Genomic DNA, 56,201 nt, shown 5'->3' with positions numbered 1-56,201 from the left:
TCGGCCCGTACCGGGTCGATCCACCGGTGGTGCTCGCGCCGATGGCCGGGATCACCAACGTCGCGTTCCGCCGGTTGTGCCGGGAGTACGGCGCTGGCCTGTTCGTCTGCGAGATGATCACCAGCCGCGCGCTGGTCGAACGGCACCCGAAGACGCTGGAGATGATCACCTTCGACCCGGACGAGCACCCGCGCTCGATGCAGCTCTACGGCGTCGACCCGGTGACGATGGGCCGGGCCGTGCGGATGATCGTCGACGAGAACCTCGCCGACCACGTCGACATGAACTTCGGCTGCCCGGTGCCCAAGGTGACCCGCAAGGGCGGCGGCTCCGCGCTGCCCTACAAGCGGCGCCTGTTCGGCGAGATCGTCCGCGCCGCAGTCCGGGCCGCCGAACCGGCGGGCATCCCGGTGACGGTGAAGTTCCGCATCGGCATCGACGACGACCACATCACCTACCTCGACGCGGGCCGCATCGCCGAGGACAACGGCGCCAAGGCGGTCGCGCTGCACGGCCGCACCGCGGCCCAGCGCTACTCGGGGACCGCCGACTGGTCGGCCATCGCCCGGCTGAAGGAACACGTTCGGACCATCCCGGTGCTCGGCAACGGCGACATCTTCAGCGCCGACGACGCGCTCCGGATGATGGCCGAAACCGGCTGCGACGGCGTCGTGGTCGGCCGCGGCTGCCTCGGCCGACCGTGGCTGTTCGGCGATCTGCAGGCGGCTTTCGCCGGTGCGCCGATCCCGCCCGGCCCGCCGCTGGGCGAGGTCTGCCGGGTCCTCAAGCGGCATGGCGAACTGCTCGCCGACCACATGGGCGAGCAGAAGGGCCTTCGCGACCTGCGCAAGCACATGGCGCAGTACCTGCGCGGCTTCCCGGTGGGATCCGAGTTGCGGCACCGGTTCGGCCTGGTGTCCAGTCTGGCCGAACTCGACGACCTGTTGGCCGAACTCGACCCGAACGTGCCATTCCCGGTGGATGCCGAGGGGCCGCGCGGACGTCAGGGCTCGGCGGGCAAGGTCGTGCTGCCGGAGGGCTGGCTGGATGATCCGGACGACGCCACCGTGCCCGCTGGCGCGGAGATCGAGCACAGCGGCGGCTGAGCGGTGCCATGCCACATTCCGTTGCACTGGGCGGTGATCGCCGATGGACGGCTGTCCTCATCGGTCTTTCGGCCGTGCTTTCCACGGCCGGATGCGCCGCGCCAGCAACAGAATCCGAACCGCTTCGACTGTCCAAGCAGTACTTCGCGGACAACAACGTCGCGGCAGCCCGCGGTCCGCAAGCCCAGCACGACTTCTTCCGCCGCACGCAACATCCCGATTTCGCGGACCAGACTTGCGATCTCGGCGACACCACGGTCGAACTCGACCCAGCGCTGTCGACCCTGCAACCGGATCCGGGGTTCGCCCCGGACGGCGTCCGACCGCGCGGCGAGATCTGGGTCGTCGGCGTCGAGGTGACCACCCGAACAGCGGGCAGCCGGACCGGCCATCAGATCGGCTCGCAGCACCTGGTGCTGCTCGACGATCGCATGTACGGATTCGCGCCTTGCCCGAGCGGTAATTGATTGCGTGATCAAGCGCTGGTAACGCGAACTGAGGGCGATAGCGATGGAGTTGCGATGCGGTGATGAGAAACACACACTGGTTTGCTCGTCCGTGCGGGTGGGTCCGATCCGTTTTGCTTCCGCATCCACCCCTCCGCCCGGTACACACTCTAGGCAGCTGAAGATTCGAGCGGCGCTCGTCAATTCAGACCAGGCCAGGGTCAGCCGGTTGAGCGAATTAGGGCGTCGGGCGAGTCAGACCAGCTCAAGCGATCCGTCCCACCCGACGACACCACGGACGGGAGGTGAGTGCGATGACCGGACTGCGTAACGGTTTCGCCGGGCCGGAGCCGCTGCGCGACGACGACGCGGCCACCGCGCGGCCTCCCGGCCAGCGCACCCGCCAGGACCTGGCCAACGGCACCGGGATGGCGGAGCTGCACGAGTCGATCGCCAGCCTGCTCGCGTCGCGTGGGCAGTGGCGGCAGGCGTACCACCACCTGCGCTCGGCGCTGGACCTGATGTCCACTGCGGACACGCCGCGCGTGCCGGAGCAGTTGCGGCACGAGGTCAACCGGTTGCGCCGGGAGCACGCCGAAGCACGCGAGCAGAGCCTGCGCGACAGCCTGACCGCCAGCTACAACCGCCGCTACCTGGACGAACGGCTGTCCGACCTGCTGACCGAACACGCTGGCACCGACGACGGCCTGGCGGTCGCACTGGTAGACCTGGACTGGTTCAAGCAGGTCAACGACACCTACGGGCACCTGCTCGGCGACCGGGTGCTGCAACGCGTCGTCGACCTGCTGCAGGAAGTGCTGCCGACGGGCGCCTTCTGCGCGCGCTACGGGGGCGAGGAGTTCGTCCTCGTGCTGCCCAGCATCGAGCCGAGCACGGCCGTGACGGTGTGCGAGACGGCTCGGTCGCGCGTGGAGCGGTTCCCGTGGCCGCAGATGGCGCCCGGGTTGCGGGTGACGATCAGCGTCGGGGTCGCGCACGAGCACAGCTTCGGCGACTCCGCACCGGCGTCGGCCGAACAGCAGTTGATCAGTGCCGACGCGCTGCTCTACGCGGCGAAGCAGGCCGGTCGCAACGCGGTCGCCTACCGGGCGGGCTCCGAGGTCCGATTGGCCGGAATCGCAGCCGGGCGGCGGGCGGCGGCAGCGCGCAGAGCCGCCGGTTACTGATCGCGATCAAGGAAGAGCACTGGGTGTATTTAAGTTTCGTTTATGCCGGTCAACCGGCTTAGCACAGTTGGTCGTATTGGACGAGACGACACGTGGGATCGTGCACTGATTGTGAAGAAATTGTCGCCCACTATCGTCAGTTCGGGCGATCAGCCGTACTATCTCGGAGGCGTCGCCCGATGCGCGTCGGGGGGTATCGAGCGCGTCGCCATTGTTCGTAGACCGTCGGCTTTCAGAGGTGGGAGGGAAAACGCGTGCCGCAGGACCCCCGGCATGGCGAATTCGGGCACCGCCGCTCCCGCCCGGACGAGAGTGCCGCCGACAACGGCACCGCCGGATCCACCGGCCGACGCCGCCGCGCGCTCAGCGAGGACGGCACCGGGGGCACGCGCGTCATCGACCTGCTCTCCAAGCACGGCAAAGCGCCTGGCAACGGTTCAAACCACCGGCGCGCCGCCGAACCGGAACCGCCAGAACCGCCGCAACCGCAGCCGTCCGCGCCGCCGCAGCCACCCCAGGCGTCGAAACCGCGCCGCGCCGCGCGGCCGCCGCAGGCCACCCCGCCTGGTCCGGCCGCCCGCCCCGAGCCTTCCGAGCCGCGCGCCGGTTGGACCGCGCCGGAGGGCGCACCGCGTCGCCCTCGCCCGGCTCCGCCGAACCGCCAGAACAACACCCCGCCGCCCGGCTGGACCCCGCCCGCAGCGGGCGCTCGCCCCCCGCAGACGCCGAACGGCGAACCGCGACCGGGACACCGCCGCGCCGCCGCGGACGGCCCCGCTCGCCCTGCCGCTGACGGTCCTGCGGGCCGCGCTCGGCCGCCCGCCGGAGGAACCGCGGCAGCGTTCGCCGGAGGCGCCGCCGCCCGCAACGGCGCCGCGATGGACCGGCCCACCCGCAACGGGACGCCGGTCGAACCGCCGACCCACAACGGGACGCCGTTGGAGCCGCCGATACGCAACGGCGCTCCGGTCGAGCCACCTCGCAACGGAGCGCCGGAGCCGCCCAGCCGCAACAGCGTTCCGATCGAGCGGCCGGTCGCCGAGCCGACCCGGATCACCCAGGCCCTGACCGGGGAAGCCGCTCCTGCCAAACCGCCGCGCCGCGCGCCACGCCCAGCACCGGGCCGTCCGGCACCGCCTGCGGTCGATGAGGACCTGGAAGCCACCACCCAGCACTCCGCCGTCCCAGCCGCTTCCCCGAAGGCCGAGAAGACCTCCCTGGTGGCGCGGCCGAAGCAGGCTGACAAGACCTCGGTCGTCGCGCGGCCGAAGCGCGACGACAAGACCAAGGTGGCCAAGCCGGTGGCGCCGCCGGTCGAGGCCGAGGAGACCGCCATCGTCGCGCCCTCGGACGTGGCCGACGAGGACGACCTCGACGAGGGCGCGACCCGCAAGGCCGACATCAAGGAGATCGACGCCACGCTGGCCCGGTTCTCCGCGGTGCACGACGAGATCGCCGCCGAAGAAGCCGCGCGCCGCAAGAAGTACTCCTGGCTGCTGGGCAAGCGCCGCGAGCCGGAGCTCGGCGCCGACATCCCGTTCGACTTCGTCGAGGGTCGCGACGGCCAGTCCCGGATGGAGTGGAAGAAGAAGCAGCGCAAGCGCCGCACGAACCTGATCGTGATGGCAGTGGCGATGGCCGCTTCGCTGTGCGTGTTCCTGACCCTCGGCATCGCCTGGGGCGCCACCACCATCTGGGGACCGCCGTCGATCGCGGCGCTGGACCCCAACTCGGCTTCCATCAAGGACGTCGCCAAGCAGACCGGCGACCAGAACTTCCTGCTGGTCGGCTCGGACACCCGCGCCGGGGCGACCGCGTCCGACGGGGTCGGCTCGGAGCAGGACGAGCCCGGTGCCCGCTCGGACACCACGATCATCGCGCACATCCCGGCCGACCGGAGCCGGGTGATCCTGGTTTCGTTCCCGCGCGACCTGCAGGTCGACATGCCCGCGTGCGAGCGCTGGGACTCGACCACCGGCAAGTACACCGGCGAGCAGGTCCCGGCGCGCCGGGACGTCCGGCTCAACGAGGCTTACTCGATCGGTGGCCCGCTGTGCACGACCAAGGTGATCCAGCAGGTCTCCGGGTTGCGGGTGGACAGCTTCCTGGGCATCGACTTCCAGGGCTTCAAGTCGATGGTGGACGCCGTGCAGGGCGTGGAGGTCTGCACCGAGAAGCCGATCATCGACACCACGCTGGGCACCGTGCTCCCCACTGCGGGCAAGCAGACGCTCAGCGGCGAGCAGGCGTTGAACTACGTGCGCGCCCGGCACGTCAAGGGCGACCCGACCTCGGACTACGGCCGGATGCAGCGTCAGCAGCTGTTCCTGTCCGCGCTGCTGCGCAAGACGATGTCCAGCCAGGTGCTGCTCGACCCTGGCAAGCTCAGCAACTTCGTCAAGGCCGTCAGCGCCAACACCTTCGGGGAGAACATCGGGGTCGACCGGCTGATGGACCTGGGCCAGCAGTTGCAGGGGCTGGACGCCAACCGCGTCACCTTCGTGACGGTGCCCACCACCGGCTACGCCAACGAGCAGGGCATGGAGGTGCTGCGGGAGACCGACACCAAGGCGTTGTTCCAGGCGATCATCGATGGTGCTCCGGTGACCGGCGACGCGAACGCCCCGCAGGCCGCGGAATCCAACGGGGTTCCCAGCGGCGGCGGTGCCAACGGCTTGCGGCAGCAGCCCCCGGCGCCGGACCCGAACCAGCCGAGCATTCCCGGCGGTCTGTCGACGGTGAACGCGGGAACCGACATCTGCGGCTGACCTCGGGTTTCCGCGGTAGCCCGAACGGGTTCATCATGGTGCGTTCACCGCTGGTTCACCACGGGTCATCTTGTCCGATTCCGGCTGGAAGTAGTCTGGGCACCATGCGTGAGGTCTACCAGGAACAGCTCGGCAAGCTCGCTGACGAACTCGCCTCGATGTCGACGATGGTCGGCAGCGCCATGGAACGCGCCACCAAAGCGCTCCTGGAGACCGACCTGACGCTCGCCGAACAGGTCATCGAGGAAGACGTCCAGGTCGACGAGGCGCGGGCCCGCGCCGAGGAGCACGCCTTCGGGCTGCTGGCGCTGCAGGCGCCGGTGGCCGGTGACCTGCGCACGGTGATCTCCACCATCCACGCCGCCGAGGACCTGGAGCGGATGGGCGATTTGGCGCTGCACGTGGCCAAGGCCGCGCGCCGCCGCCACCCGAACGCGGTGCTGCCGCCGGACGTGCAGCCGTACTTCGCCGAGATGGGCCGGGTCGCGGTCAAGCTGGCCGGGCGGGCCCACACCGTGATCCGCACGCAGGACGTGGAGGACGCGCGTGGGCTGGAGGAGGACGACGACGAGATGGACGACCTCCACCGGCACCTGTTCACCGTGATGATGAGCCCGGAGTGGTCGCACGGAGTTGCCGCCGCGGTGGACGTCACGCTGTTGGGTAGGTTCTACGAGCGGTTCGCGGACCACGCCGTTTCGGTGGCTCGCCAGGTGGTGTTCATCGTGACCGGAAAGATGCCGTCCAGCTGAGCTGTTTCCGCAGGTGGCAGTGGGTTCGATCAGAGAAGTATTAATACTCGGTCTCAGTACTCGCTGTTGTGATCAACGTATGCGATCCTCGTTCGGGTGAGAAGGTACCGAACCGCGTCCCTCGGGGTGTGCGGTGCGTAAGAGTCCTACCGTGCATCGCAGAAGACTGGGCAGCGAGTTGCGCCGACTGCGCGAGACCGCCGGGCGCACGCACCGCGAAGTCGCCGCCCACCTGGACTGCTCCCAGGGCAAGATCAGTCAGATCGAACTGGGCCGAGTGCCGGTCCGCACTTCCGACGTGCGGCTGATGGCCGAGTTCTACGGCGCTACCGACGACGAGCTCACGTCGCTGGTGGACCTCGCGCAGGACTCCAAGCAGCGCGGCTGGTGGCAGCAGTTCCCGAGCACCGCGCAGCGGCCCGGCCTGCAGACCTACCTCGGGCTGGAGACCTCGGCGAAAGCGGTGAGCTGCTACGGCGCGGACCCGCTCCCGGAGCTGCTGCAGACCGCCGAGTACAGCCAGGCGCTGCTGAACACCGACGCGCACATCCACGGCCCGGACGAGCTGACCGAGCGGCTGACCGTGATCGCAACCCGGCAGCAACGGCTGCTCGGTGAGCATCCGCTGGAGTTGTGGGCGGTGCTCGACGAGTCGGCGTTGCGCCGCGCCGTCGGCGGGCCCGGCGTGATGCGCCAGCAGCTGGAGCACTTGGTGCTGCTGGGTTATCGCCGCAACGTCACCATCCAGGTGCTGCCGTTCCAGGTCGGCGGGCATCCGCTGATGGGCGACCGGATCGCGGTGTTCTCGTTCCCGGACGACGCCGACCCCCAGGTCGTGCACCTCGGGGACTCGGCGAACTCCCGGTTCCTGGACAAGGCCGCCGACACCGCCGACTACCTAAAAGCCTTCGAGCAGGTCTGCGGGCTGGCGTTGAACCCCAAGGATTCCAGCGCTTTCATCTCGGCCATCGCCGACGAAATCCCGACGTGACAACGCCTTCCGGCGGCTGCGGTGCTAGGCGGCACCTGCCTCGGCGCGGAGGGTGTCCATCGTGGATCGGTCGGCGGGGAAGAAGGACTCGATGGCGAGTTCGGCGACCGTGACGTCCAGCGGAGTCCCGAAAACCGCTGTCATGCTGAAGAACGACAGCTCCCGGTCGCCGTGCCGAAAACGCAGTGGCACCACGACATCGCCCGCGCCGGGCAGTTCGACTTCGGGTTCTGGCTGGTCGCACGGGTAGTCGCGCAGTTCGGCGAGCAGGTCGACGAGCGCCGGGTCGGCGGTTGCGGCGGATTGGCGGCGCAGGCGGCCGAGGACGTGCGCGCGCCACTCACCGAGGTTGACGATGTTCGGCGCCATGCCTTCCGGGTGCAGGCTCAGCCGCAGCACGTTCACCGGCGGCGCGAGCAGTTCCGGGGTCGCTGCTTCGAGGAACAGCTGGATGCTCGCATTGGCCTCGACCAGCTGCCACGCCCGGTCGACGACCAGCGCCGGGTACGGCTCGTGCCCGGCCAGCACCTGCCGCAACGCCGCGCGCACCGCCGCCAGCTCCGGCGCTTCCAGGCCGCTCGCCGGGTAGGCCGGTGCGTAACCGCCCGCGAGCAGCAGCCCGTTGCGTTCCCGCAGCGGGACGTCGAGGTGCTCGCTGAGCCGCAGGATCATCTCCTTGGTCGGCTTGGACCGCCCTGTCTCCACGAAGCTGAGGTGCCGCGTGGAGATGTCGGCGTCCAACGAGAGTTGCAGCTGGCTCAGCCGCCGACGCTCCCGCCATTCCCGCAGCAGCGCCCCCACCGGGCGCGATTCCACTGTCGTCACACCACGACACTAGTCAGCCGGGCCATTACCTCCCAGGTAAAGCTGCTGCGGTCAGGTGGCCTGGCCGCTCTGATCGTCATTACTTCTCGGGTAATCGACGCGATGACTTCCGGGCCGCAAGCTGGTGCCACCGAGATCGCAGCACGAAAGGACGCACCGATGAGCTTCGACCAACTCCTGGACCGCTACCTCGCCGCCTGGAACGAGCGGGACGCCGACAAGCGCCGCGCCGCGGTCGACGAACTCTGGACGGCTGAAGGCACTTACACCGACCCGCTGGCCGAGGTGCGGGGCAGGGCGGCGATCGATGCCACGATCGCAGCGGTCCAGGGCCAGTTCCCGGACTTCGTCTTCCGCCCTGGCGGAACCTTCGACGCCCACCACAGCATCGCCCGCTTCACCTGGGAACTCGGCCCGGCTGACGGAGAAGCGGTGGTGGTCGGCTTCGACGTCGCGGTCCTGGACGACGACGGCCGGATCCGCGACGTGCACGGTTTCCTGGACAGGGTTCCGGCGATGTGAACGGTCGTGGGGGGGGGGGCCCGGGGGGGGGGGGGGGGCGGGCGCCCCCCCCCCCCCCCCCCCCACCCCTGGTTCAGGTGGGCCAGCAGGTCCTTGGTACGCCGTTGCTCTTCCCCTGTGCCGTAAGGGATTCCGACCAACTCGGTCGCGCCCGCTTCGGCGAACTGGCGAAGCCGTCGCGCCACCGAGGTCTCGTCACCGATGACGGCCACCTGTTCCGGTCCAGCGGCGCCTTCCCGTTCCAACATGGCGCGATAGCTGGGCAAATTCCCCGCTCCGCCGAACTGTTCGCCGAATCGCCTGCTCGCGTCCTCGGCATCCGCGGTGACGCACACCGAAACCATCGCCACCACCCGCGGTTCGTCCGCGCTGCGGTGCAACTGCGGGAGGACGTAGTTGTCCAGTGTGCTCGGCCCTGCCCAGACCGTGATCGTGCCGTCGGCGAGTTCGCCCGCGACGCGCAGCATGGCCGGGCCGAGGGCGGCTACCAGCACCGCGGGCGCCTCGGCCCCTGGGACGTCGATCCGTCCTGCGGCTTTCAGCGTCTCGCCGTCGAAATCGACGGTTTCACCGCGCAGCACGGGCCGCAGCGCAGCCAGGTATTCGCGCAGGTGCCGGGCTGGTTTGTCAAAGGAATAGCCGAACTGCTCCTCGATGATCATCCGATGGCTCGTCCCGATGCCGAGATCAAGCCGGTTGCCCGTGACGGCCTGCGCGGTCAGCGCCTGCGCACCGAGCGCCAGCGGATGGCGCGGGTAGGTCGGCACGACAGCCGTACCGAGGCGGATTCCGGGGACTGCACTGCCTGCCACCGCAAGCGATGTCAGCGCATCGCCCGCGGTGTGCTGTCCCAGCCAGAAACTCGCCAAACCGGCGTCGGCGGCGTTGCGCACCTCCGCCACGAGATCGGCGTGCGAAAGCCCTCGATCGTCGACACTCAGCCCGATTCGCATGTCAGATCCCCACGTCCAGCACTGCCTTGCCCGCGATGCGTCGTCGCAGTAGCGCATCGGCGGCCTCGTCGAGGCGGTCCCACGTGCCGCGCCAGCCGACCTCCGGGGACAACCGACCGGCCGCGACAAAACTGACCAAAGTGGCCAGATCTTCGGCGGGAGCGGCCACGTCGCCCCAGGTGTTCAGCGACTTCGACGGACCGACCGCGAACAGCGAATACGGCTCGAACACCGCCGCCGCACCGGATGTCCAACCGATGTTCTGCACCCGCCCACCCAACTTGACCAACCGCCACGCCTCGACCAGCAGCGGACCACCGACGTTGTCCAGCACCAGATCGACCGGCTGCACACCGCCCAGATCGGACACCACCTCGTGCGCACCCAACTCGGCCAGACCTTCTTGCCGGTTGTCCTGCGCGATGACGTGCGCCCCGCCGATCAACGCGAGCTGCACGGCATACCGACCAACCCCGCCGGAAGCGCCGGTGATCAGCACGCGTTTGCCGAGGATCGCTGTGCTGCGCAGATTGCGCAGCGCCGTGATGCCCGCCATCGGCAGCGCCGCCGCCTCAGCCAGGTCGACCGACTCCGGCACCTCCGCCACTGCGTCGGCGTTGACCGCCATGCGCTCCGCCCAGGCACCCGCGCCGAACGCGATCACCCGAGTGCCGACCGGCGGGCTCCCAGCGGCCGCCCGCACGACGACGCCCGCGGCGTCGTAGCCGTGCACGGTGTCCGGCTGCTGGCTCCCGGCGAAGGCGATTTCGCCGTGGTTGAGCGAGATGTGCTGGACGTCGAGCAGCACCTGGCCTGGCCCCGGTGTCGGCTCCGGAACCTCACCGATGCGCAACTTCACCGGCGCTTCCGGGTCGACGACGAGTGCTCGCATGTCTCCTCCAACCGGACTGGTGGTCCGCTTTTGCCACGGTAGCATAGGCGGACTGACAGTCCGGTTCAATCGCGGGAGGTGACGTGCCGAAGCAGGAGCGAGCCGACGCGGCGCGCAACCGCCAGGCCGTGCTGGCAGCGGCCGAGCGGCTGCTGGTCGAATGCGGCCGCGACCACGTGTCGCTGGACGCGGTCGCGGCCGAGGCTGGGGTCGGCAAGGGCACGGTGTTCCGCCGCTTCGGCAGCCGAGCGGGTCTGATCCGGGAGCTCCTGGAAGAACGCTCCCGCGCGCTCCGCGAAAGCGTCACCGAAGGCCCGCCACCGCTGGGGCCGGGCGCACCCGCGGGCGAGCGGCTCCTGGCGTTCTTGGCCGAGCTGACCGCCATCGGCGAGCAGAACGCCGCGCTGCTCTCAGCGCACGAAGCGGCTTGCGCGGACAACAAGCACGAAGACCCCAGTTACCGCTTCTGGGCCCAGCACATCGCGAACCTGATCAGCGCGGAACGCCCCGACCTGGACGCGGACTTCCTCAGCCACGCGATCCTGGCGACCTTCGACGCCGACCTGATCCGCCACATGCGACGCCGCGGCGACTCCTTCGCGGACTCGGTCCAATCCCTGGCGATGGCACTGCTGCAAGCGCCGTCGTGAGTGGACAACCGGGCTCCAGCCCGGTTCCGCACTCACGACCCCATTCGGGCGATGAGTGAAGGGCACCTTTGACCGAGTAAGCCGGTCAAAGGTGCCCTTCACTCGTTCCTGGACTAGCCGAAGCGGCCGGAGATGTAGTCCTCCGTGGCCTTCTGGGTTGGGTTGGAGAAGATCTTGCCCGTTTCGTCGATCTCCACCAGTTGGCCCGGCTCGCCGACCGCTCGCAGGTTGAAGAACGCCGTTTGGTCGCTCACCCGCGCCGCCTGCTGCATGTTGTGCGTGACGATGACGATCGTGTAGTCCTGCTTGAGCTCGGCGATCAGGTCCTCGATCGCCAACGTGGAGATCGGGTCCAGCGCCGAACACGGCTCGTCCATCAGCAGCACGTCCGGACGCACCGCGATCGCCCGCGCGATGCACAACCGCTGCTGCTGACCGCCGGAGAGCCCACCGCCGGGCTTGGTCAGCCGGTCCTTGACCTCTTCCCACAGGTTCGCCCCGCGCAGCGCCCGCTCGGCGACCTCGTCGAGGTGCTTCTTGTTCTTCTCGCCAGCCAGCTTCAGGCCAGCGACCACGTTGTCCCGGATCGACATGGTCGGGAACGGGTTGGGCCGCTGGAACACCATGCCGATGGTGCGGCGCACCTGCACCGGGTCCACGTCGCTGGCGTAGACGTCCTCGCCGTCCAGCGACACCTTGCCGTCGACGCGAGCGCCCGGGATGACCTCGTGCATCCGGTTCAACGAACGCAGCACGGTCGACTTGCCACAACCGGACGGCCCGATGAAGGCCGTGACGCTGCGGGCGGGGACCTGCAGGGTCACATCCTGCACGGCGTGGAACTTGCCGTAGAACAGGTTCAGGTCCTTGACGTCGAGACGCTTGGCCATGTTTGGAGTCCCTACTTCGTCTTGATCGCGAAGAGCCTGGACAGCGCCGTCGCGACAAGGTTGATCAGCATGATGACGAGCACGAGGGTCAGCGCGGCACCCCACATCCGGTAATCACCGGCCAGCGTGCCGGTGCGGCGCTCCATGTAGATGGTCAGCGGCAACGACGCCATCTCCCCGTTGAAGAGGTTGAAGCTGATCGCGCTGGAGTAGCCCACCAGGATCAGCAGCGGCGCGGTCTCGCCCAGCACGCGGGCCAAGCCCAGCATCACACCGGTGAGGATGCCCGACAGAGCCGTCGGCAGCACGATCCGCACGATCGTCTTCCACTTGGGCACGCCGAGCGCGTAGGACGCCTCGCGCAGCTCGTCCGGCACGATCACCAGCATCGTCTCGGTCACCCGGACGACCACTGGCAGCATCAGCAGCAGGAGCGCGAACGCCACCGCGATTCCGCTGCGGTGGAAGCCGAAGGTGGTGATCCACAGCGCGTAGATGAACAGACCGGCCACGATCGACGGCAGACCGCTGAGGATGTCCACCATGAACGTGGCGACCTTGGCCAACCGCGACTGGCGCCCGTACTCGACCAGGTAGATGCCCACCAAGACGCCCAGCGGCACCGCGATGACCACGCACACCAGCCCTTGCAGCACGGTGCCTACCAGCGCGTGGTAAATACCGCCGCCGAAGTCGTTGGGCAGCAGGCCGTTGAACGAGTGCGTCCACCAGTCCGCGCTGAGCACCGGCCGCAGGCCCCGTTCCAACAGCGTCCACAGCACCCACAGCAGCGGAATCACCGCGATCACGAACGCCGCGGCGAACAACGTGGTGGCGACGTTGTTCTTGAACTTGCGTGCAGCGCCGATGCTCTGGAACGCCGGTGGCGCGGCGAGCTTGTCCACGTCCGCGGTGTCGGTCCTCATGCTTTCTCCCCACCGCTGGTGCTCTCGATCCAACGGGCGATCGCGTTGACGGCGAAGGTGATGACGAACAGCACCAACCCTGCCGAGATGTATGCGCCGACCTGCAGATTGTTGTTGAACTCCGCAGCACCGAGCGCGATCTTGGACGCGAAGGTCGCACCGGCGTCGAAGATGCTGTAGTTGGGCGGAGCGGTGACAGCGCTGAGGATGATGGTGAGCGCCATCGTTTCGCCCAGCGCCCGGCCGAGCCCGAGCATCGAGCCGCCGATGAAACCGTTGCGTCCGAACGGCCAGACGGTGGCGCGCACGACCTCCCAGCGGGTGGCGCCGAGTGCCAGCGCACCCTCGATGTGCGTGCTGGGGGTGCGGGAAAAGACCTCGCGGGTGACACCGGTGATCGTTGGAATGATCATCACGGCGAGCACGATCCCGGCGGTGAACACGTCCGTCCCCCCGCCCATCGGCCGCACGTTGCCCTCGGCGAAGAGCGGGATCCAGCCGAGGCTCTGGTTCAACCACAACGCGGCCGGCCGGAGCACGGGCGCCAGCACCAGGAAGCCCCAGAGGCCGTAGACCACCGAGGGGACCGCGGCGAGCAGGTCGACGACGTAGGCGAACGGCCGGGCGAGGCCGCGCGGCGCGTATTGGGTGAGGAACAGCGCGATACCGCAGGACAGCGGCATCGCGATCACCAGCGCGACCACCGAACTGGCCACCGTGATCCAAGCCAGGTCGAGGATGCCGAACGTCAGGTTGTTCGGATCCCGCGTGTCCCACTCCCGGCTGAACAGGAAGTTCACCTGGTCGACCTGCAGCGCCGGTACCGCGCGGATCAGCAGGAAGATCCCGATCGCCGCGATGAGCGCCACCACGAAGGCACCGGATGCGGTCGCGACCGAGGAGAACACCCGGTCGCCGATGCGGTACGTCCTGCCCGCAGAAGTGTCAGGAGCGGAAATGGGGGCCTCCGGTCCAGAACTGGGCGCCGAAGCGCCCCGCGGGGCACCGGAGGTGCGGTCCGCGGGGCGCAGCTCGGCTCTCGTCGAGTCGGTCACTGCTGTTTGCAGCCTCTCACTTCGTCCGTTCGACCCGTTGTTCGCCCTGGTTGTGTGCGACTTGGGTTACTCACGAGATTGCGTTGACCGCGTCCAGGACCTTGGTCTTGAAGCCCTCCGGCAGCGGAACGTAACCGGCGCTCTCCAGCTCCTGCGGGTTGGCGTTGGCGGCCACCGTCAGGAACGCCTTGACGGACTTCAGGGTTTCCGGGTCGTAGCCCTTGGAGCAGACGATCTCGTAGGTGTTCAGCACGACCGGGTAGACGCCCGCAGCCTTGTTGCCGTAGATCGATTCGAGGTTGACCCGCAGGTCGTTGCCCTGGCCCTCGATCTGGGCGCCTTCGATGGCCTTGCCGATGTTGGCGGTGGTCAGCTCGACCGGGCCAGCGCCGCTGTCGATCTTGGCGATGCCCAGGCCCAGGTTCTTGGCGAAGGACCACTCGACGTAGGTGAAGCCGCCCTCGGTGGCCTTCACCGACTGCGCGACCTGGTCGCTGCCCTCCCGGCCCTGGCCGATTCCGGGTCCGCCCTGGAGGGTCTTGCCCGTGCCGGTCCAAGCGCCGCCGGTGGCGGTGGCCAGGTACTTCTGGAAGTTCTCCGTGGTGCCGGACTCGTCGGAGCGGAAGAACGGCACGATGTCGATGGACGGCAGCTGCGCGTTCGGGTTCAGCGCCTTGATCGCCGGGTCATCCCACTTCTTGATCTGGCCCTGGTAGATCTTGCCGACCACGTCGGCGTTGAGGGTCAGGTCGGTGACACCGGGCAGGTTGTAGGAGATGGCGACCGGACCGAAGACCATCGGCAGGTTCCAGGCCGGGTTGCCCTGGCAGCGCTCGGCGGCCTTGGCGACTTCGCCCTTCGACTCGCTCAGCGCCGAGTCGGAACCACCGAAGTCGATCTGGCCAGCGATGAACTGGGAGACACCGCGGCCGGAGCCGGACCCGGTGTAGTTGACCTGCTGACCCTGGCACTTGAGCCCGTAGTCGCGCTTGAACACGTCCACGGCGTTCTTCTGCGCGGACGAGCCCTCTGCGGAGAGGGTCTTGGTGCCGCATTCGACCTGCAGGCTGTCCAGGGCGGGGTTGCCACCACCGGCAGGAGCGTTCTGATCCGAGCCGCAGCCTGCGAGCACGAGCGCGCCTGCGGCGAGGACGGCGAACGCGGCGCTGTGCCGCTTGATCTTCACTTCGTTCCTCCAGTCAAGGAAACACCAGGCATTGCGCGACAGGCCGGTGCTTCTGCCGCTCACCACGGACGCTAAGGAGTCGGGGTGGACGGTCGCCGCCATCGAGGTGAATGGAAGGTGAACAAGGCACGCTAAGTAAGCGGACGCGCATTCCAACGGGGGATCTTCGGCTTCGCACTGAAGTGGCCGGGTTACGCAGGGCAGCGCCAGATCAGCGCCCAAATTGCACGTCGGTATCCCATTTGCCGAACCCCAACCGCTGGTAGATCTTGATGGCGGGCTCGTTGTCCGCCTCGACGTAGAGCATCACCTGACGGCATCCGATGTCCCGGAGATACCGCAATCCCGCCACGGTGAGTGACCGTCCCAGTCCACCGCCCTGCGCATTGGGATCGACGCCGACGACGTAGACCTCACCCATGCCGTCGGGATGCACCTTGGTCCAGTGGAAGCCGAGCAGTTCGTCGCGGCTGTCCACGGCGAGGAAGAACCCGGCGGGGTCGAACCACTCCTCGCGCTCCTTGGCGCGCAGGTCCTGCACGGTCATGCCGCCCTGCTCCGGGTGCCAGGCGAACGCCCGGTGGTTGACCTCGACCAGCGCGGCTTCGTCCCGGCCCACCCGGAAGGTGCGAATCCGGACACCTTCGGGTGTTTCCACCGTCGGCAGCTCCGGCTCGGCGAGCTCCCGGCCCATCCGCCAGAGCTCGCGCGGACGGCTGAGCCCGAAGCGCTCGGCGAGCCGCACCGCGCCCGGGTGCTCGCCGTGCGACCAGATCCGCAGGCGGCCCAGGTCCGGCGCGGGCTCGGTGGACAGCTCGGCGCGGTCCAGCAGCGCCTCCACCAGGCGGGTGCCAGCGCCCTTGCGGCGGTGGTCGGGGTGCACCGCGAGCTCGGCGACCAATTGACCGGCGGTCTTCTCGTGCTCGGTGTCCAGGTGCGCGTAGCCGATCAGCACGCCCCCGGCATCGCGCACCACGAAGTGCTCGGAGCGCACATCGGCCTGCACGGGCTCGATCTGGTGGATGACGTCCCGGTGCGCCTTCAGGCGCAAGATCACGTGTTCGCCGACCGGGGCCACCCCGTCGGTCTTCTCGGTCTTGTCGAGCAGACCCATGACCTCGGCCGCTTCACTGCTGTCCAGTCCATTACGCCAAGTCAGCTGCACGCCAATGACGTTACCCACGATCCTCGCGGTTGACGCGGCCGAAGCGCTGGGAACGAACTCAGCCACCGCGGACGCGGTTCGTCGTCGCCCTCGTGGATCGGGTCAGGACGTGGTGATCGTTTCGCGGTCCACCGCTTCGATCCCCACCTGGTCCGGCTCGGACGACTCAGCGACCAGCGGGGAGTTGGTGCGGTTCGGCCGGACGAACTTGTAGCCGACGTTGCGGACCGTGCCGATCATCGAGTCGTGCTCCGGGCCGAGCTTCGCGCGCAGCCGCCGCACGTGCACGTCCACCGTGCGGGTGCCGCCGAAGAAGTCGTAGCCCCACACCTCCTGCAACAGCTGGGCTCGGGTGAACACCCGGCCCGCGTGCTGGGCGAGGAACTTCAGCAGCTCGAACTCCTTGTAGGTCAGTTCCAGCGCCCGCCCCCTCAGCCGCGCGGTGTAGGTCGCCTCCTCGATCACCAGGTCGCCGACGCTCAGCGAACCGTCGCCGGTGGCGTTGGTGTTGCTGCGCCGCGAGACCAGCAGCCGCAGCCGGGCGTCGATCTCGGCCGGGCCGGTGGTCGGCAGCAGGATGTCGTCGACCCCCCACTCGGCACTGATCGTGACCAGGCCGCCCTCGTTGACCAGCGCGATCACCGGCACGTCTCCCGCCGACAGCAGACGGCACAGGTCGCGGGCGCCGGCCAGATCGGTCCGGGCGTCGACCAGGATCACGTCGTGCGCACCACCGGAGAGGATGGCGCCCGGATCGGCGGGCAGGGTGCGGACTCGGTGCGGTAGCAGGGTCAGCGAGGGCAATACCGCTTCGCAGTCCGATTCGCTGGTAAGCAGCAGCAGCTCGGAGCTCATCTGGGGGCCTCCGTCCCAAGGCGAGAACAACCGACGACCGGTGAGGGGAAAGGCACCACCCGCTCGACAAACGGATGGCTCGGCGTCGTTGCCTGTGGATGGCAAGGAGAATAACCGAAATGCGGCGGAAAAACCCAGGTCCAACCGGCGGCATCACATTTGTGAACAACAGTCGACCATTTGTTACGGGAATGTGTCACGCCCGCCGGGTCGCGCTGGCCGCCGACGACGGCACGGTGCTGCGCGGTCTGCTGTACCTGGGGCCCGGACTGCCCGCCGAGCTGGGTTTCGTGGTCGGGCACGGTTTTACCAACCACGTGCGCAAGCCCAGCGTGCGCCGGGTGTTGGAGCGGTTGTCCGGCCACGCGCCGGTGCTCGCGGTCGATTTTCGCGGCCACGGCCGCTCCGGTGGGCGGACCACCGTCGGCCCGGCCGAGGCGCTGGACATCGCCGCCGCTGTCCAACACCTGCGCGACCTCGGCTGTGAACGAGTGGTTACGGTCGGCTTCTCACTGGGCGGCTCGGTGGTGCTCCGCCACGCGGCGCTGTCCGCGGCGCCGGACGCGGTGATCTCGGTGAGCAGCCCGGCGCGCTGGTGGGTCCGCGACACGCCCGCGATGCGCCGGGTGCACTGGCTGCTCGAACAGCCGCACGGCCGGTGGAGCGCCCGATTGCTCGGCGTCCGCCTCGCCCCGGCGTGGCCGGACGTGCCGATCTCGCCGATTGAGCTGGTGCCGCGCATCCCGGTGCCGCTGCTGATCGTGCATGGCGACCAGGACCACTACTTCCCGGTGGCCGACGCGGTCGCGCTCAGCGAGGCGGGCGGCGGCGAGTTGTGGCTGGAAACGGGCATGCGGCACGCCGAGAGCGCGACCGGCCCCGATTTGGTGGACCGCATCGCCCGGTGGGCGGCCGATACAGTGAAGCCACCCGATCGTGGTGGCCGCTAGGGCTCAACGGGGAAGCCGTCGGCCATCTGCCTGGCCCCGACAGAACGGACCGTTCGGTGAAGAAGCTCGCCATCGCACTCGTAATCCTCTTCGGCGTCCTGGTGGGCGCCGACTTCGGCGCGGCCGCGATCGCCGAGTACCAGGTGTCGAAGCGGATGGCCGCGCAGTTGCACCTCCGCGAGGACCCCGAGGTGCGGATCAACGGCTTCCCGTTCCTCACCCAGGTCGTCGCCGGGAACTACCGCGACGTGCAGTTGGCGGCCAACGCGGTGCAGGTCGGTCAGCTCAACGAGGTCGGCATCGAAGCCGACCTGCACGGTGCGCGGGTGTCCACCGCCGAACTGCTGGCCGGTACCGCCGACCACGTCACCGTCGATCAGCTGGTCGGCCGGGTGAAGCTGAAGGCGTCCGACGTCGCGCGGCTGATCGGCATCCAGGACCTCACGATCAACCCGGCGGACAAGGACGCGCTGGCCGACGACGAAGGCAACATCAGCAGCGAGGACGAGCAGCTCGCGGCCGGTACCGACGACACCAAGACCGTGGTGCAGCTCGACGGCACCGTGAACATTGCCGGTTCCGACAACAAGGTGCGGGTGATCGCGGTGTTGTCGCTGGTCAACGGCAAGATGGAGATCGACCCGCGAAAGCTGGACCTGAACAACAGCGCGCTCGGGCCGATCGAGCTGCCGCCGCTGTTCGAGCAGTCGGTGCTCAAGCAGTTCAGCACCACCCTCGACCCCGGCATGCTGCCGTTCGAGATCACCCCGACCGCCGTGCGCGCGGAACGGGGCGCGCTGGTCATCGAGGGCACCGCGGACAACGTCACGATCAACTCCAGCGGGGTGAGCACGGGGTGAACGCCGGAACCTGGGCACTGCTGATCGCCGTCGTCGTCGCCGTGGTCTTCGGCCTGGTGTGGCGGAACCGCGAAGGCAGGGTGCGCACCAAACCCAGCGAGGAGATCTTGTTGGACCAGTTCCCCGAGGGCCTGCGACAACGACTCGCCGACGCTCCGGACGAGGACGCGAAGGTGACGCTGCTGCAGCTGTCCACCACCTTCTGCGCGCCGTGTCGGCACACCCGCATCCTGCTGACCGACTTCGCGCAGCGCACCGACGGCGTGCGGCACGTGGAGGTCGACCTCACCGATCATCCGGAGTGGTCGACGCCGCTGCGGGTGCACCGCACCCCGACGACGCTCGCGCTGGACAGCAAAGGGCGGGAGCTGTTCCGCGTGGGCGGCGTCCCGCGCCGCGACGTGCTCGCCGCCACCCTCCAACCCCACCTGTAACCGATCACAGCCGCGTCTTACGTCTCACCTAGTGAACGAGGTTCCCGCCGATCGGTCTAGCCGGTAGCCTCCCACGCGTGCATGTACTGCTGACCCGAAGGCGCGCGGTCGATCTTTGCCGCGTGGGCAGCAGCCTGTGTTGCGGGCACTGACCGGGCGGTAGTACGTCTTGCACCTTGCACGGTTGTGCCACGGCAAGGGTGTGCGTCCAAACCGCCTGACGGACTCGGCAGCCGCAGTCCACAGTCAGGAGGCCCCATTGTCTGCCAGAACACTCGACCCACGTGGCGTTCGCTTCACCGCTGGAATGACCAGCGTGATCCTGGCCCTCGGCCTGGTCACCACCAGCTGGCGGGTGTTGGCCGCCCAGATGGTGCTGTTCGGGATGTGCGCGTTCCTCGGAATGCGGCTCAACCCGTGGGGTTACCTCTACCGGCAGGCGGTGCAGCCGCGCCTCGCACCGGTCGACCCGGCCGAACGCGAAGACCCCGCACCGGTCCGGTTCTCCCAGGGCGTCGGTTTCGCCTTCACCCTGGTGGCCACCGTCGGCTACGTCGCCGAGTGGACCGCGCTGGGCATCGTCGCTAACGCGTTCGCCCTGGTGGCGGCGCTGCTAAACGCGGTGTTCGGATACTGCCTCGGCTGCCAGATGTACCTGTTGCTCCGGCGCTTCGCCCCCGCCGGTGCGTCCGCATCAGACACCCGCTGAACCATCGAAGATCAACGAAGGAGTCGCTCGATGAGCCGCGCAGAGGTCCTGGTTTCCACCGAGTGGGCCGAACAGAACCTGAACACCGCCGGGGTGGTGTTCGCCGAGGTGGACGAGGACACCACCGCCTACGACGGGGGGCACATCCCCGGGGCCATCAAGCTGGACTGGAAGAACGAGCTGCAGGACCACGTGCGCCGTGACTTCGTCGACCGCGAAGGCTTCGAGAAGCTGCTGTCCGCCAAGGGCATCAGCAACGACGACACGGTGATCCTGTACGGCGGCAACAACAACTGGTTCGCCGCGTACGCGTACTGGTACTTCAAGCTCTACGGGCACGGCGACGTCAAGCTGCTCGACGGCGGCCGCAAGAAGTGGGAGCTCGACGGCCGCGAGCTGACCAAGGAAGAGCCGAACAAGGCGGCGACCACCTACAAGGCCCAGGACCCGGACACCTCGATCCGGGCGTTCCGCGACGAGGTCGTGGCCGCGATCGGCAACAAGAACCTGGTCGACGTCCGCTCGCCCGACGAGTTCGCGGGCAAGCTGCTCGCCCCGGCCCACCTGCCGCAGGAATCGGCGCAGCGCGCCGGGCACATCCCGTCGGCGATCAACGTGCCGTGGAGCAAGGCCGCGAACGAGGACGGCACCTTCCGGTCCGACGAGGAGCTCACCGAGATCTACGCCGAGGCCGGGCTCGACACGTCGAAGGAGACCATCGCCTACTGCCGGATCGGGGAGCGCTCCTCGCACACCTGGTTCGTGCTGCGCGAGCTGCTCGGCAACACCAACGTCAAGAACTACGACGGGTCCTGGACCGAATACGGCTCGCTGGTCGGCGTGCCGATCGAGAACCCGGCCGAAGAAGCCAAGAACTGACGAGCACTGTTCGAATGCGGCTCGCGCAGCGGTACCTCAGTCGCCACCTGAACACCGCGGCGAGTCGCAGGCACGGCCCAAGTGGTAGCGCCGCTTGGGAAAATCGCACGAAGGAGCGTTGAGCATGAGTGGATGCGGAGCGCCGCAGCAGTCGGCCACGGCGGTCGCCGAGGACACCGACCAGGTCGTGGTGACGGGCAAGGTGCGGGCCGGGGACCAGCCGGTCGGCGGGGCTTTCGTCCGCCTGCTGGACGCCTCCGGCGAGTTCACCGCAGAGGTCGTCTCCTCGCCCGAGGGTGACTTCCGGTTCTACGCCGCGGCGGGCACCTGGACCGTCCGGGCGCTGCACCGGGACGGCAAGGGCCAGGCGGAGGTCTCCGCCACGGGCCCCGGCGTCCACGCGGTGGACATCGCAGTCGCCTGATCAAACGAATTTCTCTGAGCGAAGGGCACCTTTGACCGGCTTACCCGGTCGAAGGTGCCCTTCACTCTTCACGCTTCCGTGTGATCGGCGTCAGGCCGCGGGCTTGGCGCGGAGGAGGGCGAAGGCTCGTTCGTCGCGGTCTTGGGAGCGCGGGTCGGAGTCCTGCTGGCAACCGACCGTGGTGAAGTCCACGACCTCCCAGCCGGTGCGGTCGAACAGCCGCCGCAGGCCCGCCTCGCTGAAGATCCAGAAGTTGGTCGCGTCGTTGTTGGCCTCCGCCGGATCCAGCAGGTACGCCACCGGCTGCTGCTGGATCCGGGTGCCATCCGGCGCGACCTGCGCGATCCGGGTCGACACGAAGCACAGGTCGGCCCGCTTGGCCAGCGCCTCAAGCACGAAGAACGGGTTCTTCAGGTGGTAGAGCAGCCCGAGGAAGAACACCGCGCCGTAGTGCTCGGCGGGTAGCCGGAACTGGGCGTCCAAGTCGATCTCGTGCACCTCGGCGCTGGACCCCAACTCCGCGGCGAGCCGCCGCGCGCCGCGCAGCCCGTTGAAGTTCGTCGGCGCGTTGTCGATCACATCCACCTGGCAACCGAGTTCGGCTTCCAGGAAGAACCCGAAGTCGCCGTCGGCGGCGCCGATGTCGGCGACGCGGGTACCGGCCAGCGTCCCGAACACCTCGCGCCGCGGCCCGGTGAGCAGCGCGTCCAGGTGGAAGATGTTGGCCATCGTGTCGTACGGGTACCAGCCGAAGTCGCTGGGCGCGATCTTTTCCTTGCGCGCCAAGAGGTCCTCGCGGAAGGCAAGTGCCCGTTCGCGCAGCGTCTCGAAGTCCATGTGCTCCCGTCCCGGCTGTTGGTCTGGGCAGATCATGCCCGACGCCACAGTCCGCAGGGCGCCCGCGGTGGTTATCCTTTGCGCGTGGAACTCATCGACTTCCTGCACTACGGCCTAGTCACACTCGTCGGCCTCGCCGCGGTCGCGACCATCTGGTTCGCTTGCTACGTGGTGTACCGCCTGTTCAGCGACTGATCTGGGGCCACCGGTAACCTCGATTCGATGACTCAAACGCCGAACGCACCACAGCCTGGCAGCGGCGATGCCGCGGTCGCCGCGGCGGCGGAGCGCGCCAAGCTCACCCGGAACCGCAACGTCCCGGAGTTCGACGACCTGCCCGGTACCGGCGACACCGCCAACCTGCGCATGGGCCCGTCGCTGCACGACGCCTGCCTCGCGCTGCTCCCACTGGTCGGCGTCTGGCGCGGTGAGGGCGAGGCGTCGCACCCGTCGCTCGACGAGAGCTACCGCTTCATCCAGCAGGTGACCATCGCGCACGACGGCCGCCCGTTCCTGACCTACGCCAGCCGCGCTTGGCGGCTGGACGGCGAAGGCGGCAACGTCATCGCGCCCGCGTTCCGCGAGGTCGGCTTCTGGCGCCCGCAGCCGGACGACACGATCGAACTGCTGGTCCTGCACGAGAGCGGCGTCGCGGAGATGTTCTTCGGCACACCGCGGAACCAGACCACCTGGGAATTCGGCACCGACGCGGTGCTGCGCACTCCGACCAGCGATGACGTCACGGCGGCCAGCCGGTTGTACGGCGTCGTCGAGGGCTCGCTCGCCTACGTCGAGGAGCGCGCCACCTCGGAACACGAGTTGCAGCCCCGCTTGTCGGCGAAGCTCGACCGAATCGTCGGCTGACGGCACTGCGAACGGCGATGGGTTGGTCGCGGCGGAGCCCGGCGACTTCGGATGAGATCTCCGGGTTCCGCCGCCGGTCGTCAGTAGTTCGACTCGTAGAGCCGGATGAGCTCGGCGTGCAGTTCGGCGTCCGCCTTGATCTCGGTGCCGTCGATGGAGCGCACCTGGGTCATCAGCCGCACGCTGGAAGCCAGCCACACGCCGTCGCTGTCGAACAGCGCCGAGGCCGGGAACTTCTCCACCTTGGTCTGCCACCCCGCCTTCTCCGCGGCGCGGAACACCGCGCCCTGGGTGGTGCCCTTGAGGATGCCCGAACTCGGCGGCGTGGTCAGCAGGGTGCGTCCCTGGGCGAGCACGACGTTGGAGGTCGGGCCCTCCAGCACCGAACCGTCGGTCGCGGTGAAGATCACCTCGTCCACACCGCGTGCCTCGGCCTCCCGCATGGCGGCCATGTTCACCGCGTACGACAGGGTCTTGGCGGACAGCAGCAGCCAGGGCGCGCGCTCCATCAGGTCCGGCGCGTAGCCGCGCTCCAGCGTCACGGCCGCGACGCCCTCGCTGCGCTTGCGCAGGGTGTCGGCGCCGATCTGCATGCCCATCGCGAAGCCGTTGGGCGTGCCGTCGCCGCCGTCGATGCCGCGGGTGCACACCAGCTTCAACGCCATCTGCGGGTCGGTGTCCCACGGCCAGTTGTCGATGACCGCCTGCACCGCACGTTCCCATACGGAGCGTTCGGGCAGCAGCATCTGCATCAGCCCGGCGGAACGCTCCAGCCGGTCGAGGTGCGGTCCGAGTTCCCGCGGCTGCCGGTCGACGACCAAGATCGTCTCGAAGATGCCGTCACCGCGCATCACCCCGAGGTCGTCGGCGCGGAACAGCGGCGTCTGCGGATCAACGATCGTCCCATCCAAAAGTGCCAGTACGCGCATGCCCGAAGCCTAGAACTTCGCCGGCCGCGACCGGCGGCGGCCCGCGCGTGCGACCGGTCGGTTCGGTCGCGGCGTTACGATCGGAGTGCCGACCTTCAAGCGCGTCGAGCACAGGAGCGGGCATTGAGCGAGCAGGGATCGCTGCGCAGCACCTTGCACCAACGCGGCATGCGGATGACGCCGCAACGGCAGCTGGTGCTGGACGCGGTGCGCGAGCTGGGGCATGCGACCCCCGAGCAGGTCTGCCGCAGAGTGCAGGGCACCGCCTCGACGGTCAACATCACCACGATCTACCGCGCCCTCGACCTGCTCGAAGAGCTGGGGCTCGTGCGGCACACGCATCTGGGGCACGGTGCGCCGACCTACTCCGTCGAGGAGCACGAGCACGTCCACCTGGCCTGCCACAGCTGCGGGACGATCGACGAGGTGTCCACCGAGCTGCTGGACGACCTGACCCGGCGGCTGCTCGCGCAACGCGGGTTCGCCCTGGACCCCACCCACCTGGCCCTGTCCGGCCTGTGCCGGAACTGCCGCAACGCCGCCGCGGAGGACTGATGAGCCACACTCCCTCACCGGCTCATCGAGGCCGACCGGGTGCGGGTGTCCCGCAAGATACCGAGGAGCGCTGATGAGTTCACCACTGTTGGACCTGCCGGGTGCGGTACCCGCGCCGGGGGATGCGGTGGACGTCGGCGTGCCCTGGCACTTCGGCGACCCCTTCGCCGAGCAGCGCTCCGCGGCGCGGGCGGCGGTGCTGGTGGACCGCTCGCACCGGGAGGTCATCGCGGTGCCCGGCGAGGAGCGGTTGAGCTGGCTGCACCTGGTGCTGTCGCAGCACGTCGCGGAGCTGCCGGACGGGCAGGGCACCGAGGCGCTGGTGCTCGACAGCCACGGCCACGTGGACAGCCACATGCTCGTGGCGCACCACGAGCGCGTGGTCTACCTGGACACCGACGCGGGCGCGCAGGCCACCAGCGCATTGCCGACGATCGGGGTGGACGGCAGGCAGTCGTTGCTGGAATACCTCGACGCGATGCGGTTCTGGTCCAAAGTGGAGCCTCGGGACGCCACGGCCGAATTCGCGGTGCTGACCGCCGTCGGCCCGGACGCGGGCGGCATCCTCGGCCAGTTCGCGCCGGCGCCGTCCAAGCCGTACGAGGTGCACGGCCTGCCCGGCGGCGGTTTCAGCCGGAACGTGCCGTTCCGGGCGCTGCCCACCATCGATCTGGTGGTGCCGCGGGAATCGCTGGTGGAGTGGTGGACAAAGCTGACCGACGCGGGCATCCGGCCCTCCGGCACGCTCGCCTTCGAGGCGCTGCGCGTGGAGGCGCTGCGGCCACGGGTCGGGCTGGACACCGACGAGCGCGCGATCCCGCACGAGCTCGGCTGGGTGCACGTCGCCGCGCACGTCGCGAAGGGCTGCTACCGCGGCCAGGAAACCGTGGCCAAGGTGCACAACGTGGGCAAGCCGCCGCGGCGCATGGTGCTGCTGCACCTGGACGGCTCGGTGGAGATCCAGCCGGAGACCGGCGATCCGGTGTGGCACGGCGAGCGCAAGGTCGGCCGGGTGGGCAGCGTGGTGCAGCACCACGAGCTCGGGCCGGTGGCGTTGGCGCTGCTCAAGCGGTCGACCCCGGTGGATGCCGAGCTCGTCGCCGGTGATCCGGAGCAGGACCGCGCGGTGGCGGCGGCGGTCGATCCCGATTCGGTGCCACCGGACACCGGCGAGCCGCCGGGGCGCGTCGCGGCCCAGGGGCTGCGCGGCCGGTAACGGCGGTAGTTGACGAGGCGGGTATGCCTGACAGGTGCGGACCGAGCCTCGTGGCGTTCTCACCCGGCAGCGGCTCGTGTGCTGGAAAGTGCTCGGTTTCGCACCGATGTTGAAACAACATCACCCGAACTGTTGGCGAGCTCTACCGAATTACCGGAGGATGGCCACGTGATCGAAGTCCGCCCGGGTGGACGGCGCCGCATCGACAGGGTCCTGTCCCCGGACTACACCAGTGGCATGGAACACCGCACGCTCGGCGAAGTGCGTGCGTTGCGCGATGAGGCGGCGCAGGAGGAAACGGATCTCTCCTACCTGCGCCGGGTGTTGCACGCGCGGATCGACATCGTGCGGGCCGAGCAACGACGGCGTCAGGAGGGCGGGTCCGCCTCGGTCGTCGAGCAACTGGTGAACATCCTGGCGGACAACGCCGTCGGACCGGCGGCCGGTTCCGGTCGGTACCAGACGACCGAGCCGACGCGGGCCGAGGCGCACCGCAGGCACGTCGAAGCACTGGTCTCCGACGTCGACCTCTCGGACGTCATGTCGCTGTCCGAGATCAAGCTGGACCGGGCCTTGCTCGCCTACACCGGGGAAGAGGACTCGGTGTCGCAGCGCCGCCGGGAGGTCCAGGACGTGGTGGATCGGCTCAACGCCGAGATCGCGCGCCGGTATCGGGAAGGCGCCGCGTCGGTGGACGATCTGCTGGCGGAGGAACGAGACCGGCGGTGAACAACCCGGTTCCACTCGTCGGAGCAGTCCGAAGTGGACTCCGAGAGGTACTGCCGTGAACCGCACTTCGCGGCACGCAGGATGACGAAAACGAGGTGAAGGGCACCTTTTACCAACTTACTTGGTAGAAGGTGCCCTTCACTGCTCACCTGAATGAGGTCGTGAGTGCGAAAGCGGGCTGGAGCCCCCTTTCGCACTCACGACCTTTTTTGCTTCCCAACAGCCACTTCTTCGGAGTACGCTCACATACTGGTACTGATATTCCACATTTTGAGACGGATGACATGAGTGCGCGACCGGACACCTACACCCACGGACACCACGAGAGCGTGCTGCGATCGCACCGCTGGCGGACCGCCGAGAACTCCGCCGCGTACCTGATCCCGCACCTGCGGCCGGGCACCAGCGTGCTCGACATCGGCTGCGGGCCAGGCACCATCACGCTGGACTTCGCCGCCCTCGTCGGACCGGGTGCGGTGCTGGGCGTGGACAACGTCGAGGCCCCGTTGGAGATCGCCCGCACCGGAGCCGCCGAGCGCGGCCTGCACAACGTCACCTTCGCCAACGCCGATGTCTACGGCCTGCCCTACGACGACAACTCCTTCGACGTCGTGCACGCCCACCAGGTGCTGCAACACCTGACCGACCCGGTCGCCGCGCTGTGCGAGATGCGGCGGGTGTGCAAGCCGGGCGGCATCGTGGCGGCCCGCGACGCGGACTACGGCGGCATGCGCTGGTCACCGGACAACCCCGGCCTGGACCGCTGGCTGGCGCTGTACCGCGACGTGGCGCACCACAACCGGGCCTTCCCCGATGGCGGCAAGTACTTGAAGACCTGGGCGCGCGCTGCCGGGTTCAGCGAGATCACCTGCACGACGTCGGCGTGGTGCTTCGCCACGCCCGAGGAGCGCGCCTGGTGGGGCAACCTGTGGGCGGACCGCATCCGCCAGTCGTCCTTCGCCGAGCAGGCGCTGGACCACGGCCTGGCCACCCGCGACGAGCTGGAAGAACTCGCCGCGGCCTGGCACACCTGGATCGACTCCGACGACGGCTGGTTCGCCGTCCTCAACGGCGAGATCCGCTGCCGCCCGTGATCGTCAACGGTGCCGTTGACCGGCTCACCTGGTCAACGGCACCGTTCATGCGGGGTTCCGCTGGTCAGTTGTGGCGTTCGCGGGCGGCGAATTCCGACCAGAAGTCGCGGAGCGCTTCGTAGCGGGTGCCGACTTCTTCGGCGTCGTCGGCTTCCATCGCGTCGACGATCGCGTGCACGTCCTCCGCCGAGGTGTCCGCGTCCAGATCAGCCGCCGTCATCAGCTGCACCAGACCGCCGTAGTCCAACTCCACCGCGGAATGCGGGTGGAAGCGCTCCAGCCAGCGGCCGGTCTCCCGCAGGATCCGCGTCGGCCCTTCCTCGCCGATGGACTTCCGCCCGATCGCGTGCGCCCGTGCGACCCGCCGCCGCGCGTCGGCCATCGCCACCCGCCAGCACACCCGGCGCCGCCCCGGCTCGGTGAACACGCACCGCTCAACCGGATCAACCAGCACGAACCAGGGCAGCGGGACGGTCCAGGTGGACGACAGCACGTGCACCGCACTGCCCGCCAGCTCGCTGACCACCGCGCTGGCCCGCACCCTGGCCTTCTCCACCGGCACCGACAACGCAGCGGAACGCAGCGGGATCTCGGCATCACCGAGGAACCCGACCAGCGCCGCGGCCGCCCGCCCGCGCAGGTCCAACGGGCACACCAGCGGCCCCGGTCCCACGGTGGCCGCCGGAGCGCTGGGCACGTCGGCCGGGTCGATCACCAGCACGTCGCCGACGCCCTGGACCGCGCCGTCGGCGGATTCGCCGGGCAGCAGCCGGGGCGGCGCGGCGAGTTGGCTGCGCAACCAAACGTCTTGTTCCCGCAGCCCCGCGTCGAACTGATCGACCGGCCCGCGCTCAACGGCTGCCGCCAGTTGCTCGCGCAGAGGGGAGTCGAAGGACGACAAGGGCTCGTACACCCTCAGATAGGCGACGAACGGCTCTGGCACAGCGTGCATGGTGTCATGCGGCGGGCGAACCGCTGCGGTTGGCTCAAGCCGCGTCGGTGCGAAACAGCTGCCAACGGGCATGATCGAGGCGGGCGAGTGCCACGTCACCCAAGACACGTCCACTCAGTCCTGGCACCACGTCGCGTTGAACCGCCTCGACACGGTACGGTAGTTACAGGAAAAGTTGTCGAGATCATGCGGGGCCGACATTCCCCTGTCCGCCCCGCAACCCTGTGCGAGGGGGTCGAGCCATGGGGCGCGGCCGGGCTAAGGCCAAGCAGACGAAGGTGGCCCGCGAGCTTAAGTACAGTTCCCCCGCCATGGACATCGAGGCGTTGCAGCGCGAGCTGTCCGTCTCGGAGTCCGGCGAGTGGTCCAGGGAGGACCGCGATGACTCGCGCGACGACGGGTACGACGACTACGACTACGACCGACGTTGAAGCACATCTCCACCGAGGGCGGCGGATGAACGCTGTTCGCTCGATGGCGAGGTGCGTCGGAGTCGTCGTCTGACCCGATGTGCATGAGCGGGTGGGGTTGACGGTTCGCAAGTCCCACATAGGAGGAGCACTCGTGAGTGGCGTTGCCGGAGCCACCGGCGACGCCACTCACGTCTGTGCACCACCAGCCGGACAAGATCCGATTCGAAGGTCGTTCCCGGCCACCTGAAGCGCGAAAGGGCTGGCGCGCGCGGGCCGCCTCTCGGCGGGTGGCGCTGCTGGGCTCCAGCCGAACGGTATTCCCAGCAGGCAGTAGTTGGAGCCCGGGGGCACGCGCGCACGCCAGCTACTCATTCAACGGCCGAGCGCCCCGCAGGATTCCCGGCCGCGATCAGAGATTTCACGACGCGGCTTCCGGGGCATCCGAGGTTTCGCTTGCCGGGCTGCGAAAACCAGCCTCTTAGAGGGCCGCGGATTGGTGTGTCGAGGTGGTCGTCAGGCAAGCGGCGGCAGCCGCTTCCTCCCACCCTCGCAGCTTGCACCGCCGCGGGTTCTCAGAGGCTTTCTCGCGTGGTGTATCGGACATACATGATGTCGGGGACCCCGGAGACGAGAAAACCTCTGAGGTTCCGCCACCCGCACCGCCACGCAAACCAACCCGCGAACTCGCTTAGAAGCGCGGGTGGTTGCCTCGGAGCATTACTCGGTCGTGCTCTTCGGTGCCTTCGACGGTCGGTTGCTTGGCGATCTCGCCGAGCGCCCAGGCGGGCACATGGCGGGCCGTGAGCACCGCGAGGGCGCGGTCCACGTCTTCGGCGGTCACCACGGCGACCATGCCGATGCCCATGTTGAAGGTGCGCTCCATCTCCTCGGCCTCGACCCGGCCGCGCTGGGCGATCAACCGGAACACCGGGGCCGGGGTCCAGCTGCCCCGGTCCAGCACGGCGGTCAGGCCGCTCGGGATCACCCGCGCCAGGTTCTGCGCCAGGCCACCGCCGGTGACGTGCGCGAACGTCCGCACCCCCGCCTCGGCGGCCAGCGCCAGGCAGTCCTTGGCGTAGATCCGGGTCGGCTCCAGCAACTCCTCGCCGAGGGTGCGGCCGAACTCCTCGACGTGGCCCTCCAACGGCATCCGGGCGATGTCCAGCAACACGTGCCGGGCCAGCGAATAACCGTTGGAGTGCAGCCCGGACGAGCCCATCGCGATCACCACGTCGCCGGGGCGGACCCGTTCCGGGCCGAGCATCGCGTCCGCCTCGACCACCCCGACCCCGGTGGCCGAGATGTCGTATTCGCCGGGCGCCATCATGCCGGGGTGCTCGGCGGTCTCGCCGCCCAGCAGCGCGCAACCGGCCCGCACGCAACCCTCCGAGATGCCCTTGACCAGGTCGGCGATCCGGTCCGGCACGACCTTGCCGACCGCGATGTAGTCCTGCAGGAACACCGGCTCGGCGCCGCACACCACCAGGTCGTCGACCACCATCGCGACCAGGTCGATGCCGACCGTGTCGTGCAGGTCGAGGGCCTGCGCGACGGCAAGCTTGGTGCCCACCCCGTCGGTGGAGGAGGCCAGCACCGGCTCCTTCCACCGGTCGAGCTTGAGCCGGAACAGCCCGGCGAACCCGCCCAGCGAGCCGAGCACCTCGGGCCGGGTCGCGCGCTGCGCCCACGGGCGCATCTTCTCGACCGCCTCGTCACCGGCCTCGATGCTCACCCCCGCCGCGGCGTAGGTGGCTTTCGGACGCCCGGTCTGGGCAGACCCTGCGAGCAGGTCTTCGGACACGACTGGCTCCACATCTAAGTGCGATTTGCGATTCGCTGGACGCGCATGTGTAGCACGGACAACGCTACGCGCCGACAGCTAACCCCGGAGAGCGCAATCAGCGCGATTCTCAGGGTTCTCCGAACGAATTCTCAGGGCCGTCGCAGCGCATCCGCCGCGCCGTAGCTGCTGGGCAGCACCGGTTCGGCCGGTCCCGCGACGCCGCGTTCGGACCCGTTGCGGCCCTCCAGCAGGTACTTGCCGATCCGGGCGTCATCGGGCAGCGGAATCGGGTAGTCGCCGTCGAAGCACGCCGCGCACAGCCGGGTTCGGGGCTGCTCGGTGGCCGCGACCAGCCCGTCCAGCGACACGTGGCCGAGGCTGTCCGCGCCGATGGAACGGCGCACCCCGTCCAGGTCTAGGCCGTTGGCGATCAGCTCGGCGCGGGAGGCGAAGTCGATGCCGTAGAAGCACGGCCACTTCACCGGCGGCGAGGCGATCCGGACGTGCACCTCGATGGCACCGGCCTCGCGCAGCATCCGGACCAGCGCGCGCTGGGTGTTGCCGCGCACGATCGAGTCGTCCACCACGACCAGCCGCTTGCCGCGGATCACCTCGCGCAGCGGGTTCAGCTTCAGCCGGATGCCCAGCTGCCGGATGGTCTGCGAGGGTTGGATGAAGGTGCGGCCGACGTAGGAGTTCTTCACCAGGCCGCTGCCGTAGGGGATGCCGGAAGCCTGCGCGTAGCCGATCGCGGCGGGCGTGCCGGACTCCGGGACCGGGATCACCAGGTCGGCGTCGACCGGGTGTTCCTTGGCCAGCCGACGGCCGATCTCGACGCGGGTGCCGTGCACCGAGCGACCCGAGATGGTGGTGTCCGGGCGGGCCAAGTAGACGTACTCGAAGATGCAGCCCTTCGGCTTGGGGCTGGCGAAGTGCTGGGAGCGCAGCCCGTTCTCGTCGATGGCCAGCAGCTCACCGGGCTCGACCTCGCGGACGAACGACGCGCCGACGATGTCCAGCGCGGCCGTCTCGCTGGCCACCACCCAGCCGCGTTCCAGCCGACCGAGCACCAGCGGCCGGACGCCCTGCGGATCGCGGACCGCGTAGAGGGTCTGCTCGTCGCAGAAGACCATCGAGAAAGCACCGCGCAACGTCGGGAACAGCTCCATCGCGGCCTGCTCGATGCCCTTGTCGGTGGCGCGTGCGGCGAGCAGGCCGGTCACCAGGTCGGAGTCGCTGGTGGCGCGCTCGCAACCATTGGCCGGGGAAGACGTGTTGGCTGCGACCGTGTCCACGCCTTCGGCGATGACCTGGTCCAGCAGTTCGGCGGTGTTGACCAGGTTGCCGTTGTGGCCGAGGGCCAGTCCGCTGCCGGTGGCGGTGGTGCGGAAGGTCGGCTGGGCGTTCTCCCAGCTGCCGCCGCCGGTGGTCGAGTACCGGGCGTGGCCGACGGCGACGTGGCCGCGCAGCGACGCCAGGGTCTGCTCGGTGAACACCTGGCTGACCAGGCCCAGGTCCTTGTAGACGAGCACCTGCGAGCCGTCGCCGACGGCGATGCCAGCGGCTTCCTGGCCGCGGTGCTGGAGGGCGAAGATCCCGTAGAAGCTCAGCTTGGCGACCTCTTCACCTGGGGCCCACACCCCGAAGACGCCGCATTCCTCGTGGGGGATGTCCCGCTCAAGGTTGGAGAGATCCGTTCGCGTGCTTGCGCTTGCCGGTTCGGGCCGGTCGGTGACCACCGAGAACTCCCTGGAGGACGGAGCCGGAGTTACACCTCAGTGTAAACAGCAGGCAACCGGCCGAAGGCCGCCCAGCTACGTGTTGGCCATCTCATCGCCCGGCCGATCATCCACGCAGCGTGCTGAAATGATCACAGGTTGTCGACGCGCACCAGCGGCAACCACTGCGAAACGTCCGAGCGGGAGCCGGAAGCGGTGAGCTTGCCCCGCTCGACCGCCTCGGCCCAGCCGAGCCGCCCGGTCGCCAGCAGCAGCCAGGTGCGCGCGTCGGTCTCGACGACGTTGGGCGGGGTGCCGCGGGTATGCCGCGGACCGGCCACGCACTGCACCGCCGCGAACGGCGGCACCCGCACCTCGACGCTGTTGCCCGGCGCGACCTGCTCCAACGTCCGCAAGCTCAACCGCACGGCGGCGGCGAGTTCGGCACGCGCGGGCTGCTGCGCGGCATCCTCCAGCCACGACCGCACAGCCGCGACGGCCTCGCGCACTTCACCGGGATCAACGGCACGTCGACCAGCCATGCCCGAAGCCTACGAAAACGCGCCTGGCAACGGGCCAACCGCTCACAGCCAGCCGAGCTTGACCGCTTGCATGCCCGCCTGGAAGCGGGTTTCCACGCCCAATCGCGAGATCAGCTCCCGCACCCGGCGGTGCGCGGTGCGGGCGCTGAAGCCCATCAGCCGACCGATCGTGTCGTCCGTGGCGCCGGAGGCCAGCAGCGACAGGATCCACCGCTCCTCCTCGGTGGGCTGCAGCTCGGTGCCCGAGAGGTCCTGGTCCGCGGTGAACGGGGCGGCGAAGCGCCACAGGTCCTCGAAGATCCGGGCGATCGCCGCCAGCATCGCCGAGCTGCGCACCACGACCGCGCTCTCCACCGAGGTCTCGCTCACGGTCAGCGGCAGCAGCGCGATCTCGTTGTCCACCATGATCAGTTTGGTCGGCGCCACGTGGATCACCCGCGCCTGCTCGCCCATCGCGACCAGCTTGGTGGTGATGTCCAGCTGCGGCGGCCGCGCCAGCGCGGACCGGTCGTAGAGCACCTGGTACTGGACGCCTTCGGCGAGCTTGCGGGATTCCAGCGAGTCCAGCGGTCCGGTCGTCACGTACGGCGGCTTCGCCACCCCCTGGACCAGTTGCGTCGCGTTGCGCTGCAGTTCGTACGCCGCCCAGCCGACCCGCTTGGCACCGTGCACGACCTGCAGAACGCCCCCGCTGCCCGACTGGGCACGAGCGGCGCGTGCCACTGACGCGACCTGCGCCTGCACGGACCGCTCGGTGAGCGGCTCCGTGGCGGCGGTGTCCCTGGCTGGCTCGTCGACCTCGGCCGACGGTTGTGTCAGCTCCTCGGTGTATCCGGGTAGCACGGCACACCCCTCCTCGATGTGCCCTGGCAGTACCGATTCGGAAACCGGTCCCGCAGGGGACACTGAACACCCCCGTGATTGGCAACGTATTCCACCGGGAACGATCGCTGGAACCGACTTTCGCAGGATCGAGCTGATCGACCTTCGATTGACCCCGTTCGGCGGCGTCCCGACGTCCCCCGAATGCAGCAGCTGGCAGCACGCGGGCCCTCCCCGTTGCCAGGAAGGGCCCGCATCTTGCACTGCTCACCCGCGCCGCCTCGCAAAACGAGTTCGGCGACAGGTCCTCAACGGATCAGAGGTCGCCGATCTGCAGCAGGTCGGCGATGGTGCCCTCCGGAGCGCCCTGGATGACGCCGGTGGCCGCCTGGCCCTGCAGCGCGGTGATCACGTCCGCGGGAGCCGCGTCCGGGTTGGCCGCCAGGAACAGCGCACCGACACCAGCCACGTGCGGGCTGGCCATCGAGGTACCGCTCATCGTCTCGGTGCCACCACCGGGCACGGTCGACACGATGTCCACGCCGGGGGCGTAGCCCTCGACGGTGGCGCCGAAGTTGCTGAAATCGGCCGCGGTGTCCGTGTTGTCCGACGCGGCGGTGGTGAACACGCCCTCCGCGCTGGCCGGGGAGACGTTCTCGGCGTCCTGACTTTCATTACCGGCCGCCACCGCGAGGAACACACCGCTGTTGACCAGGTTGGTCGCGGCCTCGTCCATCGCCGGGTCCTTCGGGCCGCCCAGCGACATGTTCGCCACCGACGGGCCCTGGTGGTTCTGCGCGACCCAGTCCATGCCGGACACGACCTGCTCGGTGGTGCCGCTGCCGTTGGCGTCGAGCACCCGCACACCGACCAGGTGGACGCCCTTGGCCACCCCGTAGGTGTTGCTGCCGATGGTCCCGGCGACGTGCGTGCCGTGACCGTGGGCGTCCTGACCGTCGCCGCCGGTGGCGTCGAAGCCGATCTCGGCCCGGCCGCCGAAGTCGGGGTGCGACGGGTCGATGCCGGTGTCGATGATGTAGGCGGTGACGCCCTCACCGGTGCCAGCCGGGGCGTAGGTGTCGTCCAGCGGCAGGGCCGGCTGGTCGAGCCGGTCCAGGCCCCACGAGCTGACGGCCTTGGGCGCGGTCGACGGTTCGACCTCAACCTTGTAGCTCTGCGAGATGTTCTCGACCTTGCCGTTGGCCCGGATGCTGTCGAGCTGTTCGGGGGTCAGCTTCGCCGAGAACCCGTTGATGCTCTTGTTGTAGACGTGGCGTGCCTGCACGCCGAGCTCTTCGGCTACGCCCTGCGGCGCGATGCCGTCCTTCAGGTTGACGATGTAGACGTCAGCCGTGTCCTGCGCCTGCGCCTGGGGGTGCAGGGTCAGCGGTGCCAACTCGAAATGCGGCTGCGCGCCAGCCGGTGCTCCGGCGAACACGAGCGCCGCTGCGGCAACGCCTGCCCCGGTGCCGTAGAGCAGCTTCCTCATGTGTCCCCTCCTCCGTTCAAATTCGCTCGGGTGGGGCCGAGCGAAGGTGTTTCACGCCGGAACGTAACCAGGGAAAACACTCGTCCGGGTGATGTTGGCGACTTGTCGCCACACAATCGGACGGAGGGGTGAACGAATTCCCAGCTCTGGGTTTCTTACCGGGAATGAGCAGGCAAAACCATGCCCGCCGAGAAATCCCGGCGGGCGTGGCAATTAATCACTTCTGGGCGGTTTACCGGTTCAGGTGGCAGCTACCCAGCGTCGCAACTTCAGGCGGACGGCTTCGACGTATTCGGGCTCGATATCACTGCTCTCGTCGACCGACTCGGCGCCGGAGGGCGCGACGCCGTACGCGGTTCCGTAGTACAGGTACAGCGCGCGTTCCTGCTCCAGCGGCAGATCGCCCTGGTGCAGGCTGACCCGAGGTGCGTGCCGGACCGCTTCCTTGCCCACCGCCACGGTGAGCGTGTCGCCGTCGAAGGCCGCCCCCTCCAGCGGCACGAAGCTCTCGTTCGTACCGAAGAGTCCAGTTTGGACGGTTATCCAGGCGGGTTGCTCGGTGTCGTCGTCGATGAACAGTTGGCCGACGATGCCGATCCGCTGACCTTCCGGATCGAAAACCTCACACCCGAACATCCGCAACGCTTCTCGCTGACCGATCATCGCCGCCTCCCTTCCCCACGACCAGTCTCCCCCTGCAATGGACGGAACGGCACCTCGGAACGGTTGGTCCGGGACCGTCCACTGGACACACTCCGGCGGCTGGCACCCTCGAAAGCGCGCTCGGCATCCGCGGGGCGCCCGACCACGACCACGGAGTCCCGATGTCGCAGCCCGCCCACCGCCGCACCCCGCCGATCACCGACGAAATGCGGGAGCACGCCAAGCAGAACCCCAACAGCTGGCTGTACATCGCCGATCCCGGCTACGCCGACGGCGACGCGGAGGTGCCGCCGGAAGGTGTGGTGGGCGCCTACCGCATCGACGCCGACGGCGAGATCGACGAGGACTTCCAGTTCAACGACCAGTACCAGCCGTCCGAACTGGCGGCCAATCAGCAGGAACCGACCAACGCGCTGGAAGAGGTGCTGGCGCGGATCGCGGCCGGGCAGTTACCGGAATCCGACCTGCCCGCCGCGGTGCTCGACGCCGAGGTGCTGCTCTACGCGACGAGCGAGGCGGACGACATGCTCTACACCGCCGAGATGTCCGACGGCAGTCAGCTGGTCCCGGCCTGCACCTCGCCTTCCCGAGTTCCAGCGGACTGGCCGGGATTCCGCCGGGTGCCGGGTCGAGTGCTACCGGACCTCCTCGACGGCCTCGACCTGGGGCTGAACCTGCACGACGCGATCCAGGCGGTGATCCCGAACAGCGTGCTCATCCAAACCGCCGCTCAACACGATTAAGAGAGTGCGCCGAGTGGTTCGCGTGGCGGCGCCGGTAGCGGAACCTCTCCGCGCCCTCTGAACACCGCGCGCAACGGTGGCCAGGGTGTCCTGCGGTGCCTAGCCTCGGCAAGGTGACCGGCGATCAGCTGCGCGGCAGGCCCGGACCGATCGAGGACTACGCCCTGCTCTCCGACCTGCGCACGGCCGCGCTGGTCGGCAAGGACGGCTCGATCGACTGGCTCTGCCTGCCCCGCTTCGACGCACCGTCGTGCTTCGCCCGGCTGCTGGGCAGCGACCGGGACGGCCACTGGCAGATCGCGCCGACCGCGCCGGTTCGCGAGGTGCACCGCAGGTACCGGGACAACTCCCTGGTGCTGGAGACGGACTTCCACACCGATGACGGGGTGCTGCGGCTGATCGACTGCATGCCGCCGCACGAGAAGAACCAGCACGACCAACCGTGCCTGGTGCGCACCGTCGAAGGGATCTCCGGCGAGGTGGACGTCAAGCTCCGCTGGGTGGTCCGCTTCGCCTACGGCGACGCGGTGCCCTGGGTGCGGCGGGTGCGCGAAACCGAGCCGGTGCTGGACGAATTCGTGCTCGCCATCGCCGGTCCGCACACCGCGGTCCTGCGCGGCGACATCCTGCCGCAGCGCCGGGTGGACGAACGCGCGCACGAACTGGTGGTCACGGTGCGGGCCGGGGAGCGGCTGTCCTGGGTGCTGCAGTGGTCTCCGGACCCGCAGGAGCTGCCCGCGCCGATGGATCCGGAGCAGGAGATCCAGGACAGCGAGGACTTCTGGCGGGAGTGGACCGAGAAGATCAACTACACCGGACCGCACGCTGCGGCGGTGTACCGCTCGCTGGCCACCCTCAAGGCGCTGACCTACGCGCCGAGCGGCGGGATCATCGCCGCCCCGACCAGTTCCCTGCCGGAAGCCATGCCGGGCAACCGGAACTGGGACTACCGCTACTGCTGGCTGCGCGACGCCACCCTGGTGCTGCTGGCGCTGGACGACTTCGGCTGCCTCACCGAAGCCACGGCCTGGCGGGAGTGGCTGGTGCGCACGGTCGCGGGTGATCCGGGGGACCTGCAGATCATGTACGGCGTCAACGGCGAACGGCACCTGGTGGAGTGGGAGGCCGACTGGCTGCCGGGCTACCACGGCACCGCACCGGTGCGGATCGGCAACGCCGCCTACCGGCAGACCCAGCTCGACGTCTACGGCGAGGTGATGGACGCGCTGCACCTGGCCCGCGAACGCGGCCTGCCGGAAAGCGAGGAGACGTGGGCGTTGCAGCGCGGCATGCTCCGGCACCTGGAGAAGATCTGGCAGCAACCGGATCGCGGGTTGTGGGAGGTGCGCGGCCCGGACCGGCACTTCACGCATTCCCGCGTGATGGTGTGGGTGGCGTTCGACCGGGCGGTCCGCGCCGCGGAGGAGGACGGCTTGCCCGGACCGGTGAAGCGCTGGCGGGCGATCCGCAACACGGTGCACGCCGAAGTCCTGAAGCGGGCCTGGAATCCGGAGCTCGGCGCGTTCACCCAGTACTACGGCGGAAACACGCTGGACGCGGGCACGCTGCTGATGCCGTCGGTCGGTTTCCTGCCCGGCGACGACGAACGGGTGGTGCGCACCGTCGAGGCGGTGCAGCGCGAACTCCAGCACGACGGGGTGCTGGTGGACCGCTACACCACTGCTGATCAGCCGCACGAGGTCGACGGGCTGGTGGGCCGAGAAGGTGCGTTCTTGGCGTGCTCGTTCTGGTTGGTCGACGCGCTGGCCTACTGCGGACGGCGCGAGGAGGCCGAGCGGATGTTCGCCGAACTGGTGGGCCTGGCCAACGACGTGGGCCTGTACGCCGAGGAGTACGACGGCGCCGACCACCGGTTCACCGGCAACTTCCCGCAGGCGTTCAGCCATCTGGCGCTGGTGAACTCGGCGGCGATCCTCTTCGGCGGCCGAACCCGAGCCCAGAAGAGCCGCCGCGACGGCACGGGCAGCACCGTCGCCTGAGATTCCACTACCTGACCACCTGCGCGAACCTGCCCGCGCAGTCGCTGGAAGGTGTCTTTGTTCGTGTTCTTTAAAGCAGCGAAGCCGCTTAGCCCACCCTCGCAACCGGCACCGCCGCGGGTTCTCAGGCTGTGCCCACTGGCGTTCTCTGCGAGGACTGCCACGACGCTGTGTATCGGACATACATGCGTCGGGGATCCCGGAGTCGAGACGGCGTCTGAGGTTCCGCTACCCGCACCGCAAAGCAAAACGAGTACGCAGACTCTCTAATCCAGGTGTTGGGTGATGAAGGTGGTTATTTCGGCGGGGGATCCGGGGCGGGCGAACAGGTAGCCCTGGCCGGTTTCGCAGCCGATGTCGGCCATCCGGCGGGCCTGCGCTTGGGTCTCCACGCCCTCCGCGGTGACCGTCAGGCCGAGCGCGTGCGCGAGGTCCACCAGCGTGCCGACGATGCGCGCATCGACCGGGTCCGCCCGCTCCGCATCCCGCAGGCCCTCCATGAACGATCCCGCGATCTTGAGCTCGTGCACCGGGAGATGCCGCAGGTAAGCCAGGTTCGAGTAGCCGGTGCCGAAGTCGTCGATGGCAATCCGCACGCCCATCCGGGACAGCGCGCGCAACGCGTCCATCGGCTCGTCGGCGGTGCCCATGATCGCGCTCTCGGTGAGTTCCAGCTGCAACCGGGACGGCGCCAGCCCGGTCTCGGTCAGGATCTCCGCGACATCGGTGACCAGGTTGGGATCACGGGACTGCCGGACCGCCAGGTTGACGCTCACGAACGGCGCCGCCGACCCGAACTCGTCCTGCCACTGCTTCGCCTGCCGACATGCCTGCCGCAGCACCCACCGGCCCAGCGGCACGATCAGCCCGGTCTCCTCGGCCAGCCCGATGAACCGGTCCGGGCCCAGCCGACCCATCTCCGGATGCGCCCAGCGGACCAGCGCTTCCACCCCTACGACGCCGTGGTCCCGCAGGCCGACCAGCGGCTGGTAGTCCACGTAGAACTCGCCGCGTTCCAGCGCGGCGGGCATCTTCGCCGACAGGTGGAACTGCGCGACCTCGGTGGCGTTGCGATCCGTGTCGAACAGCGCCCACCGGCCCTTGCCCTCGGCCTTCGCCCAGTACAGCGTGACGTCGGCGTCCCGCATCAGTTCGGCCGCGGTCTGGCCGGGCACCGGCCGTTCGACGATGCCGATGCTCGCCGACACGGACAGCTCGTGACCGCCGATGCGGATCGGTTCGTCCAGCGCGTCCAACACGGTGTCCGCGACCTCGATGGCCTGGTCGGTGCCGAACGAGTTCTGGATCAGGATCACGAACTCGTCGCCGCCCATCCGCGCGACCAGCCGGTCGTCGCCGTGCACCGCGACGGCGAGCCGGTCGGCGACCGCCACCAGCAGCTCGTCGCCGACGTGGTGGCCGAGGCTGTCGTTGATCACCTTGAACCCGTCCAGGTCCATGTAGCACAGCGCCACCCGCTCGCCGGGTTCGTGCTGCCGCAACACGGCGGAGAGCCGTTCCAGGAACAACGCCCGGTTGGGCAGCGCGGTCAGCGGATCGTGCATGGCCTGGTGACGCAGCCGCTCCTGCAGCAGTCGGCGGTCGGTGACGTCCTCGATCATCGCGACCTGGTAGAGCGGCAGGCCGTCCTCGCCGCGCACCAGGGACACCGTCAGCTCGGTCCACACCGTCCTGCCGTCGGGACGTTCGAAGTGCTTCTCACCCCGGTACTGGTCGCGCTCGCCGCGGACCAGCTCCTCGTACATCCGCCAGATCCCGTCGGTGTCGGCCGGGTGCGCCATGTCGTGCACCAGCATCTGGCGCAGTTCCTCGGTCGGTCGGCCCAGGATCCGCCGCAGTGAATCGTTTACCTCAAGGATCCGGCCGGACATGTCCGCGATTCCGATGCCGATGGCCGCCTCGGCGAAGATCGCGCGGAACCTGGCCTCGCTGGTGCGCAACGCCTGTTCGACCGCGTCGCGCGCGTCCAGCACGGCCTGCCGGATGGCCTCCTGCTCGTCCAGCGTCCGCTTGCGGGCGGCCTGGACGAAACCGGAGCACAGCGCGCCCTGCAACGCGGCGACCCGCCCGCGCCAGCCCGGACTGCTGCCCAGCCGCAGGATGTCCAGGATCTCGTCGCCGATCAGGTCGACGGTGCGCGCCAGGGATTCCGCACTGGTGAAGTGCACGGCGACCAGGTCGACGCCAACGGACCGCGCGGCGGCGGGATCGAACGGGTCGCTGAGCAACGCGTCGACCAGGCGATCGGTGTAGCCGTACAGACGACCCTCGACCTCGGCGCTGGTCATCGGCACGTAGCTGGTGCCGATGAGGGCTTGCGCCCAAACAGCGGCGAAGCGTCGTCGGTCGGCCCGGTTCACCTCCGCGGTCACCTCGTGAGCGCTGGGCACCGGCGCTGTCCAGCCAGTCATGCCTGGGCGCCCTCCACTCATACTCGCCTGGGCCATTCTCGTTCGGAGCATACGACTGGATCGGTCTTGCGGTCGAACATCATGTGCGGCACCCGGGGTAGCCGCACACCTCATTCGAGCAGGCCAACCGTGTGGTCGCACCAATCAGATTGATTACGATCCGCAACCCGTTGATCGCTGGAACACGGCTCGCGTTGACCACCCGACGTTTTCGACGCGCAGCCCGCGCGCGAGGTTGTGCGCAGCGCGAGGTACCCCGCCGGAGATAGCTGGTTCACCCCCAACTGTCCGTATTGCGCCATTCTGGTTAAAAAATCACACAGGATCTACATCCTGAGAAAACGATTCGCCACACTTCCGGGGCAGAAAGCGCCGTCCCCCGACGACGCACCGCAATCATCCCCGAGAGGCCCCGATGAACCATACGAGTGGACGTGGTCGCCGATTACCGGTGTTCTCCTTACTATCGATTGCCTGCGCAGGCGTTCTTCTCCTGTGCTCGCCCGCGCAAGCCAGCACACCCCTTCCAGGAAGGGAATTCGCGATGGGCACCCAGGTCACCGGCGAACCACCGAGCGGAACCGAGACCGACACCCCGATGGGCTCACAGATCCGCAAGCACGAGGGCGGTGACCCGCTGCCCGTTCCCGAGATCGACCCACTGGCCACTGTGGCCGGTATGGACGTCAGCGGCCACCAGGGCAATGTGGACTGGCAGTCCTGGTGGGGCCAGGGCATGCGATTCGCCTACGTCAAGGCGACCGAAGGCACCGGGTACGAGAACCCGTACTTCGCCCAGCAGTACAACGGCTCCTACAACGTGGGCATGATCCGCGGCGCCTACCACTTCGCGCTGCCGGACCGCTCCAGCGGCGCGGCGCAGGCCAACTTCTTCGTGGACAACGGCGGTGGCTGGTCCAAGGACGGCAAGACCCTGCCGGGTGCGCTGGACATGGAATACAACCCCTACGGCGACACCTGCTACGGCAAGAGCAAGAGTGCGATGACCGCGTGGATCAAGGACTTCAGCGACACCTACCACGCGCGCACCGGGCGCTGGCCGGTCATCTACACCAGCACCAGCTGGTGGAGTTCGTGCGTGGACGGCGATTTCAGCTCGACGAACCCGCTGTGGGTGGCCCGCTACGCGAGCACGGTCGGCCCGCTGCCCTTCAACTGGCAGGTCTGGACGATCTGGCAGTACACGTCGTCGCCGCTGGACCAGAACACCTTCAACGGCGCTTTCGACCGGCTCCAAGCCCTCGCCAACGGCTGACCCGCGAACCCGCGGTGCCGGGCCGGGACCCCGGCACCGCGTCTCCGGCTGAAGCCGCGGGAATATCGCCGTTCACCGCAAAACCGCGCTCCCGCGAGGCAGAATCCCACGCATGGGTGAGCGCAAGATCGGATTGGTCGCGACGATCGCGCTCGCGGTCGTCGTCCTGGTCTGCGTCAGCGCTGCGTTGCTGGCGTTCGACCCGAGAACCACAGGTGCCGATGCGCTGCGCACCGGCGGGCTCGCCGCCGGGTCGGTCGTCGCGCTTTACGCGCTGTGGCTCAACGACCGGCGCCGTCGGGTCGAGGAACAACGGCAGGAGCTCGAAACCCGGCGGCAGGAACTGGATCGTCAGCGCTACGCGCTTGAGCGGCAACGGCAGGCCCTGGAAGATCGACGGACCGACCAGGACCGGGACCGAGCGGCCGACGAGCGCTTCGCGCGGGCGGTGGAGCTGCTCGGCAACGAGGCCGACCAGGTGCGGGTGGGCGCGATGCACGCGCTGGCTGGACTCGCCGGAAACCACCCCGAATACACCCAGACCGTGCTCGACGTGCTGTGCTCCTACCTGCGCCGCCCGTTCGACCATCCGAAGTGGATCCCGCAGGAGACCCTCTCACCGAACCCTGATCAGTGGCCCGAGATCAGCCCGGAGTTGGAGCGCGAGCGGTACGTCCGGCAGACCGCGCAACGGCTGATCCGGGACCTGCTGCCCGCCACCGACGTTCCGGACCCGGTGAGCTACCGCCTGGACCTGACGCGTGCCGCGTTGGAGCGGTTCAACCTCAGCGATCGGGTGGTGGGGCGGATCGCCGCCTACCGGTGCCGGTTCCGGTACACCACGAATCTCAACCGCGCCGTCTTCCACGGCCCGGTGCACTTCCGGGACAGCGTGTTCCTCGGCCGGATCAGGGCGGAGGACACGCTGTTCCACGACAAGCTGGAGCTGCGCGGAATGCACACCCACGGGCCGTGCGGCTTCGAACGCGCCCGGTTCGAAGGGGAGGTGGACGTCAAGCGCGTCGTGTGCCGGGAAGGCGTGTACTTCACCGACGCGGTCTGCGGCGCTGGCCTGGACCTCCGCCACGCGCACTTCGACGGCGGCGTCAACCTCCGGCTGCGCGAGCCGCTGCCCAGCGTTTCGCTGTACGACACCGAGGTCGGCACGTCGGTCCTGGCCGAGGTGCCGGAGGGCTGGGCGCTCGAACCCCTGCCGAGCACGAATCGCGCACGCATCCGCGTGCATCCGATCGAGCAGGATTTCGCGCATGGGTGAGCGCAAGATCGGATTGGTCCTGACCATCGCGCTCGCGGTCGTCGTCCTGGTCTGCGTCAGCGCTGCGTTGCTGGCGTTCGACCCGAGAACCACAGGTGCCGATGCGCTGCGCACCGGCGGGCTAGCCGCCGGGTCGGTCGTCGCGCTTTACGCGCTGTGGCTCAACGACCGACGCCGCCGCGTCGAGGAACAACGGCAGCAACTGGAGAACCGGCGTGCCGATCTGGACCGCGACCGCGTTGCTGACGAGCGTTTCGCCCGCGCCGTGGAACTGCTCGGGCACGAGACCGATCAGGTCCGCGTCGGCGCGCTGCACGCCCTCGCCGGGCTCGCCCGCAGCAATCCCGACTACACCCAAACCGTTCTCGACGTGCTGTGCTCCTACCTGCGGCGGCCGTTCGCGCATCCGCGCTACGCCGACGATTCGCCGGTCGAGTACGCGCCGTCGACCTCCGACGGCAGGCACTCTTCGTGGACTCCGGATGCGCGCAACGACGCCGAGCGCAAGCTCCAGGTGCGGCTGACCGCGCAGCGGTTGATCGCGGACCTGCTGCCGCGTGTCGGCGATGCCGACGCACCGGCCTACGACCTCGACCTCACCAACGCGACACTCGAATACTTCGACCTGGCCGACCGCAAGATCGGCACGATGGTGCTCCGCTACGCGCAGCTGTTCAGCAGCAACAACTTCAGCCGCTGCGAGTTCCACGGCCCGGTATGGCTCACCGGCACGACCGTCGGATCAGGTCGGGTGTACGGCCGTTTCCGCTGCGAGGACTCGGTTTTCCACGAACGCGGCTGGTTCAGCGGGGTCGAGTTCCACGGCCGGACGAGCCTGGACCGCACCCGCTTCCGAGGCCGCACGAGGTTCGCCGACAGCCGCTTCATCGACCGGGTGTCCATGGTGGACGCCGTCTTCGAGGGCCCGGCCGACTTCCGCGCCGTCCGCTTCGACAACGACGTCGACCTCAACGGCGCCACCTTCCACGACGCGGTCCAGCACACCGAGGTGACCACCGCCCCCGACCGAGCCGTCACCCTGCCAACGGGCTACCGAGCCGTCACCCTGCCAACGGGCTGGCGAACGTGAGCACCACTGGAAACGCCGCCACGGGTGACCCGTCCGATCACTAACAGGTGAAAGGTGAGGGGCACCCTTCACCAAGTTACTTGGTTACGGGTGCCCCTCACCTGGTTCAAAATCACCCGAAGAGAGTAGGGAGGGTGGTTTCCCAGGCTTGTCGGAGTTCCGTCAGCGGGATGTCCGCGACGTCCTGGATGTCGAGCGACTGGGCGCCCGCGTCCGCCACGCCGATCTTGGCCCACGGCAGGCCGCGCGCCGTGCACATGTCCGTGAAGCGGAGTTCCTCGGTGCGCGGAACCGCCACCAGGACCCGGCCCGCCGACTCGGAGAACAGCCAGACGAACGGGTCCGCACCTTCCGGCAGGACCACCCGGGCACCGCACTCGCCGATCAGCACCGTCTCCACCAGCGCCTGCGCCAGGCCACCTTCGGAGAGGTCGTGCGCCGCCGAGATCATGCCGTCGCGGGAGCCCGCGACCAGGATTTCGGCGAGCAGCTTCTCCCGCGCCAGGTCGACCTTCGGCGGCACCCCGCCGAGGTGGTCGTGGGTGACGCGCGCCCACTCCGAGCCGCCGAACTCCTCGCGGGTTTCGCCGAGCAGCAGCAGCGTTTCGCCTTCCTCACCACCGATTCCGGTCGGGATGCGCCGGGTCACGTCGTCGATCGTGCCCAGCACGCCGACCACCGGGGTCGGCAGGATCGGTGTCGCGGCGGTCTGGTTGTAGAAGCTGACGTTGCCGCCGGTGACCGGGATGCCCAGCTCCTGGCAGGCGTCCGCCAAGCCGCGCACCGCCTGCTGGAACTGCCACATCACGCCCGGATCCTCCGGCGAGCCGAAATTCAGGCAGTTGGTGACCGCCAGCGGCGTGGCACCGGTGGTCGCCACGTTGCGGTACGCCTCGGCGAGCGCCAACTGCGCGCCCGCGTACGGGTCGAGCCGGGTGTAGCGGGCGTTGCAGTCGGTGGCGACCGCGATGCCGCGCCCGGTCTGCTCGTCGATGCGCAGCACACCACCATCGGACGGCTGGGCGAGCACGGTGTTGCCGCGCACGTACCGGTCGTACTGGTCGGTGACCCACGCGCGGGAGCACAGGTTCGGTGACGCCGCCATCCGCAGGATGGTCTCCCGCAACTCGTCCGGTGTGGACGGACGGGCCAGCGTGTTCGCGTCGTCCGCCACGATCAGGTCCTGCTCGGCGGGCCGCGCGACGGGCCGCTCGTACACCGGCCCCTGGTGCGCGACGGTGCGCGGCGGCACGTCCACCACGAGCTCACCCTGCCAGTAGATCTCCAGGTTCTCGCCGTCGGTGACCTCGCCGATGACGGTCGCGGTCACGTCCCACTTCCGGCAGACCGCCATGAAATCGTCCACGTTGGACGGTTCCACGACGGCGCACATCCGCTCCTGGGACTCGCTGGAGAGGATCTCCGCGGCGTTCATCCCGGAGGCGCGCAGCGGGACCTGGTCCAGCTCGACCCGCATGCCGCCGTCACCGGCGGAGGCCAGCTCCGAGGTGGCGCAGGACAGGCCCGCGCCGCCGAGGTCCTGGATGCCCACGACCAGTCCCGCGTGGTACAGCTCCAGGCAGCACTCGATGAGCACCTTCTCGGCGAACGGGTCGCCGACCTGCACGCTCGGCAGCTTCTTGCGACCGGCACCGCTCTCGTCACCGTCGAAGGTCTCCGACGCCAGCACCGAAACGCCGCCGATGCCGTCCAACCCGGTGCGCGCCCCGAACAGGATGATCTTGTTGCCGGTGCCGCTGGCGTGCGCGAGGTGCAGGTCCTCGACCTTCATCACACCCACGCACATGGCGTTGACCAGCGGGTTGCCCGCGTAGCACTCGTCGAAGACGACCTCGCCGCCGATGTTCGGCAGCCCCAGGCAGTTGCCGTAGCCGCCGACCCCGGCGACCACGCCGGGCAGCACCCGCTTGGTGTCCGGCGCGTCGGCCGGGCCGAAGCGCAGCGGGTCGGCCACCGCCACCGGGCGGGCGCCCATCGCCATGATGTCGCGGACGATGCCGCCGACGCCGGTCGCGGCACCCTGGTAGGGCTCCACATAGGACGGGTGGTTGTGGCTCTCCAGTTTGAACGTGACCGCCCAGCCGTCGCCGATGTCGACCACGCCCGCGTTCTCGCCGATGCCCGCGAGCATCTTCGCGCGCATCTCGTCGGTGGTGGTCTCGCCGAAGTACTTCAGGTGCACCTTGGACGACTTGTAGGAGCAGTGCTCGCTCCACATCACCGAGTACATGGCCAGCTCGGCCTCGGTGGGTCGGCGGCCCAGGATCTCCCGGATCCGGGCGTACTCGTCGTCCTTGAGCCCCAGCTCGCGGAATGGCTGGGGGGTGTCCGGTGTGGACTTCGCGTGCTCAACGCTGTCCACCGTCGCCAAGTTGGTCACGCTGCCACCAGTGCATCCAGAACGGACAGGAACATGCCGAGGCCGTCGTCGGTGGGCCCGGTCAACGCGTCGATCGCGTGCTCCGGGTGCGGCATCATGCCCGCGACCCGCCCGCGCGCGTCGGTGATGCCCGCGATGTCGCGCTGCGAGCCGTTCGGGTTCTCGCCGGTGTAGCGGAACAGCACCCGGCCTTCGCCTTCGAGCTCGTCGAGGACCGCCTGCTCGGCCATGTAGTTGCCCTCGCCGTGCTTGATCGGGATCAGCAGCTCGGCGCCCGCCTCGTAACGGGTGGTCCAGGCGCTGGTGTTGTTCGCCACCTGCAACCACTGATCCCGGCAGACGTAGTGCAGGCCCGCGTTGCGGGTCAGCACGCCGGGCAGCAGCCCGGACTCGCACAGGATCTGGAAACCGTTGCAAACCCCGAGCACCGGCATGCCCTTGCGGGCGGCCTCGACCACTTCCGCCATCACCGGGGCGAACTTGGCGATCGCGCCGCAGCGCAGGTAGTCGCCGTAGGAGAAGCCGCCGGGCACGATCACCGCGTCGACCCCGCGCAGGTCGTGGTCGGCGTGCCAGAGGGCGACCGATTCGGCACCAGCGCGGCGCACGGCCCGCGCGGCGTCGACGTCGTCGAGGGTGCCGGGGAAGGTGATGATGCCGATCTTCGCGCTCATGGCTGTCCCGCCTCCAGTTCCGCCCCTCCGCGATTTGCAGTGGTGGTTGCGTCCAGCCGAATCTCGCGTTGCGTGGTTTCTGGTGGCTGGCTCGCGTCGCGGTCCCCTGAGGTGCGGTTGGGGAGGACTGGGGTTGGCACCGGGCTGCTCATGCTTCCACCCGGCGGACTGTCCAGTCCTCGATCACCGGGTTGGCCAGCAGTGTCTCGGCGATCTTGGCGAGCGTGTCGTCGTCGACGTGGTCGGCGACCTCCAGCTCGAAACGCTTCCCCTGGCGGACTTCGGTGATGCCGTCGAACCCGAGTCGGGGCAGCGCGTTCGCCACCGCCTGTCCCTGCGGATCGAGGATCTCCTGCTTCGGCATGACGTCGACAACGACTCGGGCCACGGGTGCTGCTCCCGGTTTCCGTGCAGATCCGCCGGGACCCGGCGGATGGCCAGCAGTACTGCCAAAGCGTAACTGAGCTGGGAGTTCGCCCGGTCGGCCAGGTGGCGCGGGTGCGGCGTGGCTCACCAACCGAGCTGTGTTGTCCGCCACATTCGCGTCGAATTGTCTAAACCTCTGCGGAGTCGGACGTCTATTACGACCGGGGCGCCCGAAGCCCCCGCTGCAGATTGCGAATCACTGAGGGGAACGCATACCGATGCGCACATTCAAGACGCTGCTGGCCGCTGGACTGCTCGCCGGTCTCGCGCTGCTCACGACGGTCCCGGCGATGGCGGCGCCGAGCACCGGACCAGCCGCCGTCGCACCCGCCGAACCGGCCGGGCTGACCGCCGACAAGTCGCAGGTGCGACCGGGGAACACGCTGGTCATGCGCCTGGACCACGGCCTGGAAGGGGTCAACTGGATCTCGTCGGCGGCATTCGTGCGCGGCGGCGAACACCCGGTGGGCGCGGACGAGGGCCTCGCCCAGATCGTGACCGACCGCGACGGCTACGCCGAGGCGGTGGCCACCATCGCCGACGTCCCGCCCGGTGAGTACGTCGTGCACACCCGAGTCGGCGGCGGCGCGGGCCCAACCATGACGATCAACGTGATCAAGTGAGTCAGCTGGGGGTTCGCGATTTCGCGGGAAATTGCGAACCCCCGGCGCTGTTCACCGGTAGCGAGAAGGCTCGCGGTGGCGGAGTTGCTGGGGGCAGGGTGCCGGTATGCGGATGCTGGTATTGGGCGGAACGGTTTTCCTGGGGCACGCGGTGGCGGCCGAGGCTGTTCGGCGCGGACATGATGTCTACTGCGCCGCGCGCGGGTCGAGCGGCGCCTTGCCCGATGGTGCGGCGCTGATTCCGGTTGATCGGGAGCACGGGCTCGGCGCGCTCGCGGCGGAACGATTCGACGGCGTGGTCGATGTGGCGCGGAACTACCGCTGGGTGCGGGACGCGCTCGACGCGCTGGGGACAACAGCCGGGCACTGGAGTTTCGTATCCACCATCAACGTCTACGCGGACAACGAAACAACTGGTCAGAGCACTGATGGGCGGTTGTTGGACCCGATCACCGACTCCGAAGACGTGAGCACTCCCGAGTCGTACGGCGGCATCAAGGTGGCTTGCGAGGACGCGGTGCGCGCCGCGCTCGGGGACCGGGCTTTCGTGCTGCGCCCCGGCCTGATCAGCGGGCCGAACGACATCTCGGACCGGTTCGGGTACTGGCCGACGCGCATCTCACGCGGCGGCCGGGTGCTCGTGCCGGACGCTCCCGACCAGCCGACCCAGCACACCGACGTGCGCGACCTGGCGGAGTGGATCGTGACCGCTGCGGAGCGCGGCACGACCGGAACCTTCGACGGCAGCGGCCCCACCACCGCGCTGGGCCCCCTGCTCGAGGAGATCGCCGAGCTCGTCGCGCCACCGGGCACCGAACTGGTGGCCGTCGCGCCGGAAGCCCTGACCGAAGCGGCGGTGCAGCCGTGGAGCGGGCCGAAGTCGCTGCCGCTCTGGCTGCCGGAGAGCCACCACGGCCTCGTCTCGCACGACGCGGCTCCCGCGCTGGACGCCGGGCTGCGCATCCGGCCGCTCGCCGAGACCGTGTCGGCGACCCTGGCGACCGAGCGCGAGCTCGGCCTGGACCGGGAGCGCCGGGCCGGTCTCAACCCCGCCGAAGAGGCCGAACTGCTCGCCGCGCTGGACCAGCGGGTGTGGTGACTCCGGCTCCGCGCCGCCGCTGACGCACCGGCTGAGCACACCGTCGCGTCGTGCAAGAGTGGAGTCGTCGCTGGCGCATCGAGGAGGAATCACCGTGCAGATCACCCACTTCGGACACGCGTGCGTGCTGATCGAGACCGAGTCGGCTCGGCTGCTGATCGATCCCGGCACGTTCTCCACCGACTTCGAGGACCTCCGCGACCTCGACGCCGTGCTGATCACGCACCAGCACGTCGACCACCTCGACTTCGACCGACTCCCGGCGCTGCTGTCGGCCAACCCGAACGCCCGGCTGGTGGCCGATCCGGGTTCGGCGCCGTTGATCGCGGAGAAGGGGCTGTCGGCCACCACCGCGCGAGCCGGTGAGTCGCTGGAGCTGGCCGGCGCGACGATCAACGTGGTCGGCGGGACGCACGCGGTGATCCACCCGGACATCCCGGTGGTCGACAACATCGGCTACCTCGTCGACCACGGCGCCTTCTACCACCCGGGCGATTCGTTCTTCGTGCCGGAACAGCGGGTCGACGTGCTCGGCCTGCCGACCGGGGCGCCGTGGCTGAAGCTCTCCGAGGCGGTCGACTTCCTGCGTGCGGTGGCGCCGCGCGCGGCGGTGCCGATCCACGAAGCGGTGCTGGCGATGCCGCAGATGCACTACCGCATGTTCGACCAGCTCGGCCCGAAGGACACCACTGTCGACGTCCTGACCAGGGGCACCCGGACCACGGTCTGACGCCGACCGCCAGCGCCCTCCCGACGTGCATCGGGAGAGCGCTGGCAGGCGATTTCGCGCGAAATCGGATGGTTCAGTCGTCGAACCGGTCGTCGAGGCCGTCGTCCGCGTCGTCGTCGAAGCGGTCGTCGAGGTGGTCGTCCCGGTCGTCGAAGCGGTGGTCGAACTGGTCGTCCGCGCCGAACTGGTCGTCGCAGTCGTCGAACCGGTCATCGGCATCGTCGAAACGATCGTCCGCGTCGTCGAACGGGTCGTCGTCGATGCACGTCAGGGGCTGTTGGGGTGCCAGGGGCAGGTCGGTGGAGGCTGGTTGGGAGCCGCTGGCCGGGGCCGGGTTCGCACCGTTGTCGGCGGCGAGCGCGACGCCCGTGCCGCCGAGGCCCACCAACGCCACCGCCGCTGCCGCCACCAACCAGGTCCGCTTCGTGTTCCGCATGGTTCCCGTCTTTCGCTCGCTGGGACTTCTCTCCCGGACGAGAACCAGCATCGATGTCGATCGTGAGGCAGCCCTGAAGCTCGAATGAAGGGATCCTCATCCCCTGTCGCGGTGCGCCGACGCCCGTCGGCGGGCGAACGCGGCATAGGTGACCGGCCGCGCGCCGTGGTGCAGCGCGAGGTCGATGGCATCCAGAATCGCCTGCCGCGCAGCGGGTTTGTGCAGTTCAGCGGCGTCCACCGCGAGCCGGACCAACCGGCCGCGGCGGGCCGCCCGCCCGGCCCCCAGCACCAGCGCCCGGCACCACCACGGCTCGATCCGCGCGCCGGGTCCGAGCATCCGGATCCGAGCCCGGTGCACCTGGCCGGTCGCGAGTTCCCGCACCACCATCGCGTCCGCGCAGACCGCGAAACCGCGACGCCGCAACGCGGTCACCGTGCCCGGCGAGGCCAGCCAGCGCGGTGGGATGAAGCTGTCCGTCCGCAGCCCGGCCTGCTCAAGCACCGCCGACGCGGCCACCAGCCGAAGCCCCGCTTCGTGCGCCGGAAGCCGAGCGGCCGGTGCGAGGCGGGCCCGCAGTCCGGGTGAAACCCGAGCGAAGCCGTACAGGCTCACGGCATCCCGCTGTGCCAAGCGCTCCGCCAGCCAGTGCAGCACCGGGGATCGCGCGCGGTGCGCTTCGAGATGATCCGGGCGCGGCGCGATCAGCAGGGACAGCGGCACCTGGCGGCGGTCCAGTTCTGCGGCGAAGTCCGCGCACTGGTCCAGCACCCGGTGGCCCAGCCCGGACAACGACACCACGAGCGGCGTGCTCACAGTGCCCCATTTGGCCTGGTCCGGGTGTCCACGACTTGACCGCGAGGTGTCCCCTCGGCGCAAATCCGGCGAACCTCCACGCCGTCACCTTCGACACGCCTGGACGCTTCGGGACGCCGACACGCCGACGCATGCCCCCACCGGGGGAAGCCGGACAATTTCGCGAGAAATTGCGCCCCTACCCCGTCGGGCGAGGCCAGGCGGTGAAGGGGCGGCCGGTGATCAGTTCGTATGCCTCGATGTAGCGGGAGCGGGTGGTGGCGATGACGTCATCCGGCAGCGGAGGCGGCGGGGTGTCCGCGGCGCGGTCCCAGCCGGAGGCGGGCGAGGTCAACCAGTTGCGCACGACCTGCTTGTCGAACGACGGCTGCACCTTGCCCGGCTGGTAGCCGTCCGCTGGCCAGTACCGGGACGAGTCGGGCGTCAGCACCTCGTCGCCGAGCACCAGGGCACCGTCCGGGGCGAGGCCGAATTCGAACTTGGTGTCCGCGAGGATCACGCCGCGGCTGCGCGCGTGCTCCGCAGCCCGCTCGTACACCCGGACCGTGACGTCGCGCAGCTGCGCGGCGCGCTCGGCGCCCAGCTGCGCGGCCGCCGCTTCGAAGCTGATGTTCTCGTCGTGGTCACCGATCTCGGCCTTGGTCGCCGGGGTGAAGATCGGCTCCGGCAGCCGGGACGCCTCGGTGAGCCCGTCCGGCAGCGCCACCCCGCACACCGCGCCGGTGCGCTGGTAGTCCGCGAGCCCGGAGCCGGTGAGGTAGCCGCGCGCCACGCACTCGACCGGCAGCATCTCCAGCCGCCGCACCAACAGCGCCCGACCGCGCACCTCGCCGGGGATCCGCACGTCGTCGAAGGCGACCAGGTGGTTGGGCACCAGATCGGCGAGCAGCTCGAACCAGAACACGCTCATCGCGGTCAGCACCCGGCCCTTGTCCGGGATCGGCGTGTCGAGCACGTGGTCGAACGCCGAGATGCGATCGGAGGCCACCAGCAGCAGGTGTTCGTCGTCCACGGCGTGCAGCTGGCGAACCTTGCCTGCCGCGATCTGGGGGTAATCGGCGAGTGCAACCACGTGCTGGATTCTCGCGCACCGGGGGCCGGGTGCCCGCAGCCGGGCCGGTCCGGTGGTATGAACCCGGCATGGCCCATCCGGCGCACAGGAGGACTTCGTGACCGAGACATTCACCGAATGGCTTCGCCAGCGCAGCGAACCCGACTGGACGGCGGTCATCACGCATCCGTTCACCCAGGGCCTGTTCGACGGGTTGGTCCCGGTCGACTCGATGCGTTCCTACCTGGTGCAGGACTACCAGTTCGTCGACGACTTCCTGGCGCTGCTCGGTGCCGCGCTGGCCAAGGCCGACCGCTACTCCTCGCGGCTGGCGATCGCGGGCAGCATCGCCGTGATCACCAGCGAGGAGAACACCTACTTCCAGCGCGCGTTCGACGCGTTGGGGGTCGGCGAGTCGGACCGGGTGCACCCGAAGTTGGACGAGGCGACCACGGCGTTCCGGAACCTGATGAACGACACCAACGCGCGCGGCGGCTACGCCGAGGTGCTGACGGTGCTGACCGTCGCGGAGTGGACCTACCTGGAGTGGGCGATGCGCGCGCCAGCCGCGCTGCCGGAGAACTTCGTGCACGCCGAGTGGATCGCATTGCACAACAACCCGGAATTCCAGAGCTGGGTGCAGTGGCTGTGCCGCGAACTGGACCGGGTGGGCGCTGATCTCGACGAGCGCGACCGGGCCCGCTGCCTGCGCCTGTTCCAGCAGGCGACCCGCTGCGAACTGGACTTCTTCAACGCCCACTGGGCGTGACGCCCGTCGGTCAGAGGATGTCGCTGGGGCGGTAGGCCGCTGCTTCGGGGTAGCGGGCGGTGATCTTCTCGATCTCGGCGATGACGTCGCCGACTTGGGCCGCCGCCGCACCGGTGAACGCCAGTCGGTCCGCCAGCAGCGACTCCAGTTCCGCGCGGTCCAGCGGCAGCCGCTCGTCCGCGGCGAGCCGGTCCAGCAGGTCGTTGCCCTCCGCGCCCCGCTCGCGCATGTCCAGCGCGACCGCCACCGCGTTCTCCTTGATCGCCTCGTGCGCGGTCTCGCGACCGACACCGGCCCGCACCGCCGCCATCAGGACCTTGGTGGTGGCCAGGAACGGCAGGTAGCGGTCGAGTTCGCGGGCCACCACGGCGGGGAACGCGCCGAACTCGTCGAGCACCGTCAGGAACGTCTCCAACAACCCGTCGAAGGCGAAGAACGCGTCCGGCAGGGCCACCCGGCGCACCACCGAGCAGGACACGTCGCCTTCGTTCCACTGGTCGCCCGCGAGCTCGCCGACCATCGAGAGGTAGCCGCGCAGCACCACCGCGAGCCCGTTGATCCGTTCGCAGGACCGGGTGTTCATCTTGTGCGGCATCGCGCTGGAGCCGACCTGACCCGGCTTGAAGCCTTCGGTCACCAGCTCGTGCCCGGCCATCAGCCGGATCGTGGTGGCCACATTGGACGGTGCGGCGGCGAGCTGGGCGAGCGCGGTGAGCACCTCGAAGTCCAGCGAGCGCGGGTAGACCTGGCCGACGCTGGTCAGCGTCCGGCCGAAGCCGAGGTGACCGGCGACGCGGCGCTCCAGCTCGGCGAGCTTGGCGGTGTCGCCGCCGAGCAGGTCGAGCATGTCCTGCGCGGTTCCGACCGGGCCCTTGATGCCGCGCAGCGGGTAGCGGGTGAGCAGCTCCTCCAACCGCTGGAAGCCGACGAGCAGTTCGTCGGCGGCGGTGGCGAAGCGCTTGCCGAGGGTGGTCGCCTGCGCGGCGACGTTGTGCGAGCGCCCGGCCATGACGAGCTCGCCGTACTGACCGGCCAGCTCGGCCAGTCGCGCCAGGACGGCGACCGTGCGGTCCCGGACGTGCTCCAGGCTGCGGCGGACCTGCAACTGCTCGACGTTCTCGGTGAGATCCCGCGAGGTCATGCCCTTGTGGATCTGCTCGTGACCGGCGAGGGCGTTGAACTCCTCGATGCGGGCCTTGACGTCGTGCCGGGTGACCCGCTCGCGGGCGGCGATGGAGTCCAGGTCGACCTGCTCCAGCACCCGCTCGTAGTCGGCCACCGCGTGCTCGGGGACCTCGACGCCGAGGTCGGCCTGGGCGCGCAGCACGGCGAGCCAAAGCCTGCGCTCCAGGATGATCTTGTGCTGCGGTGACCACAGCTCGACCAGCTCGGGCGAGGCGTACCGGGCGGCGAGGACGTTCGGAATGCTGGGCTTGACCGTCACGAACAGCCAGGATACCGGCGGGAGGCACCCGTTCGGCGGCAGCGCCACTGTTGCCGCCGAACGGGCACGGGTCCGCTAGTGCAGCGCCAGCTGCGGGTCCGTGGCGAGCACGTCGAGCTGCTCGAAGGGCACTGCGACCTCCGGGCGCTTCGTCGGATCCTGCTGGTCGTCGATGATCGGGTCGTAGTTGTAGCTGTCTATTCGCCGCCAGGCCCGGTAGAGCTCGAGGAACGTGTTCTGGACGAGGTCTTCGGCGAGGTGCCAGCCGCCGCACAGCAGGTACGCCGAGCGGCGCAGCCACAGCGCACGTCCCCCGGCGAACTCGCGGAACTGCTGTTCCTGTTCGGCCCGCATAGAGTTTGTCCCCTTTCCGCGCTACCACCGCTTTAGCACGGGGGCGGGGTTGCACGCGGACCGACGGCACCACCGAGCAGAACGGAGAAAGGTCCGTCCGCCGCAACGAATTCCGACGAACGGACCAATCCCATTGGCCGTGGTCGTGACCGGCAGCGGTCGTTCTAGCGACCAGAAGCACTCACGACCGCGTGTTCAGAGGCCGGTGCTCCACAGCGGCGAGTCAGCGGGGATCAGCGGGAGATCGGCCGGGACGAAGTCCGGGTACTTCTGGCCCGCTCCCGTGTTGAACAGCACCACGCGGTCCGCTTCGCGCACTGCTCCGCTGCTGCGCAGGCGTCGCAGCGCGGCCAGCGTCGCCGCGCCCTCCGGCGCGGGGTAGACGCCTTCGGCTGCCGCCATCTCCCGCGTCGCCACGCGCATCTCCTCCTCCGACACCGCCACGGCGGTGCCTCCGGAGGCGCGCACCGCGTCGAGGATCAGGTAGTCGCCTACGGCGACCGGAACTCGCAGGCCGCTGGCATCGGTGG

57 protein-coding genes and 1 pseudogene (2 of these 58 running past the window's edge) are annotated in these 56,201 nt (G+C 69.1%); 30 read left to right on the top strand and 28 right to left on the bottom strand.

Annotated elements, in window-relative coordinates:
• The 6 genes from dusB to MOQ72_RS19810 all read left to right on the top strand — a co-directional run.
• Window positions 1-1,106: the 3' portion of a tRNA dihydrouridine synthase DusB gene (gene dusB / locus MOQ72_RS19840; protein WP_242185354.1), read on the top strand. It extends 58 nt beyond the left edge of the window; the window shows 1,106 of its 1,164 coding nt (coding positions 59-1,164); the start codon falls outside the window, past its left edge; its stop codon occupies window positions 1,104-1,106.
• Between the two features lie 8 nt (window positions 1,107-1,114).
• A complete protein-coding gene (locus tag MOQ72_RS19835; protein ID WP_242185353.1) occupies window positions 1,115-1,573 on the top strand; it encodes a hypothetical protein in 459 nt (152 codons plus the stop codon).
• 293 nt (window positions 1,574-1,866) lie between these two features.
• Window positions 1,867-2,739, top strand: coding sequence for a GGDEF domain-containing protein (locus tag MOQ72_RS19830; RefSeq protein ID WP_242185350.1), 873 nt, complete (start codon window positions 1,867-1,869; stop codon window positions 2,737-2,739).
• A gap of 254 nt (window positions 2,740-2,993) precedes the next feature.
• A complete protein-coding gene (locus tag MOQ72_RS44550; protein ID WP_308197914.1) occupies window positions 2,994-5,507 on the top strand; it encodes an LCP family protein in 2,514 nt (837 codons plus the stop codon).
• A gap of 104 nt (window positions 5,508-5,611) precedes the next feature.
• Window positions 5,612-6,259: a phosphate signaling complex protein PhoU gene (gene phoU / locus MOQ72_RS19815; RefSeq protein WP_242185348.1), complete on the top strand. Its 648-nt coding sequence runs from the start codon at window positions 5,612-5,614 to the stop codon at window positions 6,257-6,259.
• A 151-nt stretch (window positions 6,260-6,410) separates the two neighbouring features.
• The gene (locus MOQ72_RS19810) at window positions 6,411-7,250 is read left to right on the top strand and encodes a helix-turn-helix domain-containing protein (RefSeq protein WP_242185346.1); all 840 of its coding nucleotides are present in this window, start codon (window positions 6,411-6,413) and stop codon (window positions 7,248-7,250) included.
• Between the two features lie 24 nt (window positions 7,251-7,274).
• On the opposite strand, the gene MOQ72_RS19805 is transcribed toward MOQ72_RS19810, so the two are convergent.
• A complete protein-coding gene (locus MOQ72_RS19805) occupies window positions 7,275-8,075 on the bottom strand; it encodes a helix-turn-helix domain-containing protein (protein ID WP_242185344.1) in 801 nt (266 codons plus the stop codon).
• Window positions 8,076-8,177: 102 nt separating this feature from the next.
• Between MOQ72_RS19805 and MOQ72_RS19800 the strand changes: the two genes are divergently transcribed.
• Window positions 8,178-8,597 (top strand): nuclear transport factor 2 family protein, encoded by a 420-nt coding sequence (locus MOQ72_RS19800; RefSeq protein WP_308197913.1) that lies wholly within the window; start codon window positions 8,178-8,180, stop codon window positions 8,595-8,597.
• 146 nt (window positions 8,598-8,743) lie between these two features.
• Here the strand turns inward: MOQ72_RS19800 and MOQ72_RS19795 are convergent.
• A pseudogene (locus tag MOQ72_RS19795) lies at window positions 8,744-9,550 on the bottom strand (TIGR03564 family F420-dependent LLM class oxidoreductase); the annotation flags it as partial.
• Window position 9,551: 1 nt separating this feature from the next.
• Window positions 9,552-10,442 (bottom strand): zinc-binding dehydrogenase, encoded by an 891-nt coding sequence (locus MOQ72_RS19790; RefSeq protein WP_242185343.1) that lies wholly within the window; start codon window positions 10,440-10,442, stop codon window positions 9,552-9,554.
• A gap of 83 nt (window positions 10,443-10,525) precedes the next feature.
• Between MOQ72_RS19790 and MOQ72_RS19785 the strand changes: the two genes are divergently transcribed.
• Complete coding sequence (locus MOQ72_RS19785; RefSeq protein WP_242185342.1) at window positions 10,526-11,092, top strand: TetR/AcrR family transcriptional regulator; 567 nt, start codon at window positions 10,526-10,528, stop codon at window positions 11,090-11,092.
• Window positions 11,093-11,205: 113 nt separating this feature from the next.
• Here MOQ72_RS19785 and pstB read toward each other — a convergent pair whose 3' ends face one another.
• From pstB to MOQ72_RS19755, 6 genes are all read right to left on the bottom strand, one after another.
• A complete protein-coding gene (gene pstB, locus MOQ72_RS19780) occupies window positions 11,206-11,982 on the bottom strand; it encodes a phosphate ABC transporter ATP-binding protein PstB (protein ID WP_242185341.1) in 777 nt (258 codons plus the stop codon).
• An 11-nt stretch (window positions 11,983-11,993) separates the two neighbouring features.
• Entirely contained in the window at window positions 11,994-12,908 is a 915-nt protein-coding gene (pstA, locus tag MOQ72_RS19775; RefSeq protein ID WP_242185340.1) for a phosphate ABC transporter permease PstA, read from the bottom strand.
• A complete protein-coding gene (gene pstC, locus MOQ72_RS19770; RefSeq protein WP_242185373.1) occupies window positions 12,905-13,867 on the bottom strand; it encodes a phosphate ABC transporter permease subunit PstC in 963 nt (320 codons plus the stop codon). Before pstC ends, pstA begins: the two co-directional genes overlap by 4 nt.
• Window positions 13,868-14,033: 166 nt before the next feature.
• Entirely contained in the window at window positions 14,034-15,149 is a 1,116-nt protein-coding gene (gene pstS / locus MOQ72_RS19765) for a phosphate ABC transporter substrate-binding protein PstS (RefSeq protein ID WP_242185338.1), read from the bottom strand.
• A gap of 211 nt (window positions 15,150-15,360) precedes the next feature.
• Window positions 15,361-16,320, bottom strand: coding sequence for a mycothiol synthase (gene mshD / locus MOQ72_RS19760; RefSeq protein WP_308197915.1), 960 nt, complete (start codon window positions 16,318-16,320; stop codon window positions 15,361-15,363).
• Window positions 16,321-16,416: 96 nt separating this feature from the next.
• Window positions 16,417-17,169, bottom strand: a complete 753-nt coding sequence (locus MOQ72_RS19755) for a winged helix-turn-helix transcriptional regulator (RefSeq protein ID WP_242185337.1) — start codon at window positions 17,167-17,169, stop codon at window positions 16,417-16,419.
• Window positions 17,170-17,360: 191 nt separating this feature from the next.
• Between MOQ72_RS19755 and MOQ72_RS19750 the strand changes: the two genes are divergently transcribed.
• From MOQ72_RS19750 to MOQ72_RS19725, 7 genes are all read left to right on the top strand, one after another.
• Window positions 17,361-18,119 carry an alpha/beta hydrolase gene (locus MOQ72_RS19750; RefSeq protein ID WP_242185335.1) on the top strand — a complete coding sequence of 253 codons (759 nt, stop codon included), beginning with the start codon at window positions 17,361-17,363 and terminating at the stop codon, window positions 18,117-18,119.
• A 56-nt stretch (window positions 18,120-18,175) separates the two neighbouring features.
• Entirely contained in the window at window positions 18,176-18,979 is an 804-nt protein-coding gene (locus MOQ72_RS19745; protein WP_242185334.1) for an LmeA family phospholipid-binding protein, read from the top strand.
• Complete coding sequence (locus MOQ72_RS19740; protein ID WP_242185333.1) at window positions 18,976-19,413, top strand: TlpA family protein disulfide reductase; 438 nt, start codon at window positions 18,976-18,978, stop codon at window positions 19,411-19,413. Before MOQ72_RS19745 ends, MOQ72_RS19740 begins: the two co-directional genes overlap by 4 nt.
• A gap of 77 nt (window positions 19,414-19,490) precedes the next feature.
• Window positions 19,491-19,565 carry a putative leader peptide gene (locus MOQ72_RS45635; protein ID WP_350945149.1) on the top strand — a complete coding sequence of 25 codons (75 nt, stop codon included), beginning with the start codon at window positions 19,491-19,493 and terminating at the stop codon, window positions 19,563-19,565.
• Between the two features lie 107 nt (window positions 19,566-19,672).
• The gene (locus MOQ72_RS19735; RefSeq protein ID WP_242185332.1) at window positions 19,673-20,122 is read left to right on the top strand and encodes a DUF4395 domain-containing protein; all 450 of its coding nucleotides are present in this window, start codon (window positions 19,673-19,675) and stop codon (window positions 20,120-20,122) included.
• A 30-nt stretch (window positions 20,123-20,152) separates the two neighbouring features.
• Complete coding sequence (locus MOQ72_RS19730) at window positions 20,153-21,001, top strand: sulfurtransferase (RefSeq protein WP_242185331.1); 849 nt, start codon at window positions 20,153-20,155, stop codon at window positions 20,999-21,001.
• Window positions 21,002-21,125: 124 nt separating this feature from the next.
• Window positions 21,126-21,425 (top strand): DUF1416 domain-containing protein, encoded by a 300-nt coding sequence (locus MOQ72_RS19725; protein WP_242185330.1) that lies wholly within the window; start codon window positions 21,126-21,128, stop codon window positions 21,423-21,425.
• A 90-nt stretch (window positions 21,426-21,515) separates the two neighbouring features.
• On the opposite strand, the gene MOQ72_RS19720 is transcribed toward MOQ72_RS19725, so the two are convergent.
• Entirely contained in the window at window positions 21,516-22,262 is a 747-nt protein-coding gene (locus tag MOQ72_RS19720; RefSeq protein WP_242185329.1) for a class I SAM-dependent methyltransferase, read from the bottom strand.
• Window positions 22,263-22,484: 222 nt separating this feature from the next.
• On the opposite strand from MOQ72_RS19720, the gene MOQ72_RS19715 reads away from it, so the two are divergent.
• The gene (locus MOQ72_RS19715; RefSeq protein ID WP_242185328.1) at window positions 22,485-23,126 is read left to right on the top strand and encodes a heme-binding beta-barrel domain-containing protein; all 642 of its coding nucleotides are present in this window, start codon (window positions 22,485-22,487) and stop codon (window positions 23,124-23,126) included.
• 80 nt (window positions 23,127-23,206) lie between these two features.
• Here the strand turns inward: MOQ72_RS19715 and MOQ72_RS19710 are convergent, their stop codons facing one another.
• Entirely contained in the window at window positions 23,207-24,055 is an 849-nt protein-coding gene (locus MOQ72_RS19710; RefSeq protein WP_242185327.1) for an aminodeoxychorismate lyase, read from the bottom strand.
• Window positions 24,056-24,178: 123 nt separating this feature from the next.
• Here MOQ72_RS19710 and MOQ72_RS19705 point away from each other — a divergent pair, with 123 nt between their 5' ends.
• From MOQ72_RS19705 to MOQ72_RS19690, 4 genes are all read left to right on the top strand, one after another.
• On the top strand, window positions 24,179-24,610 hold the full coding sequence (locus MOQ72_RS19705; protein ID WP_242185326.1) for a Fur family transcriptional regulator: 432 nt from the start codon (window positions 24,179-24,181) through the stop codon (window positions 24,608-24,610).
• A gap of 73 nt (window positions 24,611-24,683) precedes the next feature.
• A complete protein-coding gene (gene ygfZ / locus MOQ72_RS19700) occupies window positions 24,684-25,826 on the top strand; it encodes a CAF17-like 4Fe-4S cluster assembly/insertion protein YgfZ (protein ID WP_242185325.1) in 1,143 nt (380 codons plus the stop codon).
• Between the two features lie 168 nt (window positions 25,827-25,994).
• Window positions 25,995-26,555, top strand: coding sequence for an RsiG family protein (locus MOQ72_RS19695; protein ID WP_242185324.1), 561 nt, complete (start codon window positions 25,995-25,997; stop codon window positions 26,553-26,555).
• Between the two features lie 284 nt (window positions 26,556-26,839).
• Window positions 26,840-27,649 (top strand): methyltransferase domain-containing protein, encoded by an 810-nt coding sequence (locus tag MOQ72_RS19690; RefSeq protein WP_242185323.1) that lies wholly within the window; start codon window positions 26,840-26,842, stop codon window positions 27,647-27,649.
• A 64-nt stretch (window positions 27,650-27,713) separates the two neighbouring features.
• Here MOQ72_RS19690 and MOQ72_RS19685 read toward each other — a convergent pair whose 3' ends face one another.
• Complete coding sequence (locus MOQ72_RS19685) at window positions 27,714-28,601, bottom strand: DUF8083 family protein (RefSeq protein WP_277954339.1); 888 nt, start codon at window positions 28,599-28,601, stop codon at window positions 27,714-27,716.
• 242 nt (window positions 28,602-28,843) lie between these two features.
• Between MOQ72_RS19685 and MOQ72_RS19680 the strand changes: the two genes are divergently transcribed.
• On the top strand, window positions 28,844-29,032 hold the full coding sequence (locus MOQ72_RS19680; protein ID WP_242185370.1) for a DUF3073 domain-containing protein: 189 nt from the start codon (window positions 28,844-28,846) through the stop codon (window positions 29,030-29,032).
• Between the two features lie 670 nt (window positions 29,033-29,702).
• Here the strand turns inward: MOQ72_RS19680 and purM are convergent.
• The 6 genes from purM to MOQ72_RS19650 all read right to left on the bottom strand — a co-directional run bounded on the left by purM (window position 29,703) and on the right by MOQ72_RS19650 (window position 36,031).
• Window positions 29,703-30,815, bottom strand: coding sequence for a phosphoribosylformylglycinamidine cyclo-ligase (purM, locus tag MOQ72_RS19675; RefSeq protein WP_242185321.1), 1,113 nt, complete (start codon window positions 30,813-30,815; stop codon window positions 29,703-29,705).
• Window positions 30,816-30,946: 131 nt separating this feature from the next.
• Window positions 30,947-32,536: an amidophosphoribosyltransferase gene (purF, locus tag MOQ72_RS19670; protein ID WP_372495471.1), complete on the bottom strand. Its 1,590-nt coding sequence runs from the start codon at window positions 32,534-32,536 to the stop codon at window positions 30,947-30,949.
• A 131-nt stretch (window positions 32,537-32,667) separates the two neighbouring features.
• Window positions 32,668-33,057, bottom strand: a complete 390-nt coding sequence (locus MOQ72_RS19665; protein ID WP_242185320.1) for a sterol carrier family protein — start codon at window positions 33,055-33,057, stop codon at window positions 32,668-32,670.
• A 42-nt stretch (window positions 33,058-33,099) separates the two neighbouring features.
• Window positions 33,100-33,900, bottom strand: coding sequence for a helix-turn-helix domain-containing protein (locus MOQ72_RS19660; RefSeq protein WP_242185319.1), 801 nt, complete (start codon window positions 33,898-33,900; stop codon window positions 33,100-33,102).
• A gap of 295 nt (window positions 33,901-34,195) precedes the next feature.
• Window positions 34,196-35,368, bottom strand: a complete 1,173-nt coding sequence (locus MOQ72_RS19655; RefSeq protein ID WP_242185318.1) for a S8 family peptidase — start codon at window positions 35,366-35,368, stop codon at window positions 34,196-34,198.
• Window positions 35,369-35,608: 240 nt separating this feature from the next.
• Window positions 35,609-36,031, bottom strand: a complete 423-nt coding sequence (locus MOQ72_RS19650) for a PRC-barrel domain-containing protein (protein WP_242185317.1) — start codon at window positions 36,029-36,031, stop codon at window positions 35,609-35,611.
• A 161-nt stretch (window positions 36,032-36,192) separates the two neighbouring features.
• Between MOQ72_RS19650 and MOQ72_RS19645 the strand changes: the two genes are divergently transcribed.
• Together MOQ72_RS19645 and MOQ72_RS19640 are read left to right on the top strand one after the other, a co-directional pair.
• A complete protein-coding gene (locus MOQ72_RS19645) occupies window positions 36,193-36,774 on the top strand; it encodes a type VII secretion system-associated protein (RefSeq protein WP_242185316.1) in 582 nt (193 codons plus the stop codon).
• Between the two features lie 113 nt (window positions 36,775-36,887).
• Complete coding sequence (locus tag MOQ72_RS19640) at window positions 36,888-38,774, top strand: glycoside hydrolase family 15 protein (protein ID WP_242185315.1); 1,887 nt, start codon at window positions 36,888-36,890, stop codon at window positions 38,772-38,774.
• A 266-nt stretch (window positions 38,775-39,040) separates the two neighbouring features.
• Here MOQ72_RS19640 and MOQ72_RS19635 read toward each other — a convergent pair whose 3' ends face one another.
• Complete coding sequence (locus MOQ72_RS19635; RefSeq protein ID WP_277954338.1) at window positions 39,041-41,206, bottom strand: putative bifunctional diguanylate cyclase/phosphodiesterase; 2,166 nt, start codon at window positions 41,204-41,206, stop codon at window positions 39,041-39,043.
• Window positions 41,207-41,750: 544 nt separating this feature from the next.
• Between MOQ72_RS19635 and MOQ72_RS19630 the strand changes: the two genes are divergently transcribed.
• The 3 genes from MOQ72_RS19630 to MOQ72_RS19620 all read left to right on the top strand — a co-directional run bounded on the left by MOQ72_RS19630 (window position 41,751) and on the right by MOQ72_RS19620 (window position 44,848).
• Window positions 41,751-42,482 (top strand): lysozyme, encoded by a 732-nt coding sequence (locus tag MOQ72_RS19630; RefSeq protein ID WP_242185314.1) that lies wholly within the window; start codon window positions 41,751-41,753, stop codon window positions 42,480-42,482.
• Window positions 42,483-42,594: 112 nt separating this feature from the next.
• A complete protein-coding gene (locus MOQ72_RS19625) occupies window positions 42,595-43,758 on the top strand; it encodes a pentapeptide repeat-containing protein (protein WP_242185313.1) in 1,164 nt (387 codons plus the stop codon).
• Window positions 43,751-44,848 (top strand): pentapeptide repeat-containing protein, encoded by a 1,098-nt coding sequence (locus tag MOQ72_RS19620; protein WP_242185312.1) that lies wholly within the window; start codon window positions 43,751-43,753, stop codon window positions 44,846-44,848. The genes MOQ72_RS19625 and MOQ72_RS19620 overlap by 8 nt, the downstream gene beginning before the upstream one ends.
• A 112-nt stretch (window positions 44,849-44,960) precedes the next feature.
• Here MOQ72_RS19620 and purL read toward each other — a convergent pair whose 3' ends face one another.
• From purL to purS, 3 genes are all read right to left on the bottom strand, one after another.
• Entirely contained in the window at window positions 44,961-47,249 is a 2,289-nt protein-coding gene (gene purL, locus MOQ72_RS19615) for a phosphoribosylformylglycinamidine synthase subunit PurL (protein WP_242185311.1), read from the bottom strand.
• A complete protein-coding gene (gene purQ, locus MOQ72_RS19610; RefSeq protein ID WP_242185310.1) occupies window positions 47,246-47,923 on the bottom strand; it encodes a phosphoribosylformylglycinamidine synthase subunit PurQ in 678 nt (225 codons plus the stop codon). Before purQ ends, purL begins: the two co-directional genes overlap by 4 nt.
• A gap of 148 nt (window positions 47,924-48,071) precedes the next feature.
• Window positions 48,072-48,311 carry a phosphoribosylformylglycinamidine synthase subunit PurS gene (purS, locus tag MOQ72_RS19605; protein ID WP_242185309.1) on the bottom strand — a complete coding sequence of 80 codons (240 nt, stop codon included), beginning with the start codon at window positions 48,309-48,311 and terminating at the stop codon, window positions 48,072-48,074.
• Window positions 48,312-48,567: 256 nt separating this feature from the next.
• On the opposite strand from purS, the gene MOQ72_RS19600 reads away from it, so the two are divergent.
• The 3 genes from MOQ72_RS19600 to MOQ72_RS19590 all read left to right on the top strand — a co-directional run bounded on the left by MOQ72_RS19600 (window position 48,568) and on the right by MOQ72_RS19590 (window position 50,801).
• A complete protein-coding gene (locus tag MOQ72_RS19600; RefSeq protein WP_242185308.1) occupies window positions 48,568-48,972 on the top strand; it encodes a hypothetical protein in 405 nt (134 codons plus the stop codon).
• Window positions 48,973-49,078: 106 nt separating this feature from the next.
• A complete protein-coding gene (locus MOQ72_RS19595) occupies window positions 49,079-50,071 on the top strand; it encodes an NAD-dependent epimerase/dehydratase family protein (RefSeq protein WP_242185307.1) in 993 nt (330 codons plus the stop codon).
• Window positions 50,072-50,165: 94 nt separating this feature from the next.
• Complete coding sequence (locus MOQ72_RS19590) at window positions 50,166-50,801, top strand: MBL fold metallo-hydrolase (RefSeq protein ID WP_242185306.1); 636 nt, start codon at window positions 50,166-50,168, stop codon at window positions 50,799-50,801.
• Between the two features lie 73 nt (window positions 50,802-50,874).
• Here MOQ72_RS19590 and MOQ72_RS19585 read toward each other — a convergent pair whose 3' ends face one another.
• From MOQ72_RS19585 to MOQ72_RS19575, 3 genes are all read right to left on the bottom strand, one after another.
• Entirely contained in the window at window positions 50,875-51,237 is a 363-nt protein-coding gene (locus MOQ72_RS19585) for an ATPase (RefSeq protein ID WP_242185305.1), read from the bottom strand.
• A gap of 96 nt (window positions 51,238-51,333) precedes the next feature.
• Window positions 51,334-52,053, bottom strand: coding sequence for a DUF2334 domain-containing protein (locus MOQ72_RS19580; protein WP_242185304.1), 720 nt, complete (start codon window positions 52,051-52,053; stop codon window positions 51,334-51,336).
• 178 nt (window positions 52,054-52,231) lie between these two features.
• Window positions 52,232-53,125, bottom strand: a complete 894-nt coding sequence (locus MOQ72_RS19575; protein WP_242185303.1) for a phosphoribosylaminoimidazolesuccinocarboxamide synthase — start codon at window positions 53,123-53,125, stop codon at window positions 52,232-52,234.
• A gap of 97 nt (window positions 53,126-53,222) precedes the next feature.
• On the opposite strand from MOQ72_RS19575, the gene MOQ72_RS19570 reads away from it, so the two are divergent.
• Window positions 53,223-53,873 (top strand): TenA family protein, encoded by a 651-nt coding sequence (locus MOQ72_RS19570; RefSeq protein ID WP_242185302.1) that lies wholly within the window; start codon window positions 53,223-53,225, stop codon window positions 53,871-53,873.
• Window positions 53,874-53,883: 10 nt separating this feature from the next.
• Here MOQ72_RS19570 and purB read toward each other — a convergent pair whose 3' ends face one another.
• The 3 genes from purB to MOQ72_RS19555 all read right to left on the bottom strand — a co-directional run.
• Window positions 53,884-55,317 (bottom strand): adenylosuccinate lyase, encoded by a 1,434-nt coding sequence (purB, locus tag MOQ72_RS19565; protein ID WP_242185301.1) that lies wholly within the window; start codon window positions 55,315-55,317, stop codon window positions 53,884-53,886.
• A gap of 75 nt (window positions 55,318-55,392) precedes the next feature.
• Window positions 55,393-55,671, bottom strand: a complete 279-nt coding sequence (locus tag MOQ72_RS19560) for a sigma factor (protein ID WP_242185300.1) — start codon at window positions 55,669-55,671, stop codon at window positions 55,393-55,395.
• A gap of 195 nt (window positions 55,672-55,866) precedes the next feature.
• Window positions 55,867-56,201: the 3' end of a threonine synthase gene (locus tag MOQ72_RS19555; protein WP_242185299.1), read on the bottom strand. 892 nt of this gene lie beyond the right edge of the window; only the last 335 of its 1,227 coding nucleotides appear in the window; its start codon lies off the right edge, out of view; it ends in the stop codon at window positions 55,867-55,869.

Origin of the sequence: Saccharopolyspora soli (assembly GCF_022678645.1) — a bacterium.
GTDB classification, from domain to species: Bacteria; Actinomycetota; Actinomycetes; order Mycobacteriales; family Pseudonocardiaceae; genus Saccharopolyspora; species Saccharopolyspora soli.
This window is presented reverse-complemented; position numbering and strand designations above follow the sequence as displayed.

Bases quoted from the DNA above. Each gene is read 5' to 3' on its own strand.
- MOQ72_RS19835 (WP_242185353.1), top strand. From the start codon at position 1,115: ATGCCACATTCCGTTGCACTGGGCGGTGATCGCCGATGGACGGCTGTC.
- MOQ72_RS19830 (WP_242185350.1), top strand. From the start codon at position 1,867: ATGACCGGACTGCGTAACGGTTTCGCCGGGCCGGAGCCGCTGCGCGAC.
- phoU (WP_242185348.1), top strand. From the start codon at position 5,612: ATGCGTGAGGTCTACCAGGAACAGCTCGGCAAGCTCGCTGACGAACTC.
- MOQ72_RS19800 (WP_308197913.1), top strand. From the start codon at position 8,178: ATGACTTCCGGGCCGCAAGCTGGTGCCACCGAGATCGCAGCACGAAAG.
- MOQ72_RS19790 (WP_242185343.1), bottom strand. From the start codon at position 10,442: ATGCGAGCACTCGTCGTCGACCCGGAAGCGCCGGTGAAGTTGCGCATC.
- pstB (WP_242185341.1), bottom strand. From the start codon at position 11,982: ATGGCCAAGCGTCTCGACGTCAAGGACCTGAACCTGTTCTACGGCAAG.
- pstA (WP_242185340.1), bottom strand. From the start codon at position 12,908: ATGAGGACCGACACCGCGGACGTGGACAAGCTCGCCGCGCCACCGGCG.
- MOQ72_RS19755 (WP_242185337.1), bottom strand. From the start codon at position 17,169: ATGAGCTCCGAGCTGCTGCTGCTTACCAGCGAATCGGACTGCGAAGCG.
- MOQ72_RS19750 (WP_242185335.1), top strand. From the start codon at position 17,361: ATGTGTCACGCCCGCCGGGTCGCGCTGGCCGCCGACGACGGCACGGTG.
- MOQ72_RS19730 (WP_242185331.1), top strand. From the start codon at position 20,153: ATGAGCCGCGCAGAGGTCCTGGTTTCCACCGAGTGGGCCGAACAGAAC.
- MOQ72_RS19725 (WP_242185330.1), top strand. From the start codon at position 21,126: ATGAGTGGATGCGGAGCGCCGCAGCAGTCGGCCACGGCGGTCGCCGAG.
- MOQ72_RS19720 (WP_242185329.1), bottom strand. From the start codon at position 22,262: ATGGACTTCGAGACGCTGCGCGAACGGGCACTTGCCTTCCGCGAGGAC.
- MOQ72_RS19715 (WP_242185328.1), top strand. From the start codon at position 22,485: ATGACTCAAACGCCGAACGCACCACAGCCTGGCAGCGGCGATGCCGCG.
- MOQ72_RS19710 (WP_242185327.1), bottom strand. From the start codon at position 24,055: ATGCGCGTACTGGCACTTTTGGATGGGACGATCGTTGATCCGCAGACG.
- ygfZ (WP_242185325.1), top strand. From the start codon at position 24,684: ATGAGTTCACCACTGTTGGACCTGCCGGGTGCGGTACCCGCGCCGGGG.
- MOQ72_RS19690 (WP_242185323.1), top strand. From the start codon at position 26,840: ATGAGTGCGCGACCGGACACCTACACCCACGGACACCACGAGAGCGTG.
- MOQ72_RS19685 (WP_277954339.1), bottom strand. From the start codon at position 28,601: ATGCACGCTGTGCCAGAGCCGTTCGTCGCCTATCTGAGGGTGTACGAG.
- MOQ72_RS19680 (WP_242185370.1), top strand. From the start codon at position 28,844: ATGGGGCGCGGCCGGGCTAAGGCCAAGCAGACGAAGGTGGCCCGCGAG.
- MOQ72_RS19665 (WP_242185320.1), bottom strand. From the start codon at position 33,057: ATGGCTGGTCGACGTGCCGTTGATCCCGGTGAAGTGCGCGAGGCCGTC.
- MOQ72_RS19655 (WP_242185318.1), bottom strand. From the start codon at position 35,368: ATGAGGAAGCTGCTCTACGGCACCGGGGCAGGCGTTGCCGCAGCGGCG.
- MOQ72_RS19650 (WP_242185317.1), bottom strand. From the start codon at position 36,031: ATGATCGGTCAGCGAGAAGCGTTGCGGATGTTCGGGTGTGAGGTTTTC.
- MOQ72_RS19645 (WP_242185316.1), top strand. From the start codon at position 36,193: ATGTCGCAGCCCGCCCACCGCCGCACCCCGCCGATCACCGACGAAATG.
- MOQ72_RS19635 (WP_277954338.1), bottom strand. From the start codon at position 41,206: ATGACTGGCTGGACAGCGCCGGTGCCCAGCGCTCACGAGGTGACCGCG.
- MOQ72_RS19630 (WP_242185314.1), top strand. From the start codon at position 41,751: ATGGGCACCCAGGTCACCGGCGAACCACCGAGCGGAACCGAGACCGAC.
- MOQ72_RS19625 (WP_242185313.1), top strand. From the start codon at position 42,595: ATGGGTGAGCGCAAGATCGGATTGGTCGCGACGATCGCGCTCGCGGTC.
- MOQ72_RS19620 (WP_242185312.1), top strand. From the start codon at position 43,751: ATGGGTGAGCGCAAGATCGGATTGGTCCTGACCATCGCGCTCGCGGTC.
- purQ (WP_242185310.1), bottom strand. From the start codon at position 47,923: ATGAGCGCGAAGATCGGCATCATCACCTTCCCCGGCACCCTCGACGAC.
- MOQ72_RS19600 (WP_242185308.1), top strand. From the start codon at position 48,568: ATGCGCACATTCAAGACGCTGCTGGCCGCTGGACTGCTCGCCGGTCTC.
- MOQ72_RS19595 (WP_242185307.1), top strand. From the start codon at position 49,079: ATGCGGATGCTGGTATTGGGCGGAACGGTTTTCCTGGGGCACGCGGTG.
- MOQ72_RS19585 (WP_242185305.1), bottom strand. From the start codon at position 51,237: ATGCGGAACACGAAGCGGACCTGGTTGGTGGCGGCAGCGGCGGTGGCG.
- MOQ72_RS19560 (WP_242185300.1), bottom strand. From the start codon at position 55,671: ATGCGGGCCGAACAGGAACAGCAGTTCCGCGAGTTCGCCGGGGGACGT.